This is a genomic window from Lelliottia nimipressuralis (genome assembly GCF_004402045.1).
Taxonomy (GTDB): Bacteria; Pseudomonadota; Gammaproteobacteria; order Enterobacterales; family Enterobacteriaceae; genus Enterobacter; species Enterobacter chinensis.
Window position 1 is genome coordinate 226,261 of sequence record NZ_SOMG01000023.1, and the last position, 54,866, is coordinate 281,126.

At 56.1% G+C, this 54,866-nt stretch carries 58 protein-coding genes and 3 tRNA genes (1 of these 61 running past the window's edge); 26 read left to right on the forward strand and 35 right to left on the reverse strand.

Going from position 1 to position 54,866, the window contains the following annotated elements:
* Positions 1–27 precede the first annotated feature (27 nt).
* The 6 genes from E3U32_RS15925 to hpaH all read right to left on the reverse strand — a co-directional run bounded on the left by E3U32_RS15925 (position 28) and on the right by hpaH (position 4,713).
* Entirely contained in the window at positions 28–360 is a 333-nt protein-coding gene (locus E3U32_RS15925) for an addiction module antidote protein (RefSeq protein ID WP_134349740.1), read from the reverse strand.
* 5 nt (positions 361–365) lie between these two features.
* Complete coding sequence (locus E3U32_RS15930; RefSeq protein WP_134349558.1) at positions 366–704, reverse strand: type II toxin-antitoxin system RelE/ParE family toxin; 339 nt, start codon at positions 702–704, stop codon at positions 366–368.
* A 124-nt stretch (positions 705–828) separates the two neighbouring features.
* Positions 829–1,719, reverse strand: a complete 891-nt coding sequence (hpaA, locus tag E3U32_RS15935) for a 4-hydroxyphenylacetate catabolism regulatory protein HpaA (RefSeq protein WP_134349559.1) — start codon at positions 1,717–1,719, stop codon at positions 829–831.
* Positions 1,720–1,728: 9 nt separating this feature from the next.
* Positions 1,729–3,081 (reverse strand): 4-hydroxyphenylacetate permease, encoded by a 1,353-nt coding sequence (gene hpaX, locus E3U32_RS15940; protein ID WP_134349560.1) that lies wholly within the window; start codon positions 3,079–3,081, stop codon positions 1,729–1,731.
* A 21-nt stretch (positions 3,082–3,102) separates the two neighbouring features.
* Positions 3,103–3,900 (reverse strand): 4-hydroxy-2-oxoheptanedioate aldolase, encoded by a 798-nt coding sequence (gene hpaI, locus E3U32_RS15945; protein ID WP_134349561.1) that lies wholly within the window; start codon positions 3,898–3,900, stop codon positions 3,103–3,105.
* A 9-nt stretch (positions 3,901–3,909) separates the two neighbouring features.
* On the reverse strand, positions 3,910–4,713 hold the full coding sequence (hpaH, locus tag E3U32_RS15950; protein WP_134349562.1) for a 2-oxo-hept-4-ene-1,7-dioate hydratase: 804 nt from the start codon (positions 4,711–4,713) through the stop codon (positions 3,910–3,912).
* Between hpaH and E3U32_RS15955 the strand changes: the two genes are divergently transcribed.
* Positions 4,712–4,915, forward strand: coding sequence for a hypothetical protein (locus tag E3U32_RS15955; protein WP_134349563.1), 204 nt, complete (start codon positions 4,712–4,714; stop codon positions 4,913–4,915). The two genes, hpaH and E3U32_RS15955, sit on opposite strands and share 2 nt — an antisense overlap.
* Here the strand turns inward: E3U32_RS15955 and E3U32_RS15960 are convergent.
* Genes E3U32_RS15960 through hpaG form a run of 4 tightly spaced genes read right to left on the reverse strand, consistent with a single transcriptional unit; the run spans position 4,908 to position 8,892 of the window.
* Positions 4,908–5,288, reverse strand: a complete 381-nt coding sequence (locus E3U32_RS15960; RefSeq protein WP_134349564.1) for a 5-carboxymethyl-2-hydroxymuconate Delta-isomerase — start codon at positions 5,286–5,288, stop codon at positions 4,908–4,910. The two genes, E3U32_RS15955 and E3U32_RS15960, sit on opposite strands and share 8 nt — an antisense overlap.
* A 9-nt stretch (positions 5,289–5,297) precedes the next feature.
* Positions 5,298–6,149: a 3,4-dihydroxyphenylacetate 2,3-dioxygenase gene (gene hpaD / locus E3U32_RS15965; RefSeq protein WP_134349565.1), complete on the reverse strand. Its 852-nt coding sequence runs from the start codon at positions 6,147–6,149 to the stop codon at positions 5,298–5,300.
* 2 nt (positions 6,150–6,151) lie between these two features.
* Positions 6,152–7,618, reverse strand: coding sequence for a 5-carboxymethyl-2-hydroxymuconate semialdehyde dehydrogenase (gene hpaE / locus E3U32_RS15970; RefSeq protein WP_134349566.1), 1,467 nt, complete (start codon positions 7,616–7,618; stop codon positions 6,152–6,154).
* A complete protein-coding gene (hpaG, locus tag E3U32_RS15975) occupies positions 7,615–8,892 on the reverse strand; it encodes a 4-hydroxyphenylacetate degradation bifunctional isomerase/decarboxylase (protein ID WP_134349567.1) in 1,278 nt (425 codons plus the stop codon). Before hpaG ends, hpaE begins: the two co-directional genes overlap by 4 nt.
* A gap of 271 nt (positions 8,893–9,163) precedes the next feature.
* Here hpaG and hpaR point away from each other — a divergent pair, with 271 nt between their 5' ends.
* Positions 9,164–9,604: a homoprotocatechuate degradation operon regulator HpaR gene (gene hpaR / locus E3U32_RS15980; RefSeq protein ID WP_134349568.1), complete on the forward strand. Its 441-nt coding sequence runs from the start codon at positions 9,164–9,166 to the stop codon at positions 9,602–9,604.
* 85 nt (positions 9,605–9,689) lie between these two features.
* Positions 9,690–11,354: a methyl-accepting chemotaxis protein gene (gene tsr / locus E3U32_RS15985; protein ID WP_134349569.1), complete on the forward strand. Its 1,665-nt coding sequence runs from the start codon at positions 9,690–9,692 to the stop codon at positions 11,352–11,354.
* 56 nt (positions 11,355–11,410) lie between these two features.
* Here the strand turns inward: tsr and E3U32_RS15990 are convergent, their stop codons facing one another.
* The 10 genes from E3U32_RS15990 to E3U32_RS16035 form a co-directional block, all read right to left on the reverse strand.
* Positions 11,411–11,929, reverse strand: a complete 519-nt coding sequence (locus tag E3U32_RS15990) for a GNAT family N-acetyltransferase (protein WP_134349570.1) — start codon at positions 11,927–11,929, stop codon at positions 11,411–11,413.
* Positions 11,929–14,220 carry a phosphatidylglycerol--membrane-oligosaccharide glycerophosphotransferase gene (gene opgB / locus E3U32_RS15995; RefSeq protein WP_134349571.1) on the reverse strand — a complete coding sequence of 764 codons (2,292 nt, stop codon included), beginning with the start codon at positions 14,218–14,220 and terminating at the stop codon, positions 11,929–11,931. Before opgB ends, E3U32_RS15990 begins: the two co-directional genes overlap by 1 nt.
* Positions 14,221–14,490: 270 nt before the next feature.
* Positions 14,491–14,970 carry a DUF2501 domain-containing protein gene (locus E3U32_RS16000; protein ID WP_134349572.1) on the reverse strand — a complete coding sequence of 160 codons (480 nt, stop codon included), beginning with the start codon at positions 14,968–14,970 and terminating at the stop codon, positions 14,491–14,493.
* Between the two features lie 84 nt (positions 14,971–15,054).
* Positions 15,055–15,792 carry a DNA replication protein DnaC gene (gene dnaC / locus E3U32_RS16005; RefSeq protein WP_013095461.1) on the reverse strand — a complete coding sequence of 246 codons (738 nt, stop codon included), beginning with the start codon at positions 15,790–15,792 and terminating at the stop codon, positions 15,055–15,057.
* Positions 15,789–16,334, reverse strand: a complete 546-nt coding sequence (gene dnaT, locus E3U32_RS16010; protein WP_134349573.1) for a primosomal protein DnaT — start codon at positions 16,332–16,334, stop codon at positions 15,789–15,791. The genes dnaC and dnaT overlap by 4 nt, the downstream gene beginning before the upstream one ends.
* 147 nt (positions 16,335–16,481) lie before the next feature.
* Positions 16,482–16,910 (reverse strand): organic hydroperoxide resistance protein, encoded by a 429-nt coding sequence (locus E3U32_RS16015; RefSeq protein WP_023310299.1) that lies wholly within the window; start codon positions 16,908–16,910, stop codon positions 16,482–16,484.
* Positions 16,911–16,994: 84 nt separating this feature from the next.
* Complete coding sequence (locus tag E3U32_RS16020) at positions 16,995–17,447, reverse strand: MarR family winged helix-turn-helix transcriptional regulator (protein WP_134349574.1); 453 nt, start codon at positions 17,445–17,447, stop codon at positions 16,995–16,997.
* 41 nt (positions 17,448–17,488) lie between these two features.
* The gene (locus tag E3U32_RS16025) at positions 17,489–18,130 is read right to left on the reverse strand and encodes a TetR family transcriptional regulator (RefSeq protein ID WP_134349575.1); all 642 of its coding nucleotides are present in this window, start codon (positions 18,128–18,130) and stop codon (positions 17,489–17,491) included.
* A 67-nt stretch (positions 18,131–18,197) separates the two neighbouring features.
* Complete coding sequence (locus E3U32_RS16030; RefSeq protein ID WP_020885295.1) at positions 18,198–18,671, reverse strand: threonine/serine exporter; 474 nt, start codon at positions 18,669–18,671, stop codon at positions 18,198–18,200.
* A complete protein-coding gene (locus E3U32_RS16035) occupies positions 18,662–19,438 on the reverse strand; it encodes a threonine/serine ThrE exporter family protein (protein WP_134349576.1) in 777 nt (258 codons plus the stop codon). The genes E3U32_RS16030 and E3U32_RS16035 overlap by 10 nt, the downstream gene beginning before the upstream one ends.
* 413 nt (positions 19,439–19,851) lie before the next feature.
* On the opposite strand from E3U32_RS16035, the gene E3U32_RS16040 reads away from it, so the two are divergent.
* Entirely contained in the window at positions 19,852–20,589 is a 738-nt protein-coding gene (locus tag E3U32_RS16040; protein ID WP_134349577.1) for a helix-turn-helix transcriptional regulator, read from the forward strand.
* A complete protein-coding gene (bglJ, locus tag E3U32_RS16045) occupies positions 20,586–21,221 on the forward strand; it encodes a DNA-binding transcriptional activator BglJ (RefSeq protein ID WP_134349742.1) in 636 nt (211 codons plus the stop codon). Before E3U32_RS16040 ends, bglJ begins: the two co-directional genes overlap by 4 nt.
* A 38-nt stretch (positions 21,222–21,259) precedes the next feature.
* Here bglJ and E3U32_RS16050 read toward each other — a convergent pair whose 3' ends face one another.
* On the reverse strand, positions 21,260–21,718 hold the full coding sequence (locus tag E3U32_RS16050) for a YbaK/EbsC family protein (RefSeq protein WP_008502085.1): 459 nt from the start codon (positions 21,716–21,718) through the stop codon (positions 21,260–21,262).
* A 328-nt stretch (positions 21,719–22,046) separates the two neighbouring features.
* On the opposite strand from E3U32_RS16050, the gene E3U32_RS16055 reads away from it, so the two are divergent.
* Complete coding sequence (locus E3U32_RS16055; protein ID WP_134349578.1) at positions 22,047–23,393, forward strand: PTS sugar transporter subunit IIC; 1,347 nt, start codon at positions 22,047–22,049, stop codon at positions 23,391–23,393.
* Between the two features lie 79 nt (positions 23,394–23,472).
* Here E3U32_RS16055 and fhuF read toward each other — a convergent pair whose 3' ends face one another.
* Both fhuF and E3U32_RS16065 read right to left on the reverse strand, forming a co-directional pair.
* On the reverse strand, positions 23,473–24,261 hold the full coding sequence (gene fhuF, locus E3U32_RS16060) for a siderophore-iron reductase FhuF (RefSeq protein WP_134349579.1): 789 nt from the start codon (positions 24,259–24,261) through the stop codon (positions 23,473–23,475).
* A gap of 95 nt (positions 24,262–24,356) precedes the next feature.
* Positions 24,357–25,421 (reverse strand): GGDEF domain-containing protein, encoded by a 1,065-nt coding sequence (locus tag E3U32_RS16065; protein WP_134349580.1) that lies wholly within the window; start codon positions 25,419–25,421, stop codon positions 24,357–24,359.
* Positions 25,422–25,636: 215 nt separating this feature from the next.
* Here E3U32_RS16065 and E3U32_RS16070 point away from each other — a divergent pair, with 215 nt between their 5' ends.
* The gene (locus E3U32_RS16070; protein ID WP_166790952.1) at positions 25,637–25,906 is read left to right on the forward strand and encodes a DUF1435 domain-containing protein; all 270 of its coding nucleotides are present in this window, start codon (positions 25,637–25,639) and stop codon (positions 25,904–25,906) included.
* Between the two features lie 38 nt (positions 25,907–25,944).
* Here E3U32_RS16070 and E3U32_RS16075 read toward each other — a convergent pair.
* From E3U32_RS16075 to rsmC, 4 genes are all read right to left on the reverse strand, one after another.
* Positions 25,945–26,030 (reverse strand) — tRNA-Leu (locus tag E3U32_RS16075).
* Positions 26,031–26,063: 33 nt separating this feature from the next.
* Positions 26,064–26,150, reverse strand: a tRNA-Leu gene (locus E3U32_RS16080).
* Positions 26,151–26,178: 28 nt separating this feature from the next.
* Positions 26,179–26,265 (reverse strand) — tRNA-Leu (locus E3U32_RS16085).
* Positions 26,266–26,439: 174 nt separating this feature from the next.
* Positions 26,440–27,468 (reverse strand): 16S rRNA (guanine(1207)-N(2))-methyltransferase RsmC, encoded by a 1,029-nt coding sequence (rsmC, locus tag E3U32_RS16090; RefSeq protein WP_134349582.1) that lies wholly within the window; start codon positions 27,466–27,468, stop codon positions 26,440–26,442.
* Between the two features lie 102 nt (positions 27,469–27,570).
* Here rsmC and E3U32_RS16095 point away from each other — a divergent pair, with 102 nt between their 5' ends.
* The 8 genes from E3U32_RS16095 to E3U32_RS16130 all read left to right on the forward strand — a co-directional run bounded on the left by E3U32_RS16095 (position 27,571) and on the right by E3U32_RS16130 (position 33,932).
* Positions 27,571–27,984 (forward strand): DNA polymerase III subunit psi, encoded by a 414-nt coding sequence (locus tag E3U32_RS16095; RefSeq protein WP_028016588.1) that lies wholly within the window; start codon positions 27,571–27,573, stop codon positions 27,982–27,984.
* The gene (gene rimI, locus E3U32_RS16100; RefSeq protein ID WP_134349583.1) at positions 27,953–28,396 is read left to right on the forward strand and encodes a ribosomal protein S18-alanine N-acetyltransferase; all 444 of its coding nucleotides are present in this window, start codon (positions 27,953–27,955) and stop codon (positions 28,394–28,396) included. The genes E3U32_RS16095 and rimI overlap by 32 nt, the downstream gene beginning before the upstream one ends.
* Before the next feature lie 19 nt (positions 28,397–28,415).
* Positions 28,416–29,093, forward strand: coding sequence for a pyrimidine 5'-nucleotidase (yjjG, locus tag E3U32_RS16105; protein ID WP_134349584.1), 678 nt, complete (start codon positions 28,416–28,418; stop codon positions 29,091–29,093).
* 91 nt (positions 29,094–29,184) lie between these two features.
* The gene (gene prfC / locus E3U32_RS16110; RefSeq protein WP_134349585.1) at positions 29,185–30,774 is read left to right on the forward strand and encodes a peptide chain release factor 3; all 1,590 of its coding nucleotides are present in this window, start codon (positions 29,185–29,187) and stop codon (positions 30,772–30,774) included.
* A gap of 299 nt (positions 30,775–31,073) precedes the next feature.
* Entirely contained in the window at positions 31,074–31,691 is a 618-nt protein-coding gene (osmY, locus tag E3U32_RS16115; protein WP_134349586.1) for a molecular chaperone OsmY, read from the forward strand.
* A gap of 127 nt (positions 31,692–31,818) precedes the next feature.
* Entirely contained in the window at positions 31,819–31,980 is a 162-nt protein-coding gene (locus E3U32_RS16120; RefSeq protein ID WP_003856556.1) for a DUF1328 domain-containing protein, read from the forward strand.
* A gap of 120 nt (positions 31,981–32,100) precedes the next feature.
* Complete coding sequence (locus tag E3U32_RS16125; RefSeq protein ID WP_134349587.1) at positions 32,101–33,153, forward strand: patatin-like phospholipase family protein; 1,053 nt, start codon at positions 32,101–32,103, stop codon at positions 33,151–33,153.
* Entirely contained in the window at positions 33,150–33,932 is a 783-nt protein-coding gene (locus E3U32_RS16130; protein ID WP_134349588.1) for a TatD family hydrolase, read from the forward strand. The genes E3U32_RS16125 and E3U32_RS16130 overlap by 4 nt, the downstream gene beginning before the upstream one ends.
* Here the strand turns inward: E3U32_RS16130 and E3U32_RS16135 are convergent.
* Positions 33,927–34,787: a YjjW family glycine radical enzyme activase gene (locus tag E3U32_RS16135; RefSeq protein WP_134349589.1), complete on the reverse strand. Its 861-nt coding sequence runs from the start codon at positions 34,785–34,787 to the stop codon at positions 33,927–33,929. The two genes, E3U32_RS16130 and E3U32_RS16135, sit on opposite strands and share 6 nt — an antisense overlap.
* Positions 34,762–36,309 (reverse strand): YjjI family glycine radical enzyme, encoded by a 1,548-nt coding sequence (locus E3U32_RS16140; protein WP_134349590.1) that lies wholly within the window; start codon positions 36,307–36,309, stop codon positions 34,762–34,764. The genes E3U32_RS16135 and E3U32_RS16140 overlap by 26 nt, the downstream gene beginning before the upstream one ends.
* 262 nt (positions 36,310–36,571) lie before the next feature.
* Here E3U32_RS16140 and deoC point away from each other — a divergent pair, with 262 nt between their 5' ends.
* The 4 genes from deoC (at position 36,572) to deoD (ending at position 40,883) form a co-directional block, all read left to right on the forward strand.
* Positions 36,572–37,351 carry a deoxyribose-phosphate aldolase gene (deoC, locus tag E3U32_RS16145; RefSeq protein ID WP_208527918.1) on the forward strand — a complete coding sequence of 260 codons (780 nt, stop codon included), beginning with the start codon at positions 36,572–36,574 and terminating at the stop codon, positions 37,349–37,351.
* Positions 37,352–37,457: 106 nt separating this feature from the next.
* Complete coding sequence (gene deoA / locus E3U32_RS16150) at positions 37,458–38,780, forward strand: thymidine phosphorylase (RefSeq protein WP_134349591.1); 1,323 nt, start codon at positions 37,458–37,460, stop codon at positions 38,778–38,780.
* Positions 38,781–38,833: 53 nt separating this feature from the next.
* Complete coding sequence (gene deoB, locus E3U32_RS16155; protein ID WP_134349592.1) at positions 38,834–40,057, forward strand: phosphopentomutase; 1,224 nt, start codon at positions 38,834–38,836, stop codon at positions 40,055–40,057.
* 103 nt (positions 40,058–40,160) lie between these two features.
* Entirely contained in the window at positions 40,161–40,883 is a 723-nt protein-coding gene (gene deoD, locus E3U32_RS16160; RefSeq protein WP_010427122.1) for a purine-nucleoside phosphorylase, read from the forward strand.
* 85 nt (positions 40,884–40,968) lie between these two features.
* On the opposite strand, the gene lplA is transcribed toward deoD, so the two are convergent.
* Together lplA and E3U32_RS16170 are read right to left on the reverse strand one after the other, a co-directional pair.
* On the reverse strand, positions 40,969–41,985 hold the full coding sequence (gene lplA, locus E3U32_RS16165) for a lipoate--protein ligase LplA (RefSeq protein ID WP_134349593.1): 1,017 nt from the start codon (positions 41,983–41,985) through the stop codon (positions 40,969–40,971).
* A gap of 39 nt (positions 41,986–42,024) precedes the next feature.
* Complete coding sequence (locus E3U32_RS16170) at positions 42,025–42,669, reverse strand: YtjB family periplasmic protein (protein WP_032643995.1); 645 nt, start codon at positions 42,667–42,669, stop codon at positions 42,025–42,027.
* A gap of 117 nt (positions 42,670–42,786) precedes the next feature.
* On the opposite strand from E3U32_RS16170, the gene serB reads away from it, so the two are divergent.
* The 3 genes from serB to nadR all read left to right on the forward strand — a co-directional run bounded on the left by serB (position 42,787) and on the right by nadR (position 46,483).
* Positions 42,787–43,755 (forward strand): phosphoserine phosphatase, encoded by a 969-nt coding sequence (serB, locus tag E3U32_RS16175; RefSeq protein WP_032643996.1) that lies wholly within the window; start codon positions 42,787–42,789, stop codon positions 43,753–43,755.
* Positions 43,756–43,829: 74 nt separating this feature from the next.
* Entirely contained in the window at positions 43,830–45,215 is a 1,386-nt protein-coding gene (gene radA, locus E3U32_RS16180; protein WP_014068810.1) for a DNA repair protein RadA, read from the forward strand.
* Between the two features lie 35 nt (positions 45,216–45,250).
* Entirely contained in the window at positions 45,251–46,483 is a 1,233-nt protein-coding gene (gene nadR / locus E3U32_RS16185) for a multifunctional transcriptional regulator/nicotinamide-nucleotide adenylyltransferase/ribosylnicotinamide kinase NadR (protein ID WP_134349594.1), read from the forward strand.
* A gap of 72 nt (positions 46,484–46,555) precedes the next feature.
* Here the strand turns inward: nadR and E3U32_RS16190 are convergent, their stop codons facing one another.
* The gene (locus E3U32_RS16190) at positions 46,556–47,557 is read right to left on the reverse strand and encodes a zinc-binding alcohol dehydrogenase family protein (RefSeq protein ID WP_134349595.1); all 1,002 of its coding nucleotides are present in this window, start codon (positions 47,555–47,557) and stop codon (positions 46,556–46,558) included.
* A 108-nt stretch (positions 47,558–47,665) separates the two neighbouring features.
* On the opposite strand from E3U32_RS16190, the gene E3U32_RS16195 reads away from it, so the two are divergent.
* Positions 47,666–48,565 carry a LysR family transcriptional regulator gene (locus E3U32_RS16195; RefSeq protein WP_134349596.1) on the forward strand — a complete coding sequence of 300 codons (900 nt, stop codon included), beginning with the start codon at positions 47,666–47,668 and terminating at the stop codon, positions 48,563–48,565.
* A gap of 92 nt (positions 48,566–48,657) precedes the next feature.
* Here E3U32_RS16195 and ettA read toward each other — a convergent pair whose 3' ends face one another.
* On the reverse strand, positions 48,658–50,325 hold the full coding sequence (gene ettA, locus E3U32_RS16200; RefSeq protein ID WP_063143296.1) for an energy-dependent translational throttle protein EttA: 1,668 nt from the start codon (positions 50,323–50,325) through the stop codon (positions 48,658–48,660).
* A gap of 228 nt (positions 50,326–50,553) precedes the next feature.
* On the opposite strand from ettA, the gene sltY reads away from it, so the two are divergent.
* The gene (gene sltY / locus E3U32_RS16205) at positions 50,554–52,491 is read left to right on the forward strand and encodes a murein transglycosylase (protein WP_134349597.1); all 1,938 of its coding nucleotides are present in this window, start codon (positions 50,554–50,556) and stop codon (positions 52,489–52,491) included.
* A gap of 55 nt (positions 52,492–52,546) precedes the next feature.
* On the forward strand, positions 52,547–52,876 hold the full coding sequence (gene trpR / locus E3U32_RS16210) for a trp operon repressor (protein ID WP_047346298.1): 330 nt from the start codon (positions 52,547–52,549) through the stop codon (positions 52,874–52,876).
* A 27-nt stretch (positions 52,877–52,903) separates the two neighbouring features.
* Here trpR and yjjX read toward each other — a convergent pair whose 3' ends face one another.
* Positions 52,904–53,419, reverse strand: a complete 516-nt coding sequence (yjjX, locus tag E3U32_RS16215) for an inosine/xanthosine triphosphatase (RefSeq protein WP_134349598.1) — start codon at positions 53,417–53,419, stop codon at positions 52,904–52,906.
* Positions 53,420–53,468: 49 nt separating this feature from the next.
* Between yjjX and gpmB the strand changes: the two genes are divergently transcribed.
* A complete protein-coding gene (gpmB, locus tag E3U32_RS16220) occupies positions 53,469–54,116 on the forward strand; it encodes a 2,3-diphosphoglycerate-dependent phosphoglycerate mutase GpmB (RefSeq protein WP_134349599.1) in 648 nt (215 codons plus the stop codon).
* Here the strand turns inward: gpmB and robA are convergent.
* On the reverse strand, positions 54,113–54,866 hold the 3' portion of the coding sequence (robA, locus tag E3U32_RS16225; RefSeq protein WP_025758049.1) for an MDR efflux pump AcrAB transcriptional activator RobA. The gene runs 116 nt beyond the window's last position; the window shows 754 of its 870 coding nt (coding positions 117–870); its start codon lies beyond the right edge, outside the window; its stop codon occupies positions 54,113–54,115. The two genes, gpmB and robA, sit on opposite strands and share 4 nt — an antisense overlap.

Sequence of the window (54,866 nt, forward strand, 5' to 3'; positions counted from 1 at the left end):
GATTGATTCCCCCTCCAGATGACTTTCCTAGGCTGGGGCGTGTTGCTGTTGGGTGATGGTTGCAATGCGGGAGATAGGGAATCCTGTGGCTGAGGCAACAGCCGCAACGCGCTTAAACGACGGATTACCATTTGGTGAAAGTGATTTATAAAGTGACTCACGGCTAATACCGGCGCGCTTCGCAATGGCCGTCATGCCACCGGTGGCTTCAATAACATGCCGCAGTGCGAGAATGAACGCCTCGTAGCCGCCATCTTCATCAATCTCAAGAAAGGCCTGGTGAAGATAAATCGGAGCAAATGCCGGATCATCCTTAAGGAGTTTTACCATCGCATCATCATGAAGCACTGACTTTGCCATCATTCTTACCTCTCATTTCTGTTCTTAAAGTCGTTAAGGTACTCAACGGCCTTATCAATATCAGCGTCTTGCTTCTTTTTCGTTCCACCGAGCAGTAGCAGACTGATTGCTCCATCACAAGGATCGGTGACTTCGCTGAAATAGACGCGGTAGCCTGGCCCCTGATCTATTTTCAGCTCTGACACGCTTTCCCGGCAGGGTTTACAATCCCCATAATTCCCTGTTGCCATTCGGGCAATACGCGTGGCGATCATGGCTTTCGCTATCGGGTCTTTTACGCTGCGCAAATAGTCGTCGAATGGGTCGTGCCCATCGGCGGTTAAATAGTGTTTAACCTTTTTCATTATTGTAGCCCATAGTTTACGATGTGCAATGGGCTGTCAGCTTAGGGGAAAATATTACGAATAAAAACCCGACGAGACGGGTTCTGGAAGCATGCTCGCAAAGCGTGAACTCACCTGATGAACCTCAGGAAACCGGTACTTTTTGCGCCCGGTACGCGCTGGGCGAGCACCCCACTAAGCGGTTAAAAAACCGCGCAAAATAGGCCGGATCCTTAAACCCCAGCTGCCAGGCAATCTCGCTGACCGTGCTGTCGGAGAAGAGCAACAGCCGCCTGGCTTCACGCAGCTGGCGGTCGAAGATCAGCCGTTTCGGCGGGCGGTTGGCGAAGCGGCGGCAGATATCGGTCAGTCGGGATTCGGTCAGGTGCAGCTCGCTGGCGTATTCCGGTACCGTCCAGTGCTGGTGGTAGTGCGCATCAATCAGCTGAGTAAAGCGCTGGAACAGCTTCAGCTCGCCGCGCATACCGCCTGAAGCGTGGTCGTCGAGCTTCGCGTTGCGCAGCAGCAGGGTGAAAACCGCCTGGGCCAGCAGGACCAGAGTATGCTCGCGACCGGGCAGCTGCTCCGTGGATTCCCGGGCAATCAGCTGCCAGTAGTGTTTTAGCGCCGCCAGCTCGTCCGGCTTATCCGCCAGAGACAGACAGATCCCCGGCAGGCCAAACGCCTCCCGCGTGCCGGGGTAGAGTACTTCCAGCAGCGGCCAGATCAGATCCTCGCGCACCGTCAGCACGTGACCGTCGCTGTCGGATTCGGTGATAAACGCGTGCGGCACCGACGGCGGCGTGAGAACGAACAGCGGGGCCTGCACCGAGTAGCGGTGATCGTCGAGCTGGAGTTCAATCTGCCCGGTATCGAGAAAGTGCATCTGAAAGTACTGGTCGTGACGGTGCGCCTGCATGTCGCGGCCAAAAAAGGCCGCCATGCGCGCGAACGACTGGTAGTGCACATCGTCGGTGCCCAGACTTTCGTCGTACTCCTTGCTGATATCGATGTTGGTGATGGGGCTCTGGCACATACCCGCTCCCTAGTGGATCTTCTGCGCCGCGATGCCCGGCTCGCGTTCCAGGCTTTCGCGCTGCGTCATCGGGATGCGCGTCAGCACCAGCGCGCCGACCACCAGCAGCCCGGCGACAAACCACAGCCCTGAACTGAAGCTGCCGGTAGCGTCGCGCAGAATACCGATCAGCAGCGGGCTGACGGCGGATCCGACGTTGCCAATGGCGTTGATCACCGCCAGCGCCACGGCGCGCGACTGCAGGCTAATGACCCGATCCGGCGTGGTCCAGAATATCGCCATGGCGGTAAACGATCCGGTTGAGGCCATGATGATGCCAAGCAGCTGGATCAGGCTGTGATCGGTGGCTGAGGCCAGCATCCATCCCGCCGCGGCGAACAGGTACGGCAGGATGGTGTGCTTTTTTCGCTCTTTCAGCCTGTCGGAGCGGCGGCTCCACCAGATCATCCCGAGGATGGTACAAAACTGCGGGATCGCCGCCAGCAGGCCGATGACGATATTGCTGCTCCCCGTGTTAAAGCTTTGCAGGATCTGCGGCGTCCAGATGTTGATCGCGCTCAGCGTATTGGTCAGGCAGAAGTAGGCCAGCGTGTAGAGCAGCACGGCGGGTGTTAGCACTTCGCGCAGCGTCGAGCGTGGCGTGACGGGTCGGGCAATCGCGACCTCCTGCTCGCGGGCGATCATCGTTTTCAGCGCCTGCTTTTCGTCATCATCCAGCCAGGTGGCCTGATCTGGCGTGTCGTTGAGGTAAAACCAGGTCACCACGCCGAGCACTACGGACGGCAGCCCTTCCAGCAGGAAAAGCCACTGCCAGCCCTTCAGGTTCCACAGCCCGTCCATCGCCAGAATGTAGCCGGAGAGGATCGAGCCGAGCATCATGGTCACCGGCATCGCAATCATAAACAGCGCGTTGGCGCGGGCGCGGTGATACGCCGGGAACCACCAGGTGAGGTAGACCAAAATCCCCGGCAGGAAGCCGGCTTCGGCAATGCCTACCAGCATGCGTAAAACATACAGCGTGTGCGGACTGGTGGCGAACATGGTGCAGGTGGAGGCGATGCCCCACACCACCATGATCCCGGCGATCCAGCGCCGCGCGCCGATCTTCGCCAGCATGATGTTGCTCGGGATCCCGCACAGCACGTAGGTGACGTAAAACAGCGTCGCGGCCAGGCCAAACATGGTGGACGTGAGGCCCAGATCTTTGCCCATCGTCAGCCCGGCAAAGCCGATATTGATGCGATCGAGAAACGAAAAGACAAACAGAATAAAGAGAAACACGATCAGGCGCCGGAACAGTTTGTTAATGACGCGATGTTCAACAGCTTTATTATCATGGGTTTGCAGGGGAGAGGTCGTCATGGTGCGCTCCAGATCTTACGTTTAGTAGACGGATTTATTGTTATTAACTGACGTAACCGGTTTTTCGATAAAGCGTGCCGCCAGCGCTTCCGCGCCGCGGGCGAGCAGGGTGGTGTCAACGCCGACGGCAACAAACAGCGCGCCGAGGTCGAGATAGCGTTTTGCCAGCGCCTCGTTGGCCATCAGGATGCCGGGGGCTTTACCGGCGGCGCGTATCTGCGCGATCGCCTGTTCGATGGCTGCCTGGACTTCCGGGTGCTGCGGATTGCCGGCAAAGCCCATGTCGGCGCTCAGATCCGCCGGGCCGATAAACACGCCGTCGACGCCGTCCACGTCCAGGATCTGCGGCAGGTTTTTCAGCGCCTCGCGGGTTTCGATTTGCACCAGCACGCACATGGCGTCGTTAGCCTGCTGCAGGTAATCCGGAATACGGTTCCAGCGCGAGGCGCGCGCCAGGGCGCTGCCCACTCCACGAATGCCTGCGGGCGGGTAGCGGGTAGAACGTACCGCCAGACGGGCTTCATCGGCGTTTTGCACCATCGGTACCAGCAGGGTTTGTGCCCCCACGTCCAGCAGCTGTTTTATCTGCACCGGATCGTTCCAAGACGGGCGGACCACCGGCTGGCTCGGATAAGGGGCGATGGCCTGCAACTGGGTTAAGATGGTCTGCACGCTGTTCGGCGCGTGCTCGCCGTCGATCAGCAGCCAGTCGAAGCCTGCCCCGGCCAGCAGCTCCGCGCTGTAGCTGCTGGTCAGCCCCAGCCATAAGCCAATTTGCGGGCGGCCTGCCTGCAGCGCCGCTTTGAATGCGTTTTGCATCGTTCTCTCCTAAACAAAGCGGCAGCTGATGGAGCCCATATTGCCGTAGTCCACGTGGAAGGTGTCGCCTCTGCTGGCGGGCACCGGGCGGGTAAACGAGCCGCCGAGGATGATCTGGCCGGGCTCAAGCTGCACGTCGTACGGGGCCAGTTTGTTCGCCAGCCACGCCACGCCGTTGGCCGGGTGGTTAAGCACGCCCGCAGCGACGCCGGTCTCTTCAATAACGCCGTTGCGGTAGAGCAGGGCAGAGATCCAGCGCAGATCCAGCTCGTCGGGCTTAATCGGGCGGCCGCCGAGGATCACGCCCGCGTTGGCGGCGTTATCGGAGATGGTGTCGAAGACCTTGCGCGGGCGCTGGGTCTCCGGGTCGACGTTGTGGCAGCGGGCGTCGATCAGCTCCAGCGCGGGGATCACGTAATCCGTGGCGTTGTAGACGTCGAAGATCGTGCAGTTCGGGCCGCGCAGCGGTTTTGCCAGCACGAAGGCCAGCTCCACCTCGATGCGCGGGACGATAAACCGATCGACGGGGATGTCGCTGCCGTCGTGGAAGAACATGTCGTCCAGTAGCGCGCCGTAGTCCGGTTCGCTGATCTGCGAGCTGGCCTGCATCGCTTTGGAGGTGAGGCCGATCTTGTGGCCTTTCAGCACGCGGCCTTCGGCAATTTTCAGGGTGACCCATTCGCGTTGGACGGCGTAGGCGTCGTCAATGGTGATCGTCGGGTAGTCGAGGGAGATCTGGCGGATCTGCTCCCGGGACTGCTCCGCCTGATGCAGACGATGGGCGATCAGGGTATGGGTGTGTTTATCGAGCATGGCGATATCCTGTTTTTGCCGGGTGGCGCTGCGCTTACCCGACCTACGGTTTGGTGCTGCTGTTGCCGGGTGGCGCTTCGCTTACCCGGCCTACGGTTTGGTGCTGCTGTTGCCGGGTGGCGCTTCGCTTACCCGGCCTACGTTCGGGGTCGTTGTAGGCCCGGTAAGCGAAGCGCCACCGGGCGAGCAGACGGCTACGTAAACAACGCGTGCACGTTGTTTTGTTTGTAATTGAGCGTCGGGTGCAGCTCGTCCAGCTCAAAGGACAGCGCCAGATAGCGGCTCGCCATCAGTTCCGCGAAGTGCGTTTTGATCAGCGCAAACAGCATTTCACCGACCTCTTCCCGGCTCTCCAGGCTGCGCCCGGAACCAATTTTCAGCGTCATATGGACAAAGGCGTAATCGTGCCTGCCGTCGGCCATCTGCCAGGTATCCAGCCAGTGGGCACGGCTGCGGATGCCGCCTGGCGGGAAGATGCCCGTGGCGGCCAGCGCCTCGTTGACTTTGGCGAACAGCCCCGGCAGGTCGGCCTGCTCGCGGATGTTGTCGGTGCATTCAGCAATAAAGTGCGGCATGGTGGCTCCTTACGCGGGCAGCGGGAAAACGGCGTTGACCTGGCCGGTGCCGGAGCTGGCGAACAGCTCGGTGAGAAACTCCACCTTACCGTCGTATTTGTCCCAGCCGAGCATGCCCAGCAGCATCACCGTGTCGTGCATGTTGCCCTCGCCGTAGCAGTAATCGGCGTACTCCGGCAGCATGCTGCAGAATTCTTTGAACTGGCCCTCGCGCCACAGCTTCACCACGCGCTCGTCCATCTGGCGGTCGAACTCGCGGGTGTAGCTGTTCATCCCTTCTTCCGCGCGTTGGTCGTCGATAAAGCGGTGCGACAGCGAGCCGCTGGCAAGCACCGCCACGGTGCCGTCGTATTTTTCGATGGCGCTGACGATGGCCTCGCCCAGCCGGCGGCTGTCGGCGAAGTCGTGAACCGTGCAGAACGCCGAGATGGAGAGTACCTTGAAGTGTTTATCCGCGTTCATGTAGCGCATCGGCACCAGCGTGCCGTACTCCAGCTTGAGGCTCGGAATGTTGTGCGCTTTGGCGCGCACGCCGAGCTTGACCGCCTCGTCGGCAATCAGCTGGCCGAGCGCCGGGTTGCCGTCGTAGTCGTAGGTCATGTCGCGGATAAAGTGCGGCAGCTCATTGCTGGTGTAGACGCCCGCAAAATGGTCCGCACAGTTGATGTGGTACGCGCTGTTCACCAGCCAGTGGGTGTCGAACACGATGATGGTGTCCACGCCCAGCTCGCGGCAGCGCTTGCTAATCTCTTTATGCCCGTCGATGGCACCCTGTCGGCAGCCGTGGTTTTTGCCCGGCAGCTCAGAGAGATACATTGACGGCACGTGGGTGATTTTTGCCGCTAACGCTAATTTACCCATGATCAGATCCCCCACTTTGGAATCGGATGGTCGCCCATGGAGATGCAGACGTTCTTCATCTCCGCGAACACTTCGAAGCTGTACTCGCCGCCCTCGCGCCCGGTGCCGGAGGCCTTCACGCCGCCAAACGGCTGACGCAGGTCGCGCACGTTCTGGGTGTTCACGAACACCATGCCGGCTTCGATATTGCGCGCCAGGCGCAGCACCTTGCTGACGTCCTGGGTCCAGATGTACGACGCCAGGCCGTACTCCACGTCGTTGGCCAGGCGCAGGCCTTCCGCTTCGTCCTTAAACGGCAGCAGGCAGGCCACCGGCCCGAAGATCTCCTCCTGCGCCACGCGCATGCGGTTGTCGACGTCCGCCAGCACGGTCGGGCGCAGGAAGTTGCCGCCCTTCAGGTGCGTGGGCAGATCGGTTGGTTTGTCCGGGCCGCCCGCCAGCAGGGTTGCACCCTCTTCAATGCCGAGGCGGATATAGCCGGAGACTTTCTCCCAGTGCTGTTGGCTGATGAGCGCGCCAATCTGAGTGTTCGGATCGGTCGGGTCGCCCACGCGCAGGCGGTTGGCGCGCTCGGCAAAGCGTTTAACGAATTCCGGGTAGATGCTCTGCTGGATGAAGATGCGCGAGCCGGCGGTGCAGCGCTCGCCGTTGATGGAGAAGATGGTGAACAGGGCGGCGTCCAGCGCGCGTTCGATGTCGGCATCTTCAAAAATCAGCACCGGGGATTTGCCGCCCAGCTCCATGGAATATTTCTTCAGCCCGGCGTTTTTCATGATGTTGCGCCCGGTGGCGGTGCCGCCGGTGAAGGAGACGGCGCGCACGTCGTGATGGCGCACCAGCGCATCGCCAGCCGTCGCACCGTAGCCCTGCACAACGTTCAGCACGCCCGCCGGAATGCCCGCCTCCAGCGCCAGCTCGCCCAGACGGTCGGCGGTCAGCGGGGAGAGTTCAGACATCTTCAGCACCGCGGTATTGCCTAAGGCCAGGCACGGCGCGACCTTCCAGGTGGCGGTCATAAACGGCACGTTCCACGGGGATACCAGCGCGCAGACGCCCACCGGCTGCACCAGGGTGTAGTTCAGCATCTTGTCGTCGACCGGGTAGGTTTTGCCGTTCATCTGCTGGCACACCTCGGCGAAGAACTCGAAGTTGTGCGAGGCGCGCGGGATCAGGACGTTTTTGGTCTGGTGGATCGGCAGGCCGGTGTCGGCGGTTTCCATGGCGGCGATCTCCGGGACGTTCTGGTCGATCAGATCCCCCAGGCGACGCATCAGGCGCGCGCGTTCCTTCATCGGCAGGTTAGCCCATTTCGGGAAGGCGTCTTTGGCGGCGGCGACGGCCTGGTGGATTTCGGCTTCACCGCCGGAGGCCACCTCCGCCAGCACCTCGCCGGAGGCCGGGTTGGTGGTGTGGAAGTAGTCGCTTCCCGCGACGTTCTTACCGTTGATCCAGTGGTTAATTTTTTTCATTTTGCAGTCTCCTCGCTGACAATTCGGTTCACCAGGCGGCCCACGCCTTCCACTTCCACGACCACTTCATCGCCCGGCACCACGTCGGACAGCCCTTTCGGCGTGCCGGTGGCAATCATGTCGCCCGGCTGCAGGGTCATAAAATCGCTCAGGTACGCAATCAGGAACGGGATGCTGAAAATAAGATCAGCCGTGGTCCCTTCCTGGCGCAGCTCGCCGTTCACGAAGGTGCGCAGGGCTAAGTTGTGCGGGTCGGGAATGGCCGCTTTCGGCACGATGTTTGGGGAAATGGGCGTCAGCCCGTCGCGGCTTTTCACCCGCAGGTTCGGGCGGTAGTAGTTTTCGAGATAGTCGCGGATGGCGTAGTCGTTGCAGACCGTATAGCCCGCAACGTAGTCCATCGCCTCGGCTTCACTCACCTTGCGCGCGGTTTTACCGATGACTACCACCAGCTCCGCCTCGTAGTGCATGTACTCAACGTTGTTCGGGCGTACCGAGGTCTGGTTGTCGCCGTTAAAGGTGTTTGGCGCTTTGATGAACACCAGCGGCTCGGTCGGCGGCTTGAAGTCCAGCTCGCTGGCGTGATCGGCGTAGTTCAGTCCGAGGGCAAACAGCGTGGGGTGCGGATGCGCGCCGTGAGCGATGGCCACGTCGCGCTCATCCACCACCGGGTTTTCCAGCGGCGGAAAGCCTTCCGCCAGAACGCGTACGCGATCCCCCGGCTGCAGCGGCACGCGAGCGTGAGGGGTGCCAAGCAGGATCGTATCGCCAGGATTGAGGGTGGCGAACTCGCTCAGGGCGCTCAGCAGTTCGGCGGCGCTGCGCTGCAGTTCGGCGGTATTCCAGTGGTCCGCTTCGCGACCGTTGATCTCGGTGATGATGGTCAGGTTATCCACGTTGTCCACGGCGACCAGCTCGCCAAGCGGGCAAAATCCGTCCCGGCACTTGGCCTTGATGGCCGGGCGGTAGAAGCTCTCTTCCGGCAGGCTCACCTCGTTGGCCAGCGCATATCCCGCGATGTACTCTGCGGCGTCCTCCACGCGCACCCTGCTGGCGGTTTTGCCCACGATCAGCGCGACCGTCGCGCCGCTTAACACCGTTTCTCCCTGCGGGAACGGAATCGGCTCGCCGGCACGAATCACGGTGTTATGCGGTTTGATGAACCACACCGCCGTTTTCGGCGGGGTGTTGTAGGGGGCTTTTTCGAATGCCTCACGCCAGGCTTCACGCTGGCTTTGATGATTCAGCGCCACGGCAAAAACAGTACCTTTCATTCACATACTCCTCACCCCGGCGGTCCGGGTTGTGATTTCATTAATATGTTAATGATCTGGTTTTATGCTTTTGCTGTTTATTTCGCAATCAGAAGTGAAAAATTTGTGATATGAATAACAATAAATTTACATTTTGGTTTTTATTGATATATAAATCATGATGTTAATAAAATTGACTGGTTTCTGTTAGACTTTTTGGCAGAAAAGCTATTGTTTATAAAAACATCTTTGAGTGATTGTTTACGTGTTAATGATGTGAAGGGGAGAGGCTATGCATGACTCATTAACCATTGCGCTGTTGCAGGCGCGGGAAGCGGCGATGTCGTACTTCCGACCGATTGTGAAGCGACATAACCTGACCGAGCAGCAGTGGCGGATTGTGCGCGTGCTGGCTGAACATCCGTCGATGGATTTTCACGATCTGGCGTTTCGCACCTGTATCCTGCGCCCGAGCCTGACGGGCATTCTGACGCGGATGGAGCGCGACGGACTGGTGCTGCGCCTGAAGCCCATGAATGACCAGCGCAAGCTGTACGTGTCGCTGACCAAAGAGGGCAACGCGCTGTATGAGCACGCCCAGGCGCAGGTGGAAGAGGCGTATCAGCAGATTGAGGCGGAATATACGCCGGAGAAGATGAAACAGCTGACCGGGCTGCTGGAAGAGTTTATTGAACTCGGAAACCGGCATAACGCAGCGCGGGAAGGAGAGTAAAAACCACAAATTCCAGGATGATTTTCGTAAAGTTTTCCATTTCCAGGCCGAAAATTCTGTTATCTGTCTGATGGAAAGAGAAAACATGTTAAACCGTATCAAGATTGTCACCAGCTTAATGCTGGTTTTAGCGATATTTGGCCTTTTACAACTCACATCCGGTGGTCTTTTCTTTAATGCCCTTAAGAATGACAAAGAGAATTTCACCGTCCTGCAAACCATTCGCCAGCAACAGTCCACGCTGAACGCCAGCTGGGTAGCCTTGCTGCAAACCCGTAATACCCTGAACCGTGCGGGTATCCGTTACATGATGGATCAGAGCAATATCGGCAGCGGCGCGACCGTTAACGATTTGATGCAAATTGCGTCTACATCTCTGAAACAGGCGGAAAAAAACTGGGCTGCCTACGAGGCCCTGCCGCGCGATCCGCGTCAAAACGACGCTGAAGCGATGGAGATCAAACGTAACTATGATATTTACCACGGTGCGCTGGCGGAGCTGATTCAGCTGCTGGGTGCAGGCAAAATCAACGCCTTCTTCGACCAACCGACCCAGAGTTATCAGGATGGTTTTGAGAAGCAGTATGTGAGCTACCTGCAGCAGAACGACAAGCTGTACCAGATGGCGGTCGAAGATAGCAACAGCTCCTTCAGCCAGGCTATCTGGGTGCTGATCAGCGTTCTGATTGCGGTGCTGGTGGTGATCGTGGCCGTCTGGCTGAACATCAAGCAGACGCTGATTTCTCCGCTGAATCGTCTGATCGACAACATTCGCCATATCGCCAGCGGCGACCTGGTGAAGCGTATTGAGGTTCAGGGCACCAACGAGATGGGTGAACTGGCCGACTCGCTGCGTCATATGCAGGGCGAGCTGGTGCGTACCGTTGGCGACGTGCGTAACGGCGCGAATGCTATCTACAGCGGCGCGAGCGAAATAGCGATGGGCAATAACGACCTCTCTTCCCGTACCGAGCAGCAGGCCGCTTCTCTGGAAGAGACCGCTGCCAGCATGGAGCAGCTGACGGCGACCGTTAAGCAGAACGCCGAAAACGCCCGTCAGGCGAGCCATCTTGCGCTGAGCGCCTCTGAAACTGCGCAGAAAGGCGGCAAAGTGGTGGATAACGTGGTGCAGACCATGCGTGATATCGCGGGCAGTTCGCAGAAAATTGCCGACATTATTAGCGTGATCGACGGTATTGCTTTCCAGACCAACATCCTGGCACTGAACGCGGCGGTAGAAGCGGCACGTGCGGGCGAGCAGGGCCGTGGTTTTGCGGTGGTGGCAGGTGAAGTCCGTAACCTGGCGCAGCGCAGCGCCCAGGCTGCACGTGAGATCAAGAGCCTGATTGAAGACTCTGTGGGCCGCGTGGAAGTGGGTTCAACGCTGGTTGAAAGTGCCGGTGAAACCATGGGTGAGATCGTTAATGCGGTCACCCGCGTAACGGACATCATGGGTGAAATCGCCTCTGCGTCTGACGAGCAGAGCCGCGGTATCGACCAGGTGGGTCTGGCGGTGGCTGAGATGGATCGCGTGACTCAGCAGAACGCCTCGCTGGTTGAAGAGTCTGCTGCGGCAGCGGCCGCGCTGGAAGAGCAGGCGAGCCGCCTGACTCAGGCCGTGGCGGTGTTCCGCATTCAGCAGGAGCAGATGAAAGCGCGCGAGTTCGCTGCGGCTAAAGCGGTTTCCACGCCGGTGATGGCGCGTAAAACGGCGACTGCTGATTCAGGCGATAACTGGGAAACGTTCTAATCCTGCGTGTTGTGCCGGGTGGCGGCTTCGCCTTACCCGGCCTACGGTTCGGGGAATCAACTAAGGGGCAGGCGCATGGCGCAGCGCGTTTCATACGCTAAGCCGTGCGCTGTCTCTTCTTCTCTTTTCTGACGCAGTTCAGGCGTGAGTACAGTGACGTATTCAAACCCCAACCGCGCATAGAACGGCGCATTCCATGGAACGTCCCGGAACGTCGTCAACGTTAGCGACGCCAGCCCTGTTTTACGGGCATGGTCAGCCGCACAGGCGATGAGCTGCCGGCCAATCCCTTTTCCCTGCCAGTCCAGATCAACCGAGAGCTCAACAATAAACAGCGACGAAGTATGCGCTTCTGTGAGGATAAACCCCACGGGGCTGTCGTTCGCCAGTGCCAGCCAGCTTAGCCCGCGTTCGACATACCCGAGGTGCTGTTCAGCGGAAATCACCTCGCCCTCGGCAAGCCAGGCGAGTGCCGGGTCGTCACGAAAACGTCCGGCCGCCGCGCGTTCAATGGCGGGCAGGGCGGTAACGTCATCGGCGCGTGTAGGGCGAACGGTGAGGTTAAGAGCGACCATCAGCCAGCGTTACTCACAATTTTAATTTCGACCATGCCAATCCCGATCTCGCGCGGTGAGTGTCCAAGGATATTCCCTTCATTCGTCGACTGCGGAGCTGGCGGCACAATCACCAGCGTATTGCTGCGCGATGGGTTCTCAAAATGCAGCGTGTGCGTGGACACATCGTTTCCAAGCGTCAGGGTCTGCTCCCGATCGCCCACGCGGACCGGCACGGGCTTATTGGCATTGGGCCCGTACGCTCTGGCCGTGATCACGAGGTCAAATTGTTCAGGCAGGGGATGGGCGTATTCAATTTTTACCTCGTTGCCCAGCTGCGCGTTCGACCAGCGCCCCCAGGACTCCGGACGCGAGATGCCGCTAAACTGTTTCACCTCTTCCGGCGCGCCGGCGACGTTAAAGATAAAGCTGTCCGCCTTATAGCGAATATCGTTATCGACGATTTTCAGCATGTCGATGTTGTGCTGATAGCGTGCGGTATCAATCACCGTGTCTTTAAACGCGGTTTTGCCTTTCCACTGGGCTTTATCCACGTGCTGCACGGTTTGCTCGCCGCCAAGCTGGCCCTGAGAGACGCACCAGTCGGTAGAGAGCGCCAGCGGCTGCGACCAGAGCTGGCCCATTTTGTAGCACCTGTCCACCCAGACGAAGTTGTCGCGGGGGGCAAAATCGGCCAGCTGATAGCGCAGCGGCGCGGAATACTCGCTTTCCGGCAGCGGCTCGACGCGACCTTCCGACACGCGCAACAGCAGCGGCAGACGGAAGTTGCTGCCCGAGAAGGCAATGGTGTTTTTATCCCGATCGATGGTGAAGTCTTTCATCTCTTTCGGGAAATTCCACAGGCGAATGATGTCGGGTTTCCAGGCGAGGATTTTTTCCTTCATGTTAAGGAACACTTCCGACAGGGATTGCCCCGATAGCGTGCTGCGGCCAAGACCAATAAAGTTGTCGCCGCCCAGAATGTCCAGCACGGTTGCGCCGTTATCCATGGAGTTGCGTTTGGTGGCGATTATCTCCTGCTGCGGCTGGTCGCCGCGCAGGACGAAAAACAGGTTGCTGCGATCCTGCTTGTTGAGCTGATCCCATGCGCTGTTTTTCATCGCCAGATGGTCAGACGAGACGACGATGACGGTGTTTTTAAACCAGGGCGAGGTTTTGATTTTCTCGACCAGCGCGGCGATGTGCTCCTGGCTACAGGTCACGGCGCTGAAAGATTTGTTGTTTTTGCCATCGACGTCATAGCGTTTGCGCTTACAGGTGCGCGAGACGAACCCGTCCGGATGATGCGTGTCCACCGTCAGCGCAAAGAGCGAGAAGCGTTTGCCGGCGCGGGAGAGTTCCTCAAATTTTTTCCAGGTCTCCTCCAGCACCGTATCGTCATAGAAGCCCCAGTCGTTGCGGTAGCTCGGATCGGCAACCGTCGTTTTTAACTCTTCTGAGCCATACAGGTGGTCAAAACCGTGGGATTTCAGGAACACGTCTTTTCCGGCGAAGCGCAGGTTTGCCCCCTGCATAAAATAGTTTTCATAGCCGGAGTTTTTCAGGATATCGCCAAGGCAGACGTTCTGTGGGAAGAACGTCGACATTGAAGCTGAGGCGTTACCTTCAAAAGGCGCGAACAGCGGGATGCCGCACTGGGAAGCAACCATCCCGGCGATGGTGTAATCCGTACCCGGCAGCTGCATGGTGTGGCTGAAATCGAGACCTTCATTTTTGAGTGCGCCCAGGTCTGGCGTCAGGTCTGGAAAAGCGTCGTTATCAAAGTACGTGCGCTCCAGACTTTCACCGTAGATATAGACCAGATTGAGCTTCGGGTTGGCGATCGTTTTCGACGGTTCTTTGTAGTAGGCCGCGAAATCCGGATCGCCGTCGCGCGACTGGGATTTCACCAGTTCGGTGATCTGGTGGAACGCCGGGCTGGCGTCGACGGAGGCCAGCGCCAGAAATAACGCCAGCAGGCTGTAGCCATGATGGTGCGGATGATGGCGACGTCGACGCAAGACCCACGCCAGCGCGCCAAAAATCGTCACCAGCGCAACGACGATGCCCAGCCCCGGAAGAATGTACTTGCCCACACCCGCGCCCGTCAGGCTGTTCGTCAGGGTGTAGAGCACCGCATCGTTAATGCCGTCACCGGTAAAGTAATCGCTGGCGTATAAGGTAATGTTTAAAATAATAAAAATGCCGAGCACCACCAGCGTGGCGATAAACCACCAGGTGTTACGGCCAGCTTTGCAGGCATAGACGCCGACAGAAGCCAGAAAAAGGATAAGGGACATTAGTTCTGACAACAGCATATCCTCATGACGCCAGGTGCTTCGCTGGCTAACTGTTTATTTTTTGGGTCATACAATGTAATTGCGATGTCGTTAAGCTGCAATTTTAGTGTCACGAAAGTGTGCTGTTGTTAGGATTTGGTTTAGAAAATCGTTTTTATGAAGAAGGTCGCATCCTGACAAACGGACGCTGAGACGGTGGCAGGTGGGGAAAACGCTCGTTTAACGCCGCGGTGCAAGACTATCGCATTAAACGCGGCGTGTTGTGGCAGAAAATGGGGTGGATCAGGAGAGGAAATTAACGCCTTGTTTCAGCACCAGATCGCAGGCTTTGGTTTTCACCTGTTTTGCCAGAGAAGAGTTGCCGAGGGTGCTCAGGTTAAGCTGCTGGCCGTTTTGCGCGTTAAGCAGACCCTGAATGCCGTCCATATAGTTGGTATCCGCTTTCTGCTCCTGGGTATCCAGACCCAGTTTACCCAGCACCTGGTTTTTCACGTTTTGCGCGTCGGTTACGGAAGCCAGCTTTTGCTTCGCGCAATATTCCAGAATTCCCGCCGCGTTGTTCATCGTGCCCGCGCTCAGGCTCTGGCCGCTGTTGCCCAGCAGGCTGGTGAGGGAAGAGGCGGAGAGCCCACCCTGAGAGCTGCTTTCTTTGCTCAGCTCGTTTGCCGCGCTTGAAAGGGATTCCTGCCAGGATGCTGCTTGTGTTGCGCCGGTAATCAGCAGAACGCCTAAAAAGGTGCTGATAATAATCTGTTTTTTCATAATGGCTTTCTCAAAAAGGTCCGTTTTGGGGCGGAAGGGGTTCCAGTATATACCTGTGCCCGACCGGCGATTCCTGGAACTGTCTTAATACTCTTTGCCGGTGACGCGACTGCGGTAACTTTCCCAGTCGAAGATGACGTACAGACTGTTACCCAGCTTCATGCGGTCCATGACGCGTTCCCCCAGCAGGCGGGTCATCTCGTCGATATTGTGGTTCGTCAGCATGCCGGTGGGGCGTTTGGACGAGGAGCGGCGATCGACAATCTGGTTAATGATCACCTTTTCATAACGAGATTCCGTCTGAACGCCAATCTCATCAATGACCAGCAAATCCACATTACTCAGGTCGTTAAGCAGTTGCTCTTCGCTGGTTTCGCGGTTGCTGAAGGTGTCTTTCATGGCGGACATGATATCGGCCACGGTGATGATGAGGACCGATTTCCCGCGCAGAAGTAGTTCGTTGCAGATAGCGGCGGCAAGGTGGTTTTTACCGGTGCCCGGCTTGCCGCTAAAGATGAAGCTGGCGATGTTGCCGTCGAATTCATCGACGTACTGACGAGCGGCGGCGAGCGCGTTCATCTGCCCGTTGGTCTCAATTTTGTAGTTATCAAACGAGCAGTTCTGGTGCAGAGGACGAATACCGGAACGGTTGAAGGTGCGCTGCATTTTCATCGCCCGATTTTCGCGGGCGAGCGCGGCAGCGCGGATCTCTCCTTGCTCTTTTTGCCACGCCAGCAGCTCTTCCCCCGTCGTGAAAGCAGGCTTCACGTTGGCAGGCATCATTTTTTGCAGTCGTTTCATCAGGTCGCCGACGTTCTTCATTTCGCACCTCGGAATCCATTGGGGATCTGTTTATCCGGTTCGGAAAACGCGTTGATATCGCGTTTTGGCTGGCCGTTGTTGCCGGCGCGGGTGATTTGAAGATGACGCGCGAGCTTTTGCTGCCACTGAATGTGGGTGAAGACTTTACCTTCCGCCTGCCACCAGGCGGTAAACGCGGCGAGCTCTTCAGCGGTGGCCGGCTGAGTTAACGCAATGCCCCACAGCGCGGCCTGCCGCTGGAAATCTGCGTCCGGTTGCCAGCCCGCGTACAGGGCAAATTTTCCCATCGGCACGGTCACGGGGACGTTAACCGGTTCATCAAAGAACTGGTTATCCAGCGTGACATCGCTCGCCGGGCGCGACAATTGCGCTTCAATCTCCAGAAGCTGCGCCAGACGTTCCGGTGTGATTGCGTAAAACGCCGGAGCGTTGTCGGCAAAAACCGCAACTGTGCCACCTTCGGCGTGGGTCAACACACCGCGCGGGTCGCGCATAAAGGCATCAATACCAGCAATGCTGGTGGTCAGAATTCTGGAGGACATAACGCTTACTCTACTGATAACGACGGGCGTGATATGGGCTTATGGTAGCACAGAGAGGGGGAAGGGATGGAGGGGATTTCCCCGGTGGCGCTGCGCTTACCGGGGCACGGTCGTAGGCCTGATAAGCGCAGCGCCATCAGGCATTTATTACGCGATGATATTCAGGGTTACGTCGATGTTGCCGCGGGTTGCGTTAGAATACGGGCAAACGATATGTGCGGCATCCACCAGCTTTTTGGCTTCCGCGGGATCCATACCTTCAACATGGATGTTCAGTTTGGCTTCAATACCAAAGCCGGTTGGCAGTGGACCAATACCCACTTCGCCTTCAATAAAGGCGTCTTTTGGCAGGGTAAATTTGTCGCGTGCGGCCACAAACTTCATCGCGCCCAGGAAGCAGGCAGAGTAGCCCGCAGCAAACAGCTGCTCAGGGTTAGTCACTTCTCCGCCCATGCCGCCCATCTCTTTTGGCACACCCAGTTTTACATCCAGTACACCATCGGAAGAGGTCGCGCGGCCATCACGGCCACCGGTTGCTTTTGCTTTGGCGGTATAAACAACTTTTTCTAAAGACATGGCAGGTTCCTCATCTTGCATTAAAGTGCGCTATTAAATAGCGTGCGATATATATGGTTAAATAAAGACGCGTAAAGTATAGCCTTACGCGCGCTGAATATGTTGTCGCAAAATCTCCAACTGCTGTTTAAGCGTGAGCAGAGTGTCGGTATCACACTGTGCTGCGCATCCCACCGCATGGGGGATACCTGCTGCCTGCTGCTGAAGTTCACGTCCCGCTTCGCTCAGGGTGACGGCAACCTGACGTTCATCCTTGCGCGAGCGCTGACGATTTATCAGCCCGGCGCTTTCCAGACGTTTCAGCAGCGGCGTCAGGGTTGCAGAATCCAGAAACAGCCGTTCACCGATGTCCGACACCGTGACGTCATCCTGCTCCCACAGCACCAGCATCACCAGATATTGCGGGTAGGTCAGGTTCAGCGGTGCCAGCAGTTGCCGGTACAGCTTATTAAGCGCCAGATTTGCCGAATAGAGGGCAAAGCAGAGCTGGTTATCCAGCTTGAGCGCAGCGGTTACGTCGTTTGTTTTCGCGTTCATGAGATGAATATAGATAGTGCACGATTTAATTGCAAGCAATTTTATGGGCAGGTATAACGCAGCGCCACCTGAACGGCCATTTTACGGTAATGCTGGCGCTGAGCCTGTTCATCTGCACCTTCTTCAAACAGCAGCGTAAAGGTGTAGCTGTTGGCAACGTAGTGAAAGCTGAAGCTGCTGATCAGACGATGAAGATCGCGGGCGTCGACCGTCTGGCTGAAGAGCTGTTTTTCTTTGCCCCGGCGCAGGATCTCCTCCAACAGGTCGAGCGCGCTGCGGTTGACCTGGCGGAGATAGCTCGACTGCTGCATAAAGCGGCCGCGCTGCATGTTTTCCATGCAAATAATGCGGATGTAGTCTGGATGGTCGGCATGATAGTCAAAGGTGGCCTCAACCAGATTGACCAGCGCTTCGACGGGCGGCATTCCCGACAGGCTGAGCGCTTTTTCACTGGCGCGAATCTGGGTGTAGACATGTTCCAGAACGAGGAGATAGAGATTCTCTTTATTCTTAAAATGGTAAACCACCATGCGCTTGGTGGTGCCCGCTTTCTCCGCGATCTGTTCCATGCGGGCACCGTTTAATCCATATTCGGCAAAAAGTGCGATAGCGCTCTGAAAAATTTTCTCTTTCAGGCTGGATTCTTCACTGTGCTCAGGGTGTTCGCTGCCAGGGTTAGCCACATCCTTTCCTTATTTTCACCAAACGGACCAGAAAGATTATCTCCATGGCAGCGAAATAACACAAATATCAAACGCGTGGGCGTTTACGGTACAGCCACAGCCCGGGGATCGACAGCCCGATGGAGAGCGCGCCGACAATGGACGAGGCCTTAAGAAAGTTGCTCAGGAGGAGGATCATCTGGGGCTCGGTGTAGCCAAAATGGCTGATTTTCACCGCAGATATCATAGCCGTATAGGCCGATATGCCCGGGAACATCGGGATCACAGCGGCGACGGTGAACACTTTGGGGTGCGCCAGGTACCAGCGCGACCATTGAATGCCGATACTGCCGACAAGCATAGAGGCCATAAATGTTGACCATTCGATGTTAAAACCCGCCGTCATCATGACCATTCGCGAGCCATGGCCTATCGCGCCCAGCAGTGCACACCATGGCAGAGCGCGTTGCGGAACGTTAAATACCATCGCAAAGCCGACGGCAGGAATGGCGGCCAGAAGCATGTCCTGCGCCAGTGCCAGCAGAAAATCTATCACGCCCATCCGCGTAACCCCCAGAGTGTCATAGCCATAACCACGCCGATGCAGGTCGCCAGCGTCAGCAGGCTGGCGATAGCCCAGCGTGCCAGACCGGTATTGATGTGCCCTTTAAACATGTCGGCGACGGCGTTGATCAACGGGAAACCCGGGACCAGCAGAAGCACGCTGGCGGCCATGGCAATCGTCGGGGTGTTGGCAAACTGTGGCAGGCGCAGCAGCAGGCCAGAAACCGTAGTGGCGACAAACGCGGTGATGCAGAAGTTAATTTGCGGGTGCAGCTGCCGGTGTGTCAGCAACTGACGAACATACATGGCGATGCTGCTGGCGAAAAAGGTGATGATTGCACCGTCCCAGCCGCCTTTATTGAGCTTACAAAAACAGGCGCACGATAGCCCCACCATCAGCACAACAAGCCAGCGCGGATAACGCAGTGGCTTAATTTGGTTGAACCGTTTTTCAATCTCATTGAGATCGAGAAGCTTATGTTCAGCAAGGATGACGATGTGCTGTACTTCGGTCACGACGTGCATGTTGATGCCGCGGTCATGGTTTTTGCGGGTGGAGGTCAGGCACTGACCGTCTTTGATCGTGGTCAGCACAATGGCGTTGGATGAGATGGCGCTTTCAACGCTATCCATACCCAGCGCCAGCCCCAGCCGGGTTGAAAGCTCCTCGACCAGCGCGCTCTCCGCGCCGTGCTGGAGCAGAAAAAGACCGCACTGAATACATAGCCGCGTGATAGCACGCTGCGTTGACCGATCTGCCTGCATGTATTGTCCTGAAGAAGAAGATGAATAGTTGCCGGTTAGCCCATAATGATTACTTTTAGCACAAAGTGCAGTGTCCCTTGCTGTGGGCCAGATCAAGGTTTATGCAAACAGTTGCAACCCCGTGTCGCGAAAGGGTTCTGGATTAATTTATCAACGCGGTGAATTGTTGATATGGGAATATAGAATATTTGTATGTAGTTATTCTAATTTTATATTGTCATTATTTTAACGGCGTCGGAATTAAATTTATTTGCGCTTTGTGAGATATTACCGCTGTTTTAGGCATTTCTTAAACTAAGTACATATCTCATCTTCTGCTTGTATTAATCAGTTTTACACTCAGGGACGAAAACACATATACATTGATGCGTTTTAACATTACTCATCATATGAAAAATGGACACGGAGGGTCTATGTTGTCATTGCATGGTAAGCATGGTGTTGTCATTAGCCGGATACCCGTCATGCAAAACGGGTTGGGGGGCGTGATGGCACGCCATTTCCCCGATATTGAACTGACCTATTGCCGTTCATTGCAGGAGTTAACCCTGCTTCAGCTACGCCGGGCAGATGTCATTATTGCCGATATTTCAGGTGAATACCGAAATCCTCGAGGCACGCTTGAAGAGTATTACGCGTTATTGAATCAATACCGGGAAATTCACTGGATCTTTTTAGTCTCGCGACCGCTTTACCCTATTGCAGTTGAGCTGCTTATGCGGCCGGAAAGCACGTTGCTTTCTGATATGGAGCCGATTGAAGGCGTGGTCAAGGCTATTCGGGCTGGTAGCGAGCGGGCAGAACGGATAAGCCAGACATTATTAACCCCGGAACCCCAGAGCGCGGAAGACGGAGACGAACCTTTTATCGCGCTCACGCACTCCGAACGCAAGGTATTACGTTTGTTAGGTAAGGGATGGGGGATTAACCAAATCGCCACATTGCTCAAGAAGAGCAATAAAACGATAAGTGCGCAGAAAAACAGTGCGATGCGTCGGCTGTCGTTACGGAGTAACGCCGATATGTACGCCTGGATCAACAGTACACAGGGAATGAGAGAGCTGAGTTTAATGTCAGCCTATGGAGAGTTCGAGGAATGGAAAAAACCGATTCAACAAGACATATCGCCATCGTCGAAAATTGCTCGATGAGTGCTGTTGGGTTACAGCATCTTTTTGCGATGTCCACCCTGAGCCAGTATCAACTGCATCTGTTTAGTGAATTTGACAGCTTTAAGAATGCACTTCATCACGTAAATTTTTTCTCGCTGATCTATTCACTTTCCGATGCGCGCGAGGAGCGCCGTAACTGCCTTGCGCACCTGCGTGACCTTGCGTTTACGCATGGTCATATTCAGCGCATCATACTGGTCTCTGACGAGATGGAAGCACGGCTTATTAGCCATCTTTCGCCTTCACGCTTGCACGGTGTGGTCAGTAAATCGGTGACGCTTGAGCATCTGCAGAAGGAGCTCATGGAGTTGCTGAGTGAAACGCTGCGCATTAATGACAATATGCTGAACCACTGGTACTGCAATCAAAACCGGATGTTAAGCCCAACGGAACGGGCAATTTTGCGTTATATGTCCTGCGGATATTCCATTCCTGAAATCGCGGCACAGCTTGAACGCAATATTAAGACCATCCGGGCACATAAGTTTAATGCGATGGTTAAGCTGGGGGTGAATTCTGACGTAGGGTTGCTTGATGCGGCGGATATTCTTACGCATCTTCCGGCAAGAGATCCGCAAAGTTTAGCACTCAGCAAGCCGACATTTTTATAACCTGCTTTTTGCGCGCCAGATGCACTCTGGCGCTTCAATCAGATGCAGACATCAACCCATTTTGCGGAAGTCAGCTCTGCCATTCTGTCAGGTGAAATACGCACGGCACTGTGGATTGCGCCTGCGGCAGGCAGCACTTCAGCGTACTGCTTTAAAGAGATATCGCAGTATACCGCGAGCGGGTTTTCCAGTCCGAACGGGCACACACCGCCAACGGGATGGCCGGTGATGGTAACCACTTCATCACTGCTGAGCATGCGCGCTTTCGCACCAAAGGTGTCTTTCAGCTTTTTGTTATCAAGACGCGCATCGCCTTTCGCCACCACCAGAATTACTTCATTTTTAACCTTCAGCGACAAGGTCTTGGCGATCTGTCCCGGTTCAACACGATGGGCGGCAGCAGCCAACGCAACGGTAGCGGTACTCTGGCTAAGCTCGATAACGTCTATATCCGGTGCGTTGTCGGCAAAAAACTGCTGTACGGACTGCAAACTCATTGTTTCCTCCTGACAAATATCCTGCGTAATCTGTCATAAGAATTTATGCTCTGTAAATATCTCTTAAGTAACAAATATCCTGGACGGCTGATTTCTGGATCCTCTTCACAATCACAGAAACCGGTTACAGTAACCGGTTGCAGAGCGTGGTGCGTAGATTAATACTGAGTACGTAACGTCCCCTGTATCCAATAATAAGAGCAAATTATGAAACCATTTCGTCGGAGCAGTACCGCGGGTACACAAGCCAGCAAGGTTGTGAAGTTGATTTATGGAACAACGTGCGGCGCAAATGTGCCGGTAACAAACGTCTGACAGGAGATCTGCCATGTCTGCCAACCATGCTGCGTTTAACCTGATATTCCGTTTTGTTGAAAATTACGTCAGTCCGATTGCCGGGCGGATCTCTTCCCAGCGTCACGTCATGGCCATCCGCGATGGATTCATCTCTGCGATGCCATTTATGATTGTGGGCTCATTTTTGTTAGTGTTTGCTTACCCTCCGTTTTCACCTGATACCACCTGGGGTTTCGCGCGCGCCTGGCTGGATATGGCGAAGCAATTTGAAGGCCAGATCCTGACGCCGTTTGATATGACGATGGGCATTATGTCCATTTATATTTGTGCGGCTATTGCGTATAACCTGGGTAAACACTATGTCAAATCGCATCAGCTAGATCCGTTTATGTGCGCCATGCTGTCGCTGATGGCGTTTCTGCTTGTCGCAGCCCCAAAAACAAAAGGCGCGCTTCCCGTCGACAGCCTGGGTGGGACGGGCATTTTCACAGCAATTCTCGTGGCCATTTACTGCGTTGAGATGATGCGTTTCCTCAAAGCGCATAACATCGGTATTCGCCTGCCGGACCAGGTCCCACCGATGATCAAAAACTCCTTTGATCTGCTGATCCCGGTGCTGGTGGTGGTATTGACGCTCTATCCGCTGAGCCTGGTTATTCAGTCGCAGTTTGGCATGCTGATCCCACAGGCGATTATGTCGGTCTTTAAACCCCTCGTTTCCGCAGCGGATTCACTGCCTGCGATTCTGCTGGCGGTGTTGATTGGTCATCTGCTGTGGTTCGCTGGGATCCACGGGGCGGCCATTGTCTCCGGAATGCTGCAGATGTTCTGGCTGACAAACCTGGGCGCTAACCAGACCGCGCTGGCCGCCAGCCAGCCTCTGCCGCATATCTTTATGGAAGCGTTCTGGACGTTCTTTATCGTGATTGGCGGGTCGGGCGCTACGATGGGGCTGGTGATTTGCTACCTGCGTAGCCGTTCAGCGCATTTACGCTCTATTGGGCGTTTGAGCGTGGTGCCCAGCTTCTTTAACATTAATGAACCTGTCATTTTTGGTACGCCGATTGTCATGAACCCGGTGTTCTTTATTCCCTTCCTGCTGGCTCCGATGGTTAACGCCGTGCTGGCCTGGGCGGCAATGACGTTTGATCTGATTGGCCGTGTCATCTCCGTCGTACCCTGGACGGCACCGGCTCCGATAGGCGCAGCGTGGGCCCTGGGCTGGGATTTCCGCGCGGCCATTCTGGTTGTGGTTCTGGCCTGCGTATCGGCGATCATCTACTACCCATTCTTCAAAGTGTACGAGAAGCAGCTGCTGGAGCAGGAAGCGGAAGAAGCGCAGCGTAACGTGGAAGAGGAAAATCAACAGGTGGCCTAAACGCGTTGTGCCGGGTGGCGGCTGCGAACAGAGGTTTTGTAGGCCCGGTAAGCGAAGCGCCACCGGGCAATTTACTGCACTACTTCAGCGTGCAATCCCCGCACTGCTTAACGTCCGGCAGGCGATAGCGCTGGCAGCAGGTGCGGCGTACCAAAAGCCCGTCACGGAGTACGACGGTACGAAATAGTGGGTTGTCACGGCCATCGGAAAGCTGTTTTGCAAAGAAACAGGACTGACGCAGGGCATCAACGTTCTCATCACCGAGAAGCGGCTTCATTTCCGTGAGATACCAGTGGATTAAATAGCCGGTATTGCTCCAGATAAGCTTCCCGTTAATCTCTCCCGTCGCTTCTAGCGCCTCCACCACCGGCATCAGAGCATGAGTGATAAGCTGCTCCATACGTTCCTGGGCGGTAAGTCGCTCTGCGTTGTGGTCTTCGTGGAGATCAATCCAGAAACAGGCTGCACGCCCGGTTTCATGAAATTCGACGTGGAAATGCTCCGGCGAGAGTTTCAGCATGCTTTTTTGCGTTAACAGCGCCAGCATCAGAGGCGGCACCATCAGCCCGATATACCACTGCGCCCAGAGAGAGAGCAGGGGTTTATTTTCCCGGGTAAGGGCGGGCTGATTGCGATAGATATGGTCGGAATAGGTGGCCAGCAGCGATTGCAGTTTTGACGGTTGACGCCACTCTGAGAGTGTCATGGCGTGGTGCGGGTGCGCTTCATCAAGCCGGATAAAGTCCAGCAGGTGGGCACGCGTCTTTGCAATCTTATCCCGTATGGCATCCGCAAGCGAAGCATTCCCGCTGGTGAGGGGCGCTCGCCAGAGAAGGGGTTCAACGATGTGTGCGGTCTGCGTGGCCATAGTATAGATAGAAATCTAAATGATAATGATTGCCAATCCTAACTATTGCTTATACCAATGGCAAGACTTTTGTCCTGGTGGCATCGCCGTGACGTTTATGTCGTCTGCAACTCTTCGCTTAACAGGATGTTATTGCGCCCCATATGCTTTGCTTCGTAGAGGGCTTTATCGGCTTTTTCCAGCGCGCCTTCTGCGTCTTCATCCTCGAAAATGGCAATACCTATGCTGATGGTGACATTTGTCGCGACGCTTTCGTTAAACAAATGCGGGATTTTCAAATCGTAGACTTTCTGACGGATACGTTCTGCCGTCTGGCGGGCATGCTCAAGGGAGATGTTGGTCAGCAGCACCATAAACTCTTCCCCGCCAAAGCGCGCCACGATATCGCGAGAACGCACGGCGTCGCGGATTGCCGCAGAGACGCGTTTCAATGCCTGGTCGCCCATCATATGGCCGTAATGGTCGTTATAGGCTTTGAAATGATCGATATCCATCAGCAGGACAAAATGCTCGCCATTTTCTACCGTCGGCAGGTTCTCCAGACGGCTTTGCAGACCGCGACGATTATAGAGCCCGGTAAGCGGGTCCATCATGCTGAGATCGGTAAGGGTTTCTCGTTCTTCCAGTAAGCGAGAGAGCAACTCCTGAGCGAAACGATCGTTACGTCTTTGCAAAATGTTATGAATAGCAATGGCCACGACAGGAAGTGCGAAAGAATAGGTCATTCTCAGCCATAGATCGTGATCGCTTAACCACAGGCAGACAATAAAGGTGGGCAATGAGTGCAGCGTAAATGCTTTGATATTACTGGCGAATGCCAGCGTTCCGATAAAAAGCACCGTTAATAGGGCGATTAACAAATACGTCGCATGATCGTGAGTAATTAAGGCGAATTTCGAGTCAATTTGCCACGCCCACAAAATACCGAAGATCCCTGAAACAACAGGAATATTTATCTTCCGCGCTCTCTTTCTCCAGTGCCAGACGAACAGGCCGGTACTGATGGAGAAAATAGCAATCAGCGGAGCAGATAACAGGCGTACAGAATTGAGCGGATTTGTTACCGAGAACACTGCCGAGGTTGCGTTCAGAAATAAAAATAAACGTAACGATAATTGATATTTTCTTTGAACCAAAGACCGCCAGGATTGTGATGTCATAGTCGTGCGTTTTTATTAAAATTTAATTAAAACAGATAAATAGGTGTTGTTTCGCAATAAAATATGCAAAAAACTCAAAGAGTAATTATCAGAAAAATTTTAGGTGTAGTTAACAGGTGAGCAATTTATCACCTTAGGCAATTCCTGTCATTACGGGAAAGGTAAAGGTCGATGGATTTTGATTCATTCAGCTGACAAATGATAATGCCTATCATATGATATTGGTTATCATTATCGTTGTGAGAGGACGGATCATGTTGAACAGGGCGCTTGGAAGTGGTTGGGGGGTATTGCTACCGGGAGCCATTCTCGGCGGTTTGATGTTTGCCGATCTCTCCCTTGAAATCTGGAAAGCCATTATTGTCTCAGGACTGTTAGTCACGTCAGGCATGATTTGGCATAAGCAACTGCGCCATTTTGTTTTATTGCCGTCATGTGTAGCACTGGTCAGTGGAATTCTGGTGATACTAATGAGTTTGAAATAACAGGGAAAAGAAGATACTCAGAAGGGATGTAAGATAATTGGTGCGAGGGGGGGGACTCGAACCCCCACATCCTAAGGACACTAACACCTGAAGCTAGCGCGTCTACCAATTCCGCCACCTTCGCACAGTCATCTTACTATTTTTGATATCGCCTCGTTGGTGCGAGGGGGGGGACTCGAACCCCCACATCCGTAAGGACACTAACACCTGAAGCTAGCGCGTCTACCAATTCCGCCACCTTCGCCCAGTGCGAGCAATATCATTGTGATTTATGGTGCGAGGGGGGGGACTCGAACCCCCACATCCGTAAGGACACTAACACCTGAAGCTAGCGCGTCTACCAATTCCGCCACCTTCGCATACCATCGATACTGTAAAAGTATCGTAACCACGGAGGCGCATTCTAGATGTTTTCAGCTTTACGTCAACTGAAAAGTGCACACCTTTTATTGATTGCTGCAAAAATGGCCGGAACTGAGACACCTGCTTGCCGGATGGCGCTGGCGCTTATCCGGCCTACATTGCATGGCGAATTATTTCTTTGCCTGACGCGTCATCACGGTACGGTAGACCTTAAAGCGGCCGGTCTGGGCGATCACTTCGTGGAAGCCGAAGGTTTCGTCCAGCACTTTCGGGTACGCCAGGAAGGCGTTCGCGACAATACGCAGCTCACCGCCGCTGTTAAGGTGACGGGTTGCGCCACGGATCAGCGCTTGCGCGGCTTCCAGGCTGGTCTCCATGCCGTCGTGGAACGGCGGGTTAGAGATAATCATGTCGAAGCGACCGGTAACATCTGAGAAGACGTTGCTGGCAATGACTTCGCCTTCAATGCCGTTTGCTGCAAGCGTTGCGCGGCTGGCTTCTACCGCCGGGGCGCTCACGTCACACAGGGTTAAACGGACTTTAGGTGAATGGCTGGCGAGCACGGTTGCCAGCACGCCCGCGCCACAGCCTACGTCCAGCACTTTGCCTTTGGTGTGCGGCGTCAGGGTGGAGAGCAGCAGCTTGCTACCTGTATCCAGCGCGTCACGGCTGAACACGCCCGGCAGGGTTTTGATAGTCAGACCGTCAAGCTGGTACTCGTCCCAGTAAGCCTGTGGATCAAATGTTGTCTGTTTTTCCAGACGGCCATGGTACAGGCCACAGCGGCGGGCGCTGTCGACTTTGTTAAGCGGGGCGTAAGCTTCCAGCATCTGTTCTGCACTGCGCACGCCGCTGCGGTTCTCGCCCACCACGAAAATATCGCAGCCGACCGGCAGCAGGGAGAGCAGGTTCATCAGCTGGAACTGGGCTTCCGGTTTGTTCTTCGGCCAGTAGTAGATCAGCGTATCGCAGTTGGCAATATCGCTCTGCTCTGCCACCAGGCTAAAGCGCGCGCGCTCGCCCATCTGGCGGCTCAGCACCTGCCAGTGGTGGTAGTATTGGGTGTGGGCACGGCTTTCAGCACAGTCGAAACGCGCAGGCAGGTCATCCTGCATATCTCCGGCAAACAGAATACGGCTTTCTTCGAAATCATCACTGTGACGCAGCAAGACTTCACTTGCCGGGGTAAATGCAGACATGAATTGTTCCTCAATAAACTCAGGCGGGGATTATAGTAGGTAGATGGCGCACTTTCGACACATTTGCTATATTTGCGCGCCTGAGAGACAGGAGTTTTCCCTATGACATCCCGACGAGACTGGCAATTACAGCAGCTGGGCATTACCCAGTGGGCTTTGCGTCGCCCGACGGCGTTGCAGGGCGAAATCGCCATCTCCATCCCTGCGCACGTTCGCCTGGTGATGGTGGCGGAAGAACTGCCTGCCCTGAATGAACCCCTGATCGGTGATGTCCTTCGCAGTCTGAAGCTGACGGCCGACCAGGTTTTACAGCTGACGCCGGAACGGGTCGCTATGCTTCCTCCCGATAGCCGCTGTAACAGCTGGCGTATCGGAGAGACAAACGAGATCCCCCTCCAGGGGAGCCAGATCTGCACGCCAGCGCTGGACGAACTGAAAGCCAACCCAAAAGCGCGTAGCGCGCTCTGGCAACAAATCTGCGAATATGAACACGATTTCTTCCCTCACGACGCCTGACCTGGCCACAGCGTTTGCGATTGAAACACGCGCCCATGCGTTTCCGTGGAGCGAAAAGACCTTTGCCAGCAATCAGGGCGAACGGTATCTGAACTACCGCCTGGACGTTGACGGCACCATGGCCGCCTTCGCGATTACGCAGGTTGTTCTTGATGAAGCGACGCTGTTTAATATCGCGGTTGACCCTGCATTTCAGCGCCGTGGGCTGGGAAGAGAACTGCTTGAGCACCTCATCCGTGAGCTCGAAACCCGTGACGTTTTCACCCTGTGGCTGGAGGTGCGCGCGTCGAATGCCGCCGCCATCGCGCTCTATGAAAGCTTAGGCTTTAACGAGGCGACAATCCGCCGTAACTACTACCCCACCGCAGAGGGACGTGAAGACGCCATTATTATGGCTCTGCCGATTGGATAACGAAAATAAGGTTGTAACGATGAAATGGGACTGGATTTTCTTTGATGCCGACGAAACGCTGTTTACGTTCGACTCGTTCGGTGGTCTACAGCGGATGTTTCTCGATTACAGTGTGACCTTCACCGCTGAGGATTTTCAGGACTATCAGGCGGTAAACAAGCCGCTGTGGGTGGATTACCAGAACGGTGCCATCACCGCGTTACAACTTCAGCACCAGCGCTTTGACGTCTGGGCGGAACGCTTAAAGGTGAGTCCGGGGGCGCTGAACGAGGCCTTTCTGAACGCCATGGCCGATATCTGTGCGCCACTACCGGGTGCGGTTTCTCTGCTGAATGCGTTGAAAGGTAAGGTAAAACTAGGGATCATCACCAACGGTTTTACCGCTCTGCAGCAGATCCGCCTTGAGCGCACCGGCCTGCGCGATCATTTTGACGCGCTGGTGATCTCGGAAGAGGTCGGCGTGCCGAAGCCGGATCCGCGTATTTTCGATTATGCGCTGGCGCTGGCCGGCAATCCTGACCGCGATCGCGTACTGATGGTGGGTGATACCGCAGAGTCAGATATTCTGGGTGGCATGAATTCCGGTCTGTCGACCGTCTGGCTCAATGCGCATGGCCGCGTAAAGCCTGAAGGCATCGAGCCGACCTGGACCGTGACGTCGTTGAACGAACTGGAGCAACTCCTGTGTAAACAATGATTGCCTGCCCCCCATTGATGGGTAAAATAGCCGCAATTTTGTATTCCATGATGCGTGGCGTGCTGCCGCGCTTATAAAAGAAGATTTAATTATGACGTTGTCTCCTTATCTGCAAGAGGTGGCCAAGCGCCGCACTTTTGCCATTATCTCGCACCCGGATGCCGGTAAAACGACCATCACCGAGAAGGTGTTACTGTTCGGACAGGCGATCCAGACTGCGGGTACCGTTAAAGGCCGTGGCTCCAGCCAGCATGCAAAATCTGACTGGATGGAGATGGAAAAGCAGCGTGGTATTTCGATTACCACCTCCGTGATGCAGTTCCCGTATCACGACTGCCTGGTGAACCTGCTGGACACCCCGGGCCACGAAGACTTCTCCGAAGATACCTACCGTACCCTGACGGCGGTTGACTGCTGTCTGATGGTGATCGACGCCGCGAAAGGTGTAGAAGATCGTACCCGTAAGCTGATGGAAGTCACCCGTCTACGCGATACCCCGATCCTCACCTTCATGAACAAACTCGACCGTGACATCCGCGATCCGATGGAAGTCATGGACGAAGTGGAAAGCGAGCTGAAGATCGCCTGTGCGCCAATCACCTGGCCAATTGGCTGCGGTAAGCTGTTCAAAGGGGTTTATCACCTTTATAAAGACGAAACCTATCTGTATCAGACCGGTAAAGGCCACACCATTCAGGAAGTCCGCGTGGTGAAAGGTCTGGATAACCCTGAGCTGGACGTTGCAGTTGGGGAAGAGCTGGCCGCACAGCTGCGTGACGAGCTGGAACTGGTGAAAGGCGCATCCCACGAGTTCGACAAAGAGCTGTTCCTGGCGGGTGAAATTACGCCGGTCTTCTTCGGTACCGCGCTGGGTAACTTTGGCGTAGACCATATGCTTGATGGTCTGGTGGAGTGGGCACCGCGCCCGATGCCGCGTAAAACCGATACCCGTGAAGTGGAAGCGCAGGAAGAGAAATTCACCGGCTTCGTCTTTAAAATTCAGGCCAACATGGACCCGAAACACCGCGACCGCGTGGCCTTTATGCGCGTGGTGTCCGGTAAATATGAAAAGGGCATGAAGCTTCGCCAGGTGCGTATCGGTAAAGATGTGGTGATCTCCGACGCGCTGACCTTTATGGCGGGCGACCGTTCGCACGTTGAAGAGGCGTATCCGGGCGACATCATCGGTCTGCACAACCACGGTACGATTCAGATCGGCGATACTTTCACCCAGGGTGAAATGATGAAGTTCACCGGTATTCCGAACTTCGCGCCGGAACTGTTCCGTCGTATTCGTCTGCGCGATCCGCTGAAGCAGAAACAGCTGCTGAAAGGCCTGGTCCAGCTCTCTGAAGAGGGCGCGGTGCAGGTGTTCCGCCCAATCGCGAACAACGACCTGATCGTGGGGGCCGTCGGCGTGCTGCAGTTTGACGTGGTCGTCGCGCGTCTGAAGAGCGAATACAACGTGGAAGCGATTTATGAGTCTGTAAACGTCGCGACCGCGCGCTGGGTTGAGTGTTCTGACGTGAAGAAATTCGAAGAATTTAAGCGTAAGAACGAAATTCAGCTGGCGCTGGATGGCGGTGATAACCTCACTTATATTGCTCCAACCATGGTCAACCTCAACCTGACGCAGGAACGTTATCCAGACGTTCAGTTCCGCAAAACGCGCGAACACTAATCCCCTCTCAGAGCACGGCACTCGCCGTGCTCTTCTTTAATTCCTGTCTTATTAATCCCTTGCGGAATGTTCTTAATTCACTGCATTTTCGCGCTTTTTGCTCGTTTTTTGCCCGAATCTGAAAGCGGCTCTGTGAGAGTGATCTATATTTAACTCAGTGTTTAGCACCGGGTGTGGATAAATTAACTGTTCAATGCATGACTTTAGGTTATCCATTTCGCCTGTGTGTTTATTCGCGATATATATAACTACTAAGGAAGTATGTAGCCCGAATAACGGGTCAACACAGGAATAGATCGATGAATATGACAAGACTGAAGATTTCGAAAACTCTGCTGGCTGTAACTCTGGGTAGCGTTCTGGTTAGCGGTTCCGCCCTGGCGGAAAGCAGCACCATGGATAAAGCACAGTCCACGGCCGATAACGCAGGGCAAAAAATCGATAGCTCTATGAATAAAGTCGGCAACTTCATGGATGACAGCTCAATCACAGCAAAAGTGAAAGCCGCACTGGTGGATGATGAAGCCATCAAGAGCACCGATATTTCCGTTAAGACCGACAAGAAAGTCGTCACGCTGAGCGGCTTTGTTGAAAGCCAGGCTCAGGCCGAACAGGCGGTGAAAGTGGCGAAAGGCGTCGAAGGTGTTGCCTCCGTGAGCGATAAGCTGCACGTGCGTGACAGCAAAAACGCGTCGGTGAAAGGTTATGCCGGTGATGCTGCTACGACCAGTGAAATCAAAGCTAAACTTTTAGCAGATGACATCGTGCCATCCCGTAAGGTGAAAGTAGAAACCACCGATGGTGTGGTTCAGCTTTCCGGTACGGTAGATTCGCAGGCGCAAAGTGAACGTGCCGAGTCCATCGCGAAAGCGATTGATGGTGTGAAAAGCGTTAAAAACGATCTGAAAACGAAGTAAATCTGGACCATTCGCCCGTCTGGCTAACACCTGCGGGCGAAATAAGAACGACTCTGGAAAAACGCCGGTGAGTGACCTGAGCGCTCACGTTTAGCGGCCGACATTAACTATGGTAAAGGAGAAGCTTATGTTTCGTTGGGGCATTATATTTCTGGTTATCGCGTTAATTGCCGCCGCATTAGGCTTTGGTGGACTGGCAGGTACAGCGGCATGGGCAGCTAAAATTGTCTTCGTTGTGGGTATTATTCTGTTCCTGGTCAGCCTGTTTACGGGACGTCGACGTCCGTAGCAAACGCAATATTCCTTCAACAAAAAAAAGCCAGTCATTGCGACTGGCTTTTTCTTATTTGCGTTGCAGGTCGGGTGCGTTACTGTGGTGACAGAAAATAATCAAAACAGGAAAGCAGAGGTGGGGCAACGAATTCCCGTTACGCTCGGCAATATTGCGCCGCTGACGTTAAAACCGTTTCGCGCAGGTCAACTCGCGCTGGTCTGCGAAGGCGGTGGACAGCGCGGCATTTTCACCGCAGGCGTGCTGGATGAATTTATGCGTGCGCAGTTCAACCCGTTTGACCTGTACTTCGGCACGTCTGCCGGGGCGCAGAACCTCTCTGCCTACGTCTGTAACCAGCCCGGCTACGCGCGAAAGGTCATTATGCGCTACACCACGGCGAAAGAGTTTTTTAACCCGGTGCGCTTTGTGCGCGGCGGCAACCTGATCGATCTCGACTGGCTGCTGGAGTCGACCTCCAGCCAGATGCCGCTTGCCATGGACACCGCCGCCCGTTTGTTTGATAGCGGCAAAGAGTTCTGGATGTGCGCCAGCCGGGGTGATGATTATTCGCCGGGCTATTTTTCTCCTCAGAAGGAGAACTGGCTGGACATCATCCGCGCCTCCAGCGCGATCCCCGGCTTTTATCGTACCGGCGCTCTGCTGGACGGCATTAGCTATCTGGACGGGGGGATCAGTGACGCGGTACCGGTGCAGGAAGCCGCCCGGCGCGGGGCGAAAACCATTGTGGTGATCCGTACCGTACCGTCGCAAATGTATTACACCCCGCAGTGGTTTAAACGGATGGAGCGCTGGCTGGGCGACAGTAGCCTGCAGCCGCTGGTGAACATCGCAAAGCAGCATGAAACGACCTACGGCGCGATGCAGCGCTTCATTGAAAAACCGCCGGGTAAGCTGCGTATTTTTGAAATCTACCCGCCTAAGCCGTTGCTGAGCATGGCGCTGGGCAGTCGCGTTCCTGCGTTGCGCATGGATTACAAAACGGGGCGGCTGTGCGGACGTTACTTCCTGGCGACGGTGGGAAAAATGCTGGCGGAGCAACCGCCGCTTCATCGGCATAAACGCATTATTATGCCGCCTGCGATTGTCGCCAACGACGCCCTGACGATGCCGCTGGTGGACATCCCGCAGGCGAATGACGCTTTATTAGATAATGAGGATCTGGCGTGACGCACCGCTTTATCGATACCCACTGCCACTTTGATTTCCCGCCGTTTACGGGGGATGAAGAGCAAAGCATTGCGAAAGCGGCCGAAGCAGGCGTTCAGGCCATCATTGTGCCGTCAGTTGAAGCGGCTTATTTTTCCCGCGTGCTGGCGCTTTCCAGGCGGCACTCCGCGCTCTATGCCGCGCTCGGCCTGCATCCGATTGTAATTGAGCGGCATCTTGATGAGCATGTTGAGAAGCTCGATGAGGTACTGCAGACCGCAGGAGACAAACTTGTCGCCATCGGTGAGATCGGCCTCGATCTTTACCGTGAGGATCCGCAGTTTGAGCGCCAGCAGACGATCCTTGACGCGCAGCTCAGGCTGGCGAAGCGTCACGATCTGCCGGTGATACTCCACTCAAGACGCACGCACGATAAGCTGGCGATGCACCTGAAGCGCATCGAACTGCCGCGTAAAGGCGTGGTGCACGGCTTCTCCGGCAGCCTGCAGCAGGCGCAGCGTTTTATTGAACTGGGCTATAAAATCGGCGTCGGTGGAACTATCACCTACCCGCGAGCCAGTAAAACCCGGGACGTGATGGCACAGCTACCGCTGTCGGCGCTGCTGCTGGAAACCGACGCGCCGGATATGCCGCTGAATGGTTTTCAGGGGCAGCCGAATCGCCCGGAGCAGGCGGCGCGCGTGTTTACCTCCCTGTGTGAACTGCGAAAAGAGCCTGAAGAGGTCATTGCCGATGCGCTGCTGGAGAATACCCGTTCGGTATTTGGCATCACGCTATAGGTAAAGCCCTGGACGGATCACCGTTATTTTCTGTTTTTCCAGCGCCCGGGCCAATGGTTCAACGTCCTCAGGCGTGGCGCTGCGCCATGACGCCGCCTCACCGTAAACGCCATGCGCATGAAACGCGTTGATGCGCACCGGCACATTTCCAAGCCCGCGGATAAACGTCGTCAGCGGTTTGAGGTGTTCCAGATAATCACACTGCTCCGGAATGACCAGCAAGCGGAGTTCCGTCAAACGGTGACGAGCTGCCAGCCAGCGGATGCTCTGCTTAATCTGCGGGTTTTCACGTCCGGTGAGGAAACGATGATGCTCGTTCCCCCATGCCTTCAGATCCAGCATCGCGCCATCCAGTACCGGCAGCAGCTTTTGCCAGCCGGTTTCGCTTAACAGACCATTGCTGTCGACCAGGCAGGTCAGATGACGCAGGGCGGGATCCGCTTTGATCGCCGCGAACAGAGCAATCAAAAACGGCAGTTGCGTTGTGGCTTCACCACCGCTTACGGTGATCCCTTCAATAAATGGCGCTGCTTTGCGGATCTGCGCGAGGATCTCTTCCACGCTGAAGCGGTGCGCCATAGGCGTTGCCTGCTGCTGGCACAGGTGCAGACAGGTATCGCACTGCTGACAATGACTTTCCTGCCACCAGACGCGTCCGGCCTGAATGATCAGCGCGTCGTGCGGGCAGTGGATCACGCACTCCCCGCAGTCGTTGCAACGGCCGATCGTCCACGGGTTGTGGCAGGTTTTACAGCGCAGGTTGCAGCCCTGCAGGAACAGCGCCAGGCGGCTGCCCGGCCCGTCCACGCAGGAAAAAGGAATGACCTGACTAACTAAAGCGCATCTGCTGTTCATGGCTTATCACGCGCGGCTGACGTTCCAGAATACGGGTATTGCGTGCGGCCTCTTCACCCAGCCACGTGGTGTTAGTTCTCGAACCCGCTTCCCGGTATTTTTCCAGATCCGATAATCGCACCATATACCCGGTCACGCGGACCAGATCGTTACCTGCTACGTTAGCCGTAAATTCCCGCATACCCGCCCTGAAGGCGCCAAGGCAAAGCTGTACCACCGCCTGGGGATTGCGTTTTACCGTCTCATCAAGCGTCAATATGTCGCTTATGCCGGAAGTGTAGTGCTTATGGTGAGGGGCCACGGCCAGCAGGTGGCTTATCGGATCCGGCTCGTCGCCGTAGGGCAGACGCGCGCCCGGCGTGATACCCGAATCAGAGCTGATCCCCGACTGCGCGTGGAGCATCGCGCGATGCTTCCAGCCGTGCTTCACCGGCGTGTTTTCGACAAACGCCGCAAGCTCTTCGCTGATGCGATAGCCCAGCGCGTTGGCCTGCTCATCTTTACCGTAGCGTCCCGCTATTCCTGCTTTCGCACAGAGCGCGTTTACCGCTTCCGCCATGCCGTACAGGCCAAACATCGGCACAAACCGATCGGCATCAATCAGCCCCTCTTTTACCAGGAAGCTATTCTCAAAGAAACCGGATTGTTGATACAGAAAATCACAGCGGGCATCGATGATGGCAATTTGCTGTTGGCAGTAGTACGGAAGCGTGCGGGTGAAGAAGTCGTCGATGGAAGTGCTGTGTTCGGCAATGGCTTTAAGGTTAAGGCGCACCAGGGTGCTGCCACCGCCTGCCAGCGGCAGGGAGTTGTAACAGCTCACCACGCCATAACGCCCTTTTGTGAAAATTTTATCATTCATCGGGCCATTAGAAATATGCGGTTTGCTGCATTCGCATATGTTTATGGCCACCTCAAGCAGCAAATCTTCCGGTGTGATTTCGGGATCGTAAATAAAAGTTAGATTCGGTGTGACCTGCTTCAGCTCTGCATCTGCGCGCAGTATTGCGCGCGTGATGGGGGTATCTTCCGGTCCAATATTGGCATGCATAAAGGCATCCGGCAGCGTACGGTCGAGATAGCGCCAGAAACGTTTTACTCGGCTATCGATCTCTTCTTGTGTTAGAATTCTAACATACGGTTGCAGTAGAGAATCAAGATGACCGAGATAGACCGGCATCGATGTGACGGACGGAACATGATGGTACAGAATGGTTAACAGCGAGAGGGCATCATCCAGATCTTTAGCGCCTTCCAGCTCCAGCCATTCTGAACCGTTAGCCAGAAATTTTGCGTAATCCGGCAGAACGTAACGAGGTTTGTAGGGCGCGTGGCCTTCGAACATGTCGCAGATAAATCCCTCGTCCAGTGCGGCACATGCAGCCTCAGGAAGGGCCGGATAAGGCAGATTGTTTTCCGCTTCCAGCGCCAGAAAATGACGTTTTTGTTCCGGGGTTAACACCGGGCTTGTCACAATGTGCTGGCAACGTTGTTGCAGGGCGTCGGGGCTGGAGTGGGGCATGTTCGCTTCCTTGATTGTTCTGCGGATGATGAACGGATTGTAGAAAGGCAGCCTGTCGGGGCTTTTGATCCGACAGGGGTAATCGCTGCTTTAGTCGGCGATTTGCGCTCTAAAGTTTGAAGAAGATCGCATTACAGTAATGCAAATTTGTATGCAGTTTTCATTAACTGTGATGAATGTCGAAGTGTGGATGCGGGTGGATGTTAGAATACTCACAGACCCGCAAGGTAAAATTGATACGGCACTGCCGTTGGAGAATGTTATGACCGATTTAACTGCAAGCAGCCTGCGCGCGTTGAAACTGATGGACCTGACTACCCTGAACGATGACGACACCAATGAAAAAGTCATCGCCCTGTGCCATCAGGCGAAAACGCCCGTCGGTAACACCGCCGCCATCTGTATCTACCCGCGCTTTATCCCGATTGCCCGTAAAACTCTGAAAGAGCAGGGCACCCCGGAGGTGCGCATTGCAACCGTGACTAACTTCCCGCACGGCAACGACGATATCGAGATTGCGCTGGCAGAAACCCGTGCGGCGATTGCTTACGGTGCAGACGAAGTGGACGTGGTATTCCCGTACCGCGCGCTGATCGCCGGCAACGAGCAGGTTGGTTTTGACCTGGTGAAAGCCTGTAAAGACGCCTGCGCGGCGGCAAACGTTTGGCTTAAAGTGATCATCGAAACCGGCGAGCTGAAAGAAGAGGCGCTGATTCGTAAGGCGTCTGAAATCTCCATCAAAGCTGGTGCAGATTTCATTAAAACCTCTACCGGTAAAGTGCCGGTGAATGCGACCCCGGAAAGCGCGCGCATCATGATGGAAGTCATTCGTGATATGGGCGTGTCCAAAACGGTTGGTTTCAAACCTGCGGGCGGCGTGCGTACCGCTGAAGACGCGCAGCAGTTCCTGGCGATTGCCGACGAATTGTTCGGTGCCGACTGGGCGGATTCCCGTCACTACCGCTTTGGCGCATCCAGCCTGCTGGCCAGCCTGCTGAAAGCGCTGGGTCACGGCGACGGTAAGAGCGCAAGCAGCTACTAAGTTTGAATTGCCGGGTGGCGCTACGCTTACCCGGCCTACCGGATCGTAGGGCGGGTAAGCGTAGTGCCCCCCGCCACAACTCCCCCGATTCCGCATGGAGGTTACCGTGTTTCTCGCACAAGAAATTATTCGTAAAAAACGTGATGGTCATGCATTAAGCGACGAAGAGATCCGCTTCTTCATCAACGGCATTCGTGATAACACCGTCTCAGAAGGGCAAATTGCGGCTCTGGCGATGACCATTTTCTTCCACGATATGTCGATGCCTGAGCGCGTGTCGCTGACCATGGCGATGCGAGATTCAGGAACCGTTCTGGACTGGAAGAGCCTCAACCTTAACGGCCCGATTGTGGATAAACACTCCACCGGCGGCGTGGGCGACGTGACGTCTCTGATGCTTGGCCCAATGGTGGCAGCCTGTGGCGGTTACATCCCGATGATCTCCGGGCGCGGCCTGGGCCACACCGGCGGTACGCTCGACAAACTGGAAGCCATTCCGGGCTTCGATATCTTCCCGGACGACAACCGCTTCCGCGACATTATTAAAGATGTTGGTGTGGCGATTATCGGCCAGACCAGCTCTCTTGCTCCGGCAGACAAGCGTTTCTACGCGACCCGCGATATCACCGCAACCGTTGACTCCATCCCGCTGATTACCGCCTCTATCCTGGCGAAGAAACTGGCAGAAGGGCTGGACGCGCTGGTGATGGACGTGAAGGTGGGCAGCGGCGCGTTTATGCCGACCTATGAACTTTCTGCTGCGCTTGCCGAAGCGATCGTTGGCGTCTCCAACGGCGCGGGCGTGCGCACCACCGCATTGCTCACCGACATGAACCAGGTGCTGGCTTCCAGCGCCGGTAACGCGGTTGAAGTGCGTGAGGCGGTACAGTTCCTCACCGGTGAATACCGTAACCCGCGTCTGTTCGACGTTACCATGGCGCTGTGCGTTGAGATGTTAATCTCCGGCAAGCTTGCCAAAGACGACGCTGACGCCCGTGCGAAACTGCAGGCCGTGCTGGACAACGGCAAAGCGGCGGAAATCTTTGGCCGTATGGTTGCGGCGCAGAAAGGCCCGACCGATTTCGTCGAAAATTATGCGAAATATCTGCCGACCGCGACGCTCAGCAAAGCGGTGTATGCCGATAGCGAAGGTTTTGTCTCCGCGATGGACACCCGTGCCCTCGGTATGGCGGTGGTCTCGATGGGCGGCGGCCGTCGTCAGGCGTCAGACACCATTGATTACAGCGTCGGCTTTACCGATATGGCCCGTCTGGGCGACAGCGTTGACGGTCAGCGTCCGCTGGCGGTGATCCACGCTAAAGACGAAGCCAGCTGGCAGGAAGCGGCGAAAGCGGTGAAAGCGGCCATTGCGCTTGATGATAAAGCACCGGAAACCACACCGACTGTCTATCGCCGTATCACCGAATAGCGGTATACTGATCTGATCGATAATTTTTGAAGCACTACGTACGGAGAACAATTATGAAACGTGCATTTATTATGGTGCTGGACTCATTCGGCATCGGCGCAACCGAAGATGCAGAACGTTTTGGTGACGTGGGTTCCGATACCATGGGTCACATCGCAGAAGCCTGTGCGAAAGGCGAAGCGGACAACGGTCGTAAAGGCCCTCTGACTCTACCCAACCTGACCCGCCTCGGTCTGGTGAAAGCGCATGAAGGTTCTACCGGTAAAATTGCAGCCGGTATGGACGGCAACGCGGAAGTGGTGGGTGCCTACGGCTGGGCTCACGAGCTCTCATCCGGTAAAGACACTCCGTCTGGACACTGGGAAATCGCTGGTGTGCCGGTACTGTTCGACTGGGGCTACTTCTCCGATCACCAGAACAGCTTCCCGCAGGAGCTGCTGGATAAGCTGGTTAAGCGTGCCAACCTGCCGGGTTACCTCGGTAACTGCCACTCTTCCGGTACCGTGATTCTGGATGAGCTCGGCGAAGAGCACATGAAAACCGGCAAGCCGATTTTCTACACCTCTGCTGACTCCGTGTTCCAGATTGCCTGCCACGAAGAGACCTACGGCCTGGATAAGCTCTACGAGCTGTGCGAAATCGCCCGTGAAGAGCTGACTGAAGGCGGCTACAACATTGGCCGCGTTATCGCGCGTCCATTTATCGGCGACAAAGCGGGTAACTTCCAGCGTACCGGTAACCGTCACGACCTGGCCGTTGAGCCACCGGCACCTACCGTGCTGCAGAAGCTGGTCGAAGAGAAAGACGGTCACGTGGTTTCCGTGGGCAAAATCGCGGATATCTACGCTAACTGCGGCATCACCAAAAAAGTGAAAGCCACCGGTCTGGATGCGCTGTTCGATGCCACCATCAAAGAGATGAAAGAAGCGGGCGACAAGACCATTGTCTTCACCAACTTCGTGGACTTCGACTCCTCCTGGGGCCACCGTCGCGACGTCGCGGGCTATGCGGCCGGTCTGGAGCTGTTTGACCGCCGTCTGCCAGAGCTGATGGAGTTGGTGGGTGAAGATGACATTCTGATCCTGACCGCGGACCACGGCTGTGACCCAACCTGGACCGGTACCGACCACACCCGTGAGCACATTCCGGTGCTGGTGTACGGCCCGAAAGTGAAGCCGGGCTCGCTGGGTCACCGTGAAACCTTCGCGGACATCGGCCAGACTATCGCGAAATACTTTGGTACATCTGACATGGAATATGGCAAGGCCATGTTCTGAGGTCATTGCCCGGTGGCGCTTCGCTTACCGGGCCTACGGTTTTGTAGGCCGGGTCAGGCGTAGCCGCCACCCGGCAAAAACAACAATGTAAAAGGAACTGAAGATGGCAACTCCTCACATTAATGCAGAAATGGGTGATTTCGCTGACGTCGTATTGATGCCGGGCGACCCGCTGCGCGCGAAGCACATTGCAGAAACCTTCCTCGAAGACGTGCGTGAAGTGAACAACGTTCGCGGCATGCTGGGCTTCACCGGTACCTACAAGGGCCGCAAAATCTCCGTGATGGGCCACGGTATGGGTATCCCATCCTGCTCTATCTACACCAAAGAGCTGATCACCGACTTCGGCGTGAAGAAAATCATCCGCGTTGGCTCCTGTGGTGCCGTACGCATGGACGTTAAGCTGCGCGACATCGTTATCGGTATGGGTGCCTGCACCGATTCCAAAGTTAACCGTATGCGTTTCAAAGATCATGACTTCGCTGCCATTGCAGACTTCGGCATGGTGCGTGACGCGGTTGACGCGGCAAAAGCGCTGGGCGTTGAAGCGCGCGTGGGTAACATTTTCTCTGCTGACCTGTTCTATGCACCGGACGGCGGCGAGATGTTCGACGTGATGGAGAAATACGGCATTCTGGGCGTGGAAATGGAAGCGGCGGGTATCTACGGCGTAGCGGCTGAGTTTGGTGCGAAAGCGCTGACCATCTGCACCGTGTCTGACCACATCCGTACCCACGAGCAGACCACCGCTGCCGAGCGTCAGACCACCTTCAACGACATGATCAAAATCGCGCTGGAATCCGTTCTGCTGGGCGATAAAGAGTAAGCGCTGTTGTGCCGGGTGGCGGCTTCGCCTGACCCGGCCTACGGTTTTGTAGGCCCGCTAAGCGCATCGCCAGCGGGCTTTTTTACTAGCGCACGGCCTGTGCAATCCATGCTGACAAATCCCTTAACTCTTTTTCCTGCTCCGGGAAATCCCCAATCAACGCGTCGCATTCCTGCTGCAGCATATCCGCCCGGTACAAACAGCCCTGTAAGCGTGCCGCGAGTGCTTCCAGCGGTGCCGGATTAAGACTGTCCGTAAACACCTGCGTGCGGGTGATATGACCTTTCTCTACGTCGAAGTGCAGCTCCACGCCGCCCCAGGTAAAACGCTCATCCAGCAGATGGGAAAATGCAGGAGCCTGACCGAAGTTCCACTCCCAGCTGCTCTGGCGGGCGAAGGTTTCGGCGAAGTTTGGCAGGTCCGGGGTCTTATCCGGTGAGATCGCTTCTGCTTCCACGCGCTCGCCGTAATGCGCAAAGAACGCCTCGCGCACGGCCTCACAGATTTGCTCATGGGTAATTCCAGGCAGCAGTTCGACCAGATTTGCCACGCGACCGCGCACGGAGGTAATCCCTTTGGCCTGTAGTTTTTTCTTGTCGGGATTCAGATAGTTAGCCAGGCGGCTGAGATCCGCGTTAAGCAGAAGGGTACCGTGGTGGAACCCGCGATCCATCGTTTCGCGGTAGGCTGAACCGGACACTTTACGATCCCCGTCCGGCGTTTTGACCACCAGATCGTTACGCCCGGAGGCTTCTGCCGTCACGCCGAGTGAATTGAGCGCGTTGAGAACGATGGACGTTGAGATAGTTTTATCGTATTCCGGTTTACCCGCCATAAAGGTAAAGCAGGTGTTGCCTAGATCGTGAAACACCGCGCCGCCGCCGCTGCTACGACGCGCGAGGCGCACGTTGTCCTCTTCCATACGCCGCGTATTGCACTCTTTCCACGGGTTTTGCGCGCGGCCGATGACCACCGTATCGGCGTTACGCCAGAGAAACAGGACGCGCTGGGTGGCGGGCATCTGGCGGAAAATGCACTCTTCAACCGCGAGATTAAACCAGGGATCGTAAGAGTCAGAGATAAGCAGGCGTAACGTCGTCATGGCAGAGTTCCTTTTCCGAATCATTTGCCTACTTTATCACTATTCTTTCTTCTCGCTCTCTTCGTCTTCGGGGACCGATCTGCTGGCGGTCAGCAGGAACGGTGACTGCTGCCAGCGCGAGCGTTTGCCCCGAAGCAGGGTACGCGCCAGAACAACGCCGATGGCGAGTGAAAGCAGCAGCATCAGGCGCAGAATGTTGGTGGTATTATCGACCTGTTTGGCTTCGGTTGGCAGGGTGTGAGTATCAAGGGTCAGGCGCAGATAGCCCAGCGGACCATTCTTCCCCTGAATAGGCTCGACGATCTGCTGGTTGAAATAGCCTCCGGCTTTTTTACCGTCCAGCGCCAGCCTGTCGCGCACGTCGACGTGCTCGCCCGCGCGGGCAATCAGGTTGCCTTGCTCATCATAGACACCGGCATCAAGAATGCGGCTGTTCTCCGTGAGCAGGCGTAAAACCTGGCCTATCCGCTTATCGTCCGGCGTTTCTGTACGCATGGACGGCGCGACGTTGAGCGTCACCTGGCGTGCCAGCGTGCGGGCCAGTTCTTCAAACTGCGGGTTGCGTTGCCGTTGATGATTCTGGCTAAACCACGATGCCCCTTGCATCAGCACCACTAAGAGTGCGAGACAGGAGAGGACAATCACGGCGCGATGGAGCCGGAATTTCAGTTTTGCGCGAGCCATATTCCACCTGCTGAAAATTTACGGCTTAATGTTGCCAGAAGTGATGGTTACAGGGTAGCCTCATGCGTTATTTTCCCTCTGCAACCTTCCGGCGCGAACGAAATTACAGGAGCTTTAATGCCGAACATTACCTGGTGTGACCTGCCAACGGATGTCTCTTTATGGCCAGGATTGCCGCTCTCTTTAAGTGGCGATGAGGTGATGCCTCTGGATTACCACGCCGGTCGTAGCGGCTGGCTCCTCTACGGACGCGGTCTGGATAAGCAACGCCTGACCCAGTATCAAAGCAAGCTGGGCGCCGCGATGGTTATTGTTGCCGCCTGGTGCGTGGAAGACTACCAGGTCATTCGCCTGGCCGGTTCCCTGACGCAGCGCGCAACGCGTCTGGCGCATGACGCCGGGCTGGACGTCGCGCCGCTGGGGAAAATTCCGCACCTGAAAACGCCGGGTCTGCTGGTCATGGACATGGACTCTACGGCGATCCAGATCGAATGTATCGACGAGATTGCGAAACTGGCGGGCAGCGGCGAGCTGGTGGCGGAAGTCACCGAGCGTGCGATGCGCGGCGAGCTGGACTTCACTGCCAGCCTGCGACAGCGCGTGGCGACTCTGAAAGGGGCCGATGCCAACATTCTGCGTCAGGTGCGCGATGTGCTGCCGCTGATGCCAGGGCTGACGCAGCTGGTGCTGAAGCTGCAGTCGCTGGGCTGGAAAGTGGCGATTGCCTCCGGTGGCTTTACCTTCTTCGCGGATTATCTGCGGGAAAAACTGCATCTGACCACCGTGGTGGCCAACGAGCTCGAGATCATGGACGGCAAGCTGACCGGCCAGGTGATTGGCGATATTGTGGATGCCCAGTACAAAGCCAACACCTTGACCCGTCTGGCGGAAAAATATGAAATTCCGGTTGTTCAGACCGTCGCCATCGGGGACGGCGCGAACGACCTGCCGATGATCAAAGTAGCCGGTCTTGGCATTGCCTACCATGCCAAGCCAAAAGTGAATGAAAAGACGGAAGTCACTATCCGTCATGCTGACCTGATGGGGGTGTTCTGCATTCTCTCCGGCAGCCTTAATCAGAAATAACGGTCTGCTTTGTAGGCCGGGTAAGCGTAAGCGCCACCCGGCACGCAGGCCGCACAGAAACAACGAGGTAAACCGTGGCGAAAGCTCCAAAACGCGCATTTGTCTGTAATGAATGTGGTGCGGATTATCCGCGCTGGCAGGGGCAATGCAGCGCCTGTCATGCCTGGAACACCATCACCGAAGTGCGTGGTGTGGCGGCTTCGCCGAGCGTAGCCCGCAACGAACGCCTGAGCGGCTATGCCGGTAATGCGGGCGTGGCAAAAGTGCAAAAACTCTCGGACATCAGCCTGGAGGAACTGCCGCGCTTTTCCACCGGATTCAAAGAGTTTGACCGCGTGCTCGGCGGCGGCGTGGTGCCGGGCAGCGCGATTCTTATCGGCGGTAACCCGGGGGCGGGTAAATCGACCCTGCTGCTGCAAACGCTCTGCAAGCTCGCTGAACAGATGAAAACCCTGTACGTCACGGGCGAAGAGTCGCTGCAGCAGGTGGCAATGCGCGCGCACCGTCTGGGCCTGCCGACCGGCAACCTGAACATGCTGTCGGAAACCAGCATCGAGCAGATCTGCATGATCGCCGAAGAAGAGCAGCCGAAGCTGATGGTGATCGACTCCATCCAGGTGATGCATATGGCGGACATTCAGTCCTCACCGGGCAGCGTGGCGCAGGTGCGTGAAACGGCGGCCTACCTGACGCGCTTTGCCAAAACGCGCGGCGTGGCGATCGTGATGGTCGGCCACGTCACCAAAGACGGCTCGCTGGCGGGGCCAAAAGTGCTCGAACACTGTATCGACTGCTCCGTGATGCTCGACGGCGACGCGGATTCCCGTTTCCGCACCCTGCGCAGTCATAAAAACCGCTTTGGGGCGGTGAACGAACTGGGCGTGTTTGCCATGACCGAGCAGGGGCTGCGTGAAGTCAGCAACCCGTCGGCCATCTTCCTGAGTCGGGGAGATGAAATCACCTCCGGCAGTTCGGTAATGGTGCTGTGGGAAGGGACGCGCCCGCTGCTTGTCGAAATTCAGGCGCTGGTGGACGTGTCGATGATGGGCAACCCGCGGCGCGTGGCGGTCGGTCTGGAACAGAACCGTCTGGCAATTCTGCTGGCGGTGCTGCACCGTCACGGCGGGCTGCAGATGGCGGATCAGGACGTTTTCGTTAACGTAGTGGGCGGCGTCAAAGTCACCGAGACAAGCGCCGACCTGGCGCTGCTGCTGGCGATGGTCTCCAGCCTGCGTGACAGACCGCTGCCGCAGGATCTGGTGGTGTTTGGTGAAGTCGGCCTCGCCGGGGAGATCCGTCCGGTGCCAAGCGGGCAGGAGCGTATCTCCGAGGCGGCAAAACACGGTTTCCGTCGGGCTATCGTTCCGGCCGCTAACGTGCCGAAAAAAATCCCGGAAGGGATGCAGGTATTTGGCGTGAAAAAACTCGCAGATGCGTTAAATGTCTTTGACGACTTATAATTACGTATTCGATTTTGCAGGAGGCACCGTAATTTATGTCATCATTTGACTACATCAAAACCGCAATCCGTCAGAAAGGCTGCACGCTACAGCAGGTGGCGGACGCCAGCGGTATGACCAAAGGCTACCTTAGCCAACTGCTGAACGCCAAAATCAAAAGCCCCAGCGCGCAAAAGCTGGAAGCGCTGCACCGCTTTCTGGGGCTTGAATTCCCGCGTATGCAAAAGAATATCGGCGTGGTGTTTGGTAAGTTTTACCCACTGCATACCGGGCATATCTATCTGATCCAGCGCGCCTGTAGCCAGGTGGATGAACTGCACATCATCATGGGGTACGACGAAACGCGCGATCGCCAGCTGTTTGAAGACAGCGCCATGTCGCAGCAGCCGACCGTGCCTGACCGCCTGCGCTGGCTGCTCCAGACCTTTAAGTACCAAAAAAATATTCGCATTCATGCCTTCAATGAAGAGGGTATGGAGCCCTACCCGCACGGCTGGGACGTGTGGAGCAATGGCATCAAAGCGTTTATGGAAGATAAGGGCATTGCGCCTAACTGGATCTATACCTCTGAAGAGTCCGATGCGCCGCAGTTCCGCGAGCATCTGGGCATCGAAACCGTGCTTATCGATCCGAAGCGCACCTTCATGAACATCAGCGGGGCGCAGATCCGCGAAAACCCGTTCCGCTACTGGGATTATATCCCGACCGAAGTGAAGCCATTCTTTGTGCGCACCGTTGCGATCCTGGGCGGCGAGTCGAGCGGGAAATCAACGCTGGTCAACAAACTGGCGAATATCTTCAACACCACCAGCGCATGGGAGTACGGGCGCGATTATGTCTTCTCCCATCTGGGCGGTGATGAGATGGCGCTGCAGTATTCCGACTACGACAAAATTGCGCTCGGGCACGCCCAGTACATTGATTTCGCGGTGAAATACGCTAACAAAGTGGCGTTTATCGATACCGATTTCGTCACCACGCAGGCGTTCTGTAAAAAATACGAGGGGCGTGAGCACCCGTTCGTGCAGGCGCTGATTGACGAATATCGCTTTGACCTGGTGATCCTGCTGGAAAACAATACTCCGTGGGTCGCTGATGGCATGCGCAGCCTCGGCAGCTCCGTGGACAGACGTGAGTTCCAGACCATGCTGGTGGCTATGCTCAATGAGAACAACGTTGAGTTTGTGCATGTGGAAGAGTCGGACTACGACTCCCGTTTCCTGCGCTGCGTCGAGTTGGTGAAGGAGATGATGGGGGAGCAGGGGTAAGCTTTAACCTCCCTCTCCCGGTGGGAGAGGGTTAGGGTTAGGGTTAGGGTTAGGGTGAGGGAATCAGACCACTCAATACTCAACCACCACTTTCCCGCGCATATGCCCGTCCAGCACTTTACGGTGCGCCTCGGTAATGCTTTCCACGCTCAGCCCGTGCAGTGTTTCACTTAGCGAACTTTCCACCACGCCAGTATCCGCAAGCTTCGCCACCTCATTGAGGATCTCGCCCTGACGCGCCATATCAGCGGTCTGGTACATGCTGCGGGTGTACATAAACTCCCAGTGCAGGGCGGCGGATTTGGATTTCAGCTTGTCCTGGTTCAGCGGATGCGCGTTCTCCACGATGGAACAGATATGCCCCTGAGGAGCAATCAGTTCGCTGACCGCATCCCAGTGCCCGTCGGTGTCATTGAGGATGAAAATGTAATCCACAAAGGTGAGTCCCTCTTTCGCCAGCTCACCTTTCAGGTCGCGGTAGTTCACCACCACGTCTGCACCGCGGTCGCGGCACCACCGGGCAGAATCTTCCCGGGAAGCCGTCGCGACGATCTTCACCTTGCTGTTGTGCTTCGCAAATGGGATCGCCAGCGAGCCAACCCCGCCCGCACCGCCGATGATCAGCAGCGTTTTTTCCGCGCCGGCATCCTGAATGTTAAGCCGTTCAAACAGGCCTTCCCACGCGGTAAGTGCGGTCAAGGGCAGTGCAGCGGCAGCCGCCCAGCCGAGGCTGGCAGGCTTGCGCCCGGCAATACGCGCATCAATCAGCTGATGCGTGGTGTTACTGCCCGGGCGGGTGATATCGCCCGCGTACCACACTTCATCTCCCGGCTTGAATCCGGTGACGCCCGTTCCAACGGCTTTGACGATCCCGCTGGCATCCCACCCCAGCACGCGCGGCGCTTTCAGTCCGTTTTTGGCAACGTTCGCATGCACCTTGGTGTCTACCGGGTTTACGGAGACGGCTTTCACCTCCACCAACAGATCGTGCTCGCCAGGCTGTGGCATCGGCAGGGTGATTTCAATAAACGTGGAGGGATTTTCTGGGTTAACGGCGATGGCTTTAACTGACATGGTGTACTCCTCAATGGAATGCGTTTTGTTGAGGCTAGTCTATTTACTGGTCAGCTGCATGATAAGATGGACAATCAAGAACTCAGCGTTCGTACAGGATGAACAATCATGTTTAAACAGCTGCAGGACATGGCGCTGTTTGCGCTGGTAGCAGAGATGGGCAGCTTTACCGCTGCGGCACACAAAGCGGAACTGCCGAAATCCAGCGTGAGCCAGCGGATTAGTCAGCTGGAGCAGCAGGTGGGTATTCGCCTGCTTAACCGCACCACGCGCAGGCTGAACCTGACGTTTGCGGGCGAGCACTATCTGGTGCACTGTCGTGAAATGCTGGCGGCCAGCGAGCGGGCGGAGTACGCGATTCAGCGCCTGCGAGAAAATCCCAGCGGACGGCTTCGTATCACCTGTCCGGCAGGGATTGGGGCCACGCTGCTGGCGCATATGAATGCCGAGTTCCAGCTTCGCTATCCCGACGTTTCGCTCGACGTTTCCATTTCTGACGACGTGCTCGATCTGGTCGAGTCTGGCTTTGACGTGGCGCTGCGTACCGGTAAGCCGCAGGACTCCTCTCTGATTGGTCGTATGATTGGCCACTGCCCGCGCTATATGATGGCCTCGCCGGCGTACCTGGCGCGTCGGGAGCCGCTAACGCATCCTCGTCAGCTGGTGGAGCACCGCTGCATTACCCACAAAGCCTGGTCTGAGTGGCTTCTGCGAAGCGAGGGCGAGGATTACCGCTACCTGCCGGATAACGCCCATCTGACGGATAACCTGGTCTACGCCCGTGAGTGCGCGATGGCCGGCGCGGGGATCACGCTGCTTCCGGCTTTTTTGCTGGAAGATAAGATCGAGAAAGGGGCGCTGGTGCAGGTGCTGCCGGAGTGGAACGTCGAAGGAAACGATCTGTGGCTAGCCTATCCGAGCCGTAAGCTCAACTCGCCCGCACTGATGAGTTATATCGACTTTGCAATGCAGTTTGATGAGGTGAAGCGGTATTACGTGGGGAGGTGAAATTGCCGGGTGGCGGCTTCACCTTACCCGGCCTACAAACTGCACAGAATCGTAGGCCGGGTAAGCGCTAGCGCCACCCGGCTTGTTGGCACTTACTTAGCAATACGCTTGTACTTAATACGCTTCGGCTCCAGCGCGTCTGCGCCCAGCGTGCGTTTCTTGTACTCTTCGTATTCGGTGAAGTTACCTTCGAAGAACTCCACTTTACCTTCGTCCTGGTAGTCCAGAATGTGGGTCGCGATACGGTCGAGGAACCAGCGGTCGTGCGAGATAACCATCGCACAGCCCGGGAACTCCAGCAGGGCGTTTTCCAGCGCGCGCAGGGTTTCGATATCCAGGTCGTTGGTTGGTTCATCGAGCAGCAGTACGTTACCGCCCACCTGCAGCAGCTTCGCCAGGTGCAGACGACCACGCTCACCGCCGGACAGCTCGCCCACGCGTTTGCCCTGGTCGGTGCCTTTGAAGTTAAAGCGGCCAACATAGGCGCGGCTTGGCATCTCGGTGTTGCCGATACGCATGATATCCAGACCGCCGGAAACTTCTTCCCACACGGTTTTGCTGTTATCCATCGCGTCACGGAACTGGTCAACGGACGCCAGCTTCACGGTTTCACCCAGGGTGATAGAACCGCTGTCTGGCTGCTCCTGACCGGACATCATGCGGAACAGGGTCGATTTACCCGCGCCGTTCGGACCGATGATGCCAACGATAGCGCCTTTCGGTACGGAGAAGGTCAGGTCGTCGATCAGCAGACGGTCGCCGTAGGACTTACGCAGGTTGGTCACTTCAACCACTTTATCCCCCAGACGTGCTCCAGGTGGAATAAACAGTTCGTTGGTTTCGTTACGTTTCTGGTATTCGGTGTTGTTAAGCTCTTCGAAGCGTGCCAGACGGGCTTTGCCCTTAGACTGACGGCCTTTCGCGCCCTGACGAACCCACTCCAGCTCTTTCTCGATAGACTTACGACGCGCCGCTTCCTGAGACGCTTCCTGCGCCAGACGCTGATCTTTCTGCTCCAGCCAGGAGGAGTAGTTGCCTTCCCATGGAATACCTTCGCCGCGGTCCAGCTCCAGGATCCAGCCAGCGACGTTGTCGAGGAAGTAACGGTCGTGGGTAATCGCCACCACGGTGCCTTCGAAGTCGTGCAGGAAGCGCTCCAGCCACGCCACGGATTCTGCATCCAGGTGGTTAGTGGGTTCGTCGAGCAGCAGCATGTCTGGTTTTTCCAGCAGCAGGCGGCACAGCGCCACGCGACGGCGTTCACCACCGGAGAGCTTCTCAACTTTTGCATCCCAGTCCGGCAGACGCAGGGCATCCGCCGCGCGCTCCAGCTGCACGTTCAGATTGTGACCATCATGCGCCTGGATAATCTCTTCATACTTGCCCTGTTGCGCGGCAAGCTTGTCGAAATCCGCATCCGGCTCGGCGTATTTGGCATACACTTCATCCAGACCTTTCAGCGCGTTAACCACTTCGGATACCGCTTCTTCGACGGACTCACGCACGGTGTGTTCCGGGTTCAGCTGAGGTTCCTGCGGCAGGTAGCCAATCTTGATACCTGGTTGCGGACGGGCTTCACCTTCGATGTCTGTATCAATGCCGGCCATGATGCGCAGCAGGGTGGACTTACCGGCACCGTTGAGACCCAGAACACCGATTTTTGCGCCCGGGAAGAAGCTCAGCGAGATATTTTTAAGAATATGACGTTTCGGCGGGACCACTTTGCCGACACGATGCATGGTATAAACGAATTGAGCCACGTTGGACTTCGCCTCTTTTATCGTGATGAGTATGGAATTTCAGCCTCGAAGTGTAGCCTTTTTCACGGCCTAATCCCAGCCAGGAACGTCGGGAGTGTTAAAACGCGCAAGAAAGGTAAAAAAGTGTCCATGACGTGGCGCGTTGCAGGATGCCTGGTTAGCATAAGTTAATTAAGCTTTGATGTGGCAAGACGCTGCAATTGATGAAAAAACAATGAGGAAGAGCTTGTGGAAAAAGCCAAACGGGTGGTCTGGCGTCTGCTGGCTGCCAGCATATGCGTAATGGCGGTAAGCCAGGCGGTGCATGCCGATTCACTGGATGAACAACGTAACCGCTACGCCCAAATTAAACAGGCGTGGGACAACAAGCAGATGGATACCGTACAGGCGCTGATGTCGACGCTGAAGGACTATCCGCTGTATCCGTATCTGGAGTATCGCCAGATCACGGACGATCTCATGAACCAACCCACCGTCACCGTGAATAATTTCATTCAGGCGAACCCAACTCTGCCGCCGGCACGGAATCTGCAGTCTCGTTTCGTTAACGAACTGGCGCGTCGTGAAGACTGGCGCGGACTGCTGGCGTTTAGCCCTGAAAAGCCAAACGCCACCGAAGCCCAGTGTAACTATTACTATGCGAAATGGGCCACCGGTCAGCAGGAAGAGGCCTGGGCCGGGGCGAAAGAGCTCTGGCTCACCGGGAAAAGCCAGCCAAACGCCTGTGATTCCCTGTTTGGCGCATGGCGTGCTTCCGGCAAGCAAGACCCGCTGGCCTACCTTGAGCGCATCCGTCTGGCGATGAAAGCCGGCAACACGCGGCTGGTAACCACGCTGGCGGGGCAAATGCCGTCCGATTACCAGACGATCTCCACCGCGGTTATCTCGCTGGCTAACGATCCGAACAGCGTGCTGACCTTTGCCCGCAGTACGGGGGCGACCGATTTTACCCGCCAGATGGCGGCGGTGGCCTTTGCCAGCGTGGCGCGTGACGATGTGGAAAACGCGCGGCTGATGATCCCGCAACTGGTGCAGGCGCAGCAGCTCAATGAGGAGCAAACCCAGGAGCTGCGCGACATTGTGGCGTGGCGATTGATGGGCACCGATGTGACCGATGAACAGGCGCGCTGGCGTGACGATGCCATTATGCGTTCAAACTCCACCTCGCTGGTGGAACGCCGCGTGCGAATGGCGCTGGGTACGGGCGATCGCCGTGGGCTCAATACCTGGCTCGCGCGGTTGCCTATGGAAGCCAAAGAGAAGGACGAATGGCGCTACTGGCAGGCCGACCTGCTGATGGAGCGCGGTCGTGATGATGAAGCCAAAGAGATCCTCCATACGCTGATGCAGCAGCGCGGGTTCTACCCGATGGCGGCCGCACAGCGCCTGGGCGAGGAGTACACCTTCCGCATTGATAAAGCGCCCGCGAACGCGAACCCGGCGCTGACCCAGGGGCCAGAAATGGCACGCGTTCGCGAGCTAATGTACTGGAACATGGACAACACCGCGCGCAGCGAGTGGGCGAATCTGGTGACCAGCCGCACCACCGACGAGAAAGCCCAGCTTGCCCGCTATGCGTTTGATAATCACTGGTGGGATCTGAGCGTGCAGGCAACGATCGCCGGTAAGCTGTGGGATCATCTCGAAGAGCGTTTCCCGCTGGCTTATAAAGATCTTTTCGATCGCTACACCAGCGGCAAAGATATCCCGCAAAGTTACGCGATGGCGATTGCCCGTCAGGAAAGTGCGTGGAACCCGAAAGTCCGTTCTCCGGTGGGGGCCAGCGGTCTGATGCAGATCATGCCGGGTACGGCGACGCACACGGTGAAGATGTTTAATATTCCTGGGTACAGCAGCCCGTCACAGCTGCTGGATCCAGATACCAACATCAACATCGGTACCAGCTATCTCCAGTACGTGTATCAGCAGTTCGGCAATAACCGCATCTTCTCTTCGGCGGCGTATAACGCGGGTCCTGGGCGCGTGCGTACCTGGCTTGGCAACAGCGCCGGGCGCATCGATGCCGTGGCGTTTGTCGAGAGCATCCCCTTCTCGGAAACGCGCGGATACGTGAAAAACGTGCTGGCGTATGATGCCTACTATCGCTACTTCATGGGGCAGAAAGATACCCTGATGAGCGATGCCGAGTGGCAGAGACGTTACTGATCGGCGTGGGTTGTGTTATGCTGTACTCGCTAATGAGTACAAGAGGCAGCATAACATGACCCAGCATTCCCCGTATTCCTCGGCAATGGCCGAACAACGTCATCAGGAGTGGCTTCGTTTTGTGGAGTTGCTTCGCCAGTCTTACGATCAGGATTTGCATTTACCCCTGATGCAGCTGATGCTCACGCCGGATGAGCGTGAGGCGCTCGGCACACGCGTGCGGATCATTGAAGAGTTGCTGCGCGGTGAGATGAGCCAGCGCGAGCTGAAAAATGAGCTCGGCGCGGGTATCGCAACGATTACCCGTGGGTCGAACAGCCTGAAGTCGGCACCGGTTGAGCTGCGCCAGTGGCTGGAAGCGGTATTGCTGAAAAACGCCGGATAACGGCTTCGCCCGATCCTGCCTACACGCTTACCGATAAATCGCGTTATGGAACGGGCTTAACGCCAGGATCACCGCCTGGTGATAAACACCAGAACGCGTCAGCGCGCCTGCGGTAAAGACGCCAATGGCCCCTTCTTTACGGCCAATCTCATCAATGCCGGTGTACTGCGACATCACCGGCCCGAGCGCTTCACCCGCACGGACTTTTTCCAGAATGATCTCCGGCAGCGGCAGGGTGGCCGAACGCGCTTCACCACGCTGTTCGCGGCTTTCGATCACCACCCAGCTAAAGGTGGCGCCTTCGTCGATACCGGCTTCAATGGCTACCCAAAAGTCAGCATCCGGTGCGGCAACCCTGGCATTTGTCACGCGATTTCGTGCGCCAGCGCGCGTTTCCTCACTGCCAAACGGCTGTTCAGGAACGCCACTCTCGACGCCGATGGCCTCAATATGGCAGGATCCTGCGCCGAAGATCTCTTCAAATGCCCTTAGAATTGCCTGAATTTTGGCAGGATTAGTGGTAGCAGAGACAACATGGTGCATAATTAAGCTCGATTCAAAAAAACTCATCGCAGTATAACGGAAAAAAAGCATGTTACAGGTATACCTTGTTCGCCACGGTGAAACGCAGTGGAACGCCGAGCGACGTATTCAAGGCCAGTCAGACAGTCCTCTCACTGAGAAGGGTGTGCAGCAAGCGTGGCAGGTGGCAGAGCGTGCCAGAACGCTGGGCATTACCCACGTCATTACCAGCGATTTAGGTCGCACACAGCAGACGGCGCGCATCATCGCAGACGCCTGCGGCTGTGACGTCGTGCTTGAGCCGCGCCTGCGCGAGCTGGATATGGGCGTGCTGGAAAAACGCCATATCGATACGCTGACGGAAACGGAAGAGGGCTGGCGTCGCACGCTGGTGAACGGCACCGAAGATGGCCGTATCCCTGAGGGAGAATCCATGCAGGAGCTCAGCGTACGCATGCATGCTGCCCTGGCTGAGTGTCTGAAGCTTCCGGCAGGAAGCCGTCCGCTGCTGGTGAGTCACGGGATTGCGTTGGGTTGCCTGGTGAGCACCATTCTGGGGTTACCGGCTTATGCTGAGCGTCGTTTGCGTCTGCGCAACTGCTCCATTTCCCGGATTGATTACCAGGAGAGCGCGTGGCTGGCGTCGGGCTGGGTAGTGGAGATGGCAGGGGACATTTCGCATCTCGATGCCCCTGCGCTTGACGAACTGCAGCGTTAACGACGTATTGGAATCAAGAATTCCATACGCAGATTGATTGGGCCTTCTTCCGGTTTAGCGTCCTGCGCCGGGTAGTAGCGCTCAATGTCCTGACCTTTACGGCGATTCAGATTCAGCATCGGCATGCAGGTCCCGTAAACGGTCAGGATGAACTCTTGAACCCCCGTTCCCAGCCCTTCATAGGCGAACATGACGTACTCGCCGCCTTCCAGCACGACAGGCTTCGAACCCTGAATGTAGCCATTGGCCATATCTGGCGTCAGCGCGGTGGTGTAGAACACCTCCTGCTCGTCGTCTTTTTCCTGGCTCGGGTGCGTTTCGTTGAGGCCATACAGAATCGGCGGGATCGCCGGCGCGTGGCTCAGGAAGTCGCGCCAGAACTGGACGCGCATCTGATGACGGAATTCAGAAATCTGCTCCAGGGAGCACGAGTAACTCTGCGTCGTGCCGATCAGATGGGTTTCAGGCAACGTGACAATTTCGTATTTCGGCATCGCGAACTCGCCCAGACGCAGCGGCGGACGCATGCCAAACGAGCTCCAGTCTGGCGAGCGACGATAAAGCGCTGGCGTCAACGAGAACTGTTTTTTAAAGGCGCGGGTGAAGGTCTGCTGCGAATCGAAACGATATTGCAGGGCAATATCCAGAATCGGTCGCGCGGTCAGGCGCAATGCCACCGCAGATTTTGACAGACGACGTGCGCGGATATAGGCCCCGATAGCATGACCGGTGACATCCTTGAACATCCTT

Bases quoted from the DNA above. Each gene is read 5' to 3' on its own strand.
- E3U32_RS15925 (WP_134349740.1), bottom strand. From the start codon at position 360: ATGGCAAAGTCAGTGCTTCATGATGATGCGATGGTAAAACTCCTTAAG.
- E3U32_RS15930 (WP_134349558.1), bottom strand. From the start codon at position 704: ATGAAAAAGGTTAAACACTATTTAACCGCCGATGGGCACGACCCATTC.
- hpaA (WP_134349559.1), bottom strand. From the start codon at position 1,719: ATGTGCCAGAGCCCCATCACCAACATCGATATCAGCAAGGAGTACGAC.
- hpaX (WP_134349560.1), bottom strand. From the start codon at position 3,081: ATGACGACCTCTCCCCTGCAAACCCATGATAATAAAGCTGTTGAACAT.
- hpaI (WP_134349561.1), bottom strand. From the start codon at position 3,900: ATGCAAAACGCATTCAAAGCGGCGCTGCAGGCAGGCCGCCCGCAAATT.
- E3U32_RS15955 (WP_134349563.1), top strand. From the start codon at position 4,712: ATGGCGATATCCTGTTTTTGCCGGGTGGCGCTGCGCTTACCCGACCTA.
- hpaH (WP_134349562.1), bottom strand. From the start codon at position 4,713: ATGCTCGATAAACACACCCATACCCTGATCGCCCATCGTCTGCATCAG.
- E3U32_RS15960 (WP_134349564.1), bottom strand. From the start codon at position 5,288: ATGCCGCACTTTATTGCTGAATGCACCGACAACATCCGCGAGCAGGCC.
- hpaD (WP_134349565.1), bottom strand. From the start codon at position 6,149: ATGGGTAAATTAGCGTTAGCGGCAAAAATCACCCACGTGCCGTCAATG.
- hpaE (WP_134349566.1), bottom strand. From the start codon at position 7,618: ATGAAAAAAATTAACCACTGGATCAACGGTAAGAACGTCGCGGGAAGC.
- hpaG (WP_134349567.1), bottom strand. From the start codon at position 8,892: ATGAAAGGTACTGTTTTTGCCGTGGCGCTGAATCATCAAAGCCAGCGT.
- hpaR (WP_134349568.1), top strand. From the start codon at position 9,164: ATGCATGACTCATTAACCATTGCGCTGTTGCAGGCGCGGGAAGCGGCG.
- tsr (WP_134349569.1), top strand. From the start codon at position 9,690: ATGTTAAACCGTATCAAGATTGTCACCAGCTTAATGCTGGTTTTAGCG.
- E3U32_RS15990 (WP_134349570.1), bottom strand. From the start codon at position 11,929: ATGGTCGCTCTTAACCTCACCGTTCGCCCTACACGCGCCGATGACGTT.
- E3U32_RS16000 (WP_134349572.1), bottom strand. From the start codon at position 14,970: ATGAAAAAACAGATTATTATCAGCACCTTTTTAGGCGTTCTGCTGATT.
- dnaC (WP_013095461.1), bottom strand. From the start codon at position 15,792: ATGAAGAACGTCGGCGACCTGATGAAACGACTGCAAAAAATGATGCCT.
- dnaT (WP_134349573.1), bottom strand. From the start codon at position 16,334: ATGTCCTCCAGAATTCTGACCACCAGCATTGCTGGTATTGATGCCTTT.
- E3U32_RS16015 (WP_023310299.1), bottom strand. From the start codon at position 16,910: ATGTCTTTAGAAAAAGTTGTTTATACCGCCAAAGCAAAAGCAACCGGT.
- E3U32_RS16020 (WP_134349574.1), bottom strand. From the start codon at position 17,447: ATGAACGCGAAAACAAACGACGTAACCGCTGCGCTCAAGCTGGATAAC.
- E3U32_RS16030 (WP_020885295.1), bottom strand. From the start codon at position 18,671: ATGGGCGTGATAGATTTTCTGCTGGCACTGGCGCAGGACATGCTTCTG.
- E3U32_RS16035 (WP_134349576.1), bottom strand. From the start codon at position 19,438: ATGCAGGCAGATCGGTCAACGCAGCGTGCTATCACGCGGCTATGTATT.
- E3U32_RS16040 (WP_134349577.1), top strand. From the start codon at position 19,852: ATGTTGTCATTGCATGGTAAGCATGGTGTTGTCATTAGCCGGATACCC.
- bglJ (WP_134349742.1), top strand. From the start codon at position 20,586: ATGAGTGCTGTTGGGTTACAGCATCTTTTTGCGATGTCCACCCTGAGC.
- E3U32_RS16050 (WP_008502085.1), bottom strand. From the start codon at position 21,718: ATGAGTTTGCAGTCCGTACAGCAGTTTTTTGCCGACAACGCACCGGAT.
- E3U32_RS16055 (WP_134349578.1), top strand. From the start codon at position 22,047: ATGTCTGCCAACCATGCTGCGTTTAACCTGATATTCCGTTTTGTTGAA.
- fhuF (WP_134349579.1), bottom strand. From the start codon at position 24,261: ATGGCCACGCAGACCGCACACATCGTTGAACCCCTTCTCTGGCGAGCG.
- E3U32_RS16065 (WP_134349580.1), bottom strand. From the start codon at position 25,421: ATGACATCACAATCCTGGCGGTCTTTGGTTCAAAGAAAATATCAATTA.
- E3U32_RS16070 (WP_166790952.1), top strand. From the start codon at position 25,637: ATGATATTGGTTATCATTATCGTTGTGAGAGGACGGATCATGTTGAAC.
- rsmC (WP_134349582.1), bottom strand. From the start codon at position 27,468: ATGTCTGCATTTACCCCGGCAAGTGAAGTCTTGCTGCGTCACAGTGAT.
- E3U32_RS16095 (WP_028016588.1), top strand. From the start codon at position 27,571: ATGACATCCCGACGAGACTGGCAATTACAGCAGCTGGGCATTACCCAG.
- rimI (WP_134349583.1), top strand. From the start codon at position 27,953: ATGAACACGATTTCTTCCCTCACGACGCCTGACCTGGCCACAGCGTTT.
- yjjG (WP_134349584.1), top strand. From the start codon at position 28,416: ATGAAATGGGACTGGATTTTCTTTGATGCCGACGAAACGCTGTTTACG.
- prfC (WP_134349585.1), top strand. From the start codon at position 29,185: ATGACGTTGTCTCCTTATCTGCAAGAGGTGGCCAAGCGCCGCACTTTT.
- osmY (WP_134349586.1), top strand. From the start codon at position 31,074: ATGAATATGACAAGACTGAAGATTTCGAAAACTCTGCTGGCTGTAACT.
- E3U32_RS16120 (WP_003856556.1), top strand. From the start codon at position 31,819: ATGTTTCGTTGGGGCATTATATTTCTGGTTATCGCGTTAATTGCCGCC.
- E3U32_RS16135 (WP_134349589.1), bottom strand. From the start codon at position 34,787: ATGAACAGCAGATGCGCTTTAGTTAGTCAGGTCATTCCTTTTTCCTGC.
- E3U32_RS16140 (WP_134349590.1), bottom strand. From the start codon at position 36,309: ATGCCCCACTCCAGCCCCGACGCCCTGCAACAACGTTGCCAGCACATT.
- deoC (WP_208527918.1), top strand. From the start codon at position 36,572: ATGACCGATTTAACTGCAAGCAGCCTGCGCGCGTTGAAACTGATGGAC.
- deoB (WP_134349592.1), top strand. From the start codon at position 38,834: ATGAAACGTGCATTTATTATGGTGCTGGACTCATTCGGCATCGGCGCA.
- deoD (WP_010427122.1), top strand. From the start codon at position 40,161: ATGGCAACTCCTCACATTAATGCAGAAATGGGTGATTTCGCTGACGTC.
- lplA (WP_134349593.1), bottom strand. From the start codon at position 41,985: ATGACGACGTTACGCCTGCTTATCTCTGACTCTTACGATCCCTGGTTT.
- E3U32_RS16170 (WP_032643995.1), bottom strand. From the start codon at position 42,669: ATGGCTCGCGCAAAACTGAAATTCCGGCTCCATCGCGCCGTGATTGTC.
- serB (WP_032643996.1), top strand. From the start codon at position 42,787: ATGCCGAACATTACCTGGTGTGACCTGCCAACGGATGTCTCTTTATGG.
- nadR (WP_134349594.1), top strand. From the start codon at position 45,251: ATGTCATCATTTGACTACATCAAAACCGCAATCCGTCAGAAAGGCTGC.
- E3U32_RS16190 (WP_134349595.1), bottom strand. From the start codon at position 47,557: ATGTCAGTTAAAGCCATCGCCGTTAACCCAGAAAATCCCTCCACGTTT.
- E3U32_RS16195 (WP_134349596.1), top strand. From the start codon at position 47,666: ATGTTTAAACAGCTGCAGGACATGGCGCTGTTTGCGCTGGTAGCAGAG.
- trpR (WP_047346298.1), top strand. From the start codon at position 52,547: ATGACCCAGCATTCCCCGTATTCCTCGGCAATGGCCGAACAACGTCAT.
- yjjX (WP_134349598.1), bottom strand. From the start codon at position 53,419: ATGCACCATGTTGTCTCTGCTACCACTAATCCTGCCAAAATTCAGGCA.
- gpmB (WP_134349599.1), top strand. From the start codon at position 53,469: ATGTTACAGGTATACCTTGTTCGCCACGGTGAAACGCAGTGGAACGCC.